Source organism: Nocardia sp. NPDC056064, assembly GCF_042266925.1.
Classification (GTDB): Bacteria; Actinomycetota; Actinomycetes; order Mycobacteriales; family Mycobacteriaceae; genus Nocardia.
Map to the genome: position 1 here is coordinate 113,032 of NZ_JBHJWO010000003.1, position 56,680 is coordinate 169,711.

The window sequence follows — 56,680 nt, forward strand, 5'->3', positions numbered from 1 at the left end:
AACCGGCCGGTGCCGTCGGAGCCGGGGGTGAGCAGCGGGCCGGTGAACCGGCGGGCGTCGGCGAAGGATTCGGTGGCCGAGGTCTCCACGATCATCGTCGCGGGGCGGTCGGATCGCGCCCAGATCAGGGCGCCGTCGCTGCGCGGGTCGCCGGTGGCGATGCCGTGGGTGAGGGTGGGACGCTCGCGCACGAGCGCCGGGCCGCCGTCGCGACCACAGGCCGCGAGGGCGGGCGCGGTCACCAGACCGAGGGCGGCGGCGCGCAGCACGGTGCGCCGGGACACGGGGAAAGCCGAACCTGACATGCCTGACACCGTGCAGCGCGGGAGACAACATCGGGTCGTCGCCGTGGCAACACCGGGTGAACGCTGTGGGACAGCTCAGAGTCCCGCGGCCGCCGCGGTCTCGGGATACCAGCGGGTGCACTCCGCGCGCAGCGGCACCGCGGTCTGCAACTGGCACAGCACCGCGACCCCGCCGAGGAACGAACGCAGGATCGGTGTGTGGTCCGGTGGCATGGTCAGCTGGCGCAGCACGTTCGACAGCCGCAGATCGGTCGCCAGGCGGACCTGTTTGCGCAGCCAGTCGGCCGAGAGCGGGTAGGTGGGGGCCATCAGGGCGTCGCGGACCGGTTGCAGGCGGGCGGCCACGGTCTCGATGTCGAGTTCGCGGCCTGGGGCGACGAAACCGTGGCGGCGGATGGCGGCCTCGAGGTCGGCGGGGGAGTCGGCGATGACGGCGGCGCCCACGTCACCGGCGACGTCGAGGAAGGCGGCGGGCCACGGCATGCACGCGCCGAAGTCGACCACGCCGAGCCTGCCGTCGGGCATGCGCAGGAAGTTGCCCGGATGCGGATCGCCGTAGACGTGGGCGGCGCGGGCGGGAGCGGAGAACAGGAAGCGCAGGATCAGCACGCCGAGGCGGTCGAGTTCGGCGGCCTCCCCGCGCAGGATCAGCCGCGACAGCGGCACACCGTCGAGCCACTCGGTGACCAGCACGTCGCCCTGCTGGGCGATCACCCGGCTCAGCACCACGTCCGGGTCGTCGGCGAAGGCGGCGGCGAACGCGCGCTGGTTGGCGGCCTCGCGGGCGTAGTCGAGTTCGGCGCGGATCTCCTCGCACAGCGCCTCGATCACCGGGCGGGTGTCGGCGCCGGGCAGCAGCGCGGTGAACAGCGGGGTGGCCCGGCGCAGGGCCTGCAGGTCGGCCAGCACCGCGCGCCGCGCGCCCGGGTACATCACCTTCACCGCGACCGGGGTGCCGTCGTGCCAGCGCGCCCGGTGCACCTGGCCCACCGAGGCCGCCGCCGAGGCGCGGTCCTCGAATTCCAGGAACAGCGACCGCCAGTCGGGACCGAGGTGGGTGGCCAGTTCGGTGTGCACGGCGCCGGGCAGCATGGCCGGGGCCGAATCGTGCAGGCGGGCCAGGGCCTGGCGGTACGGTTCGGCCAGATCGGGGCCGAGCCCGAGTTCGAGCAGCCCGAGCAGCTGACCGAGTTTGGCCACGCAGCCCTTGAGCTCGCCGAGCACCTGGAACAGGTGCTCGGCGGTGCGGGTACGGATGTCGCGGTCGACGTCGGCGGGCGGCCTGCCGGCCACCTTCTTGCCGAACCCCGCGATCCGGCGGCCCGCGTAGGCGACCGGGACCGCCGCCAGCCGGGCGCTGCGCGCGACCTGGCCGGTGGGTGGATTGCCGGTGCGTCGCGGGGGTGCCGGCCGGACGAACGGCATCACCCGGCCCTCGGGATCGCGGCCGATCATCTCCACCTCACTGTCGCGCCGACGCCGGCCACCGGTGTGGTGGCTGCCCACCCGTCGGCGTCGTGCCCAGAGCAGGCTACCAACCGGGTGGGCGGCCTGTCGTGGCCCGGCGGCGCGGAATCAGCCCAGGGCGCCGATTGCGTGCAGCGTGCGGTGGATCTCGGCGGTCCAGTCCTGCTGACCCGCCCGCGCGTGCTCCACCAGGAACATGCCGATGCCGTCGCGGTCCTCCCGGAACCAGCCACCCTCGATATCGGCCTCCAGCACCACGTGCACTCCGTGCTCGGCGGCTACGAAGGTGACCTCGAGCTGGTTCACCCGGGGGAAGTGCGGGGAGCGGCCGAACTCGATCTCCTGGTAGAACGGCAGCCGCTGCGGCAGGCCACGGATGCCGCCCGCTTCCACGTCGGTGCGCAGCAGCGGAAAACCCATGCGCCGCACGGCGTCCAGGACGACGTGCTGGGCGGGCAGGGCGCCGATCCCGATCGGATCGGTGTCGGTGCTGTCGACGGCACCGTGGATGTCGACCGCGGTCCGCAGCGCCACCGCGGCACCGGGCAGATGCCTGCCGTCGAAGAAGGTGATCGGGGTTTCCAGCGGAACCGGTGCGGCGAAACGGAATTCGGTGACCTGCCCGGCCCCCAGAGTGAACGCGCCCGCGACGGGGGTGCGGCCGAACCCGTGGTCGGTGACGTGTTCCTCACCGTCGCCGTATTCGCGTTCCACCCGGGTGCTGAACTCGACCGACACCTGCGCGATGGACTGGTCGAGCCGGCCGCCGCGCAGCCGGATCACCCCTTCGACACGACCCCCGGGTTGCACACCGGGAGTGAACAATTCGGTATCGACCTCGGCACCACCGACACCGGCCGCGGCCAGCAATTGCTTGAACATGTCCGGCAGTCTGGCCGATGACGCTTAAGGTTCGCTTGTCAGCCCGCGGCGGTATCGGGGATGCGGGTGGCGTCGAGCTGACGATCGGTCGGGGCGACGCCCTTCTTGAGGCTGTGCGCGTACACGTCGACGTACTCCTGGCCGGTCAGGCGCATCAGCTCGTACATCACCTCGTCGGTGACGGCGCGCTCGACGAAGCGGTTGCCGCTCATCCCCTCGTAGCGCGAGAAGTCCAGCGGCGCACCGAACTTCAGGGTGACGCGCTTGCGGCGCCACTTGAACGGTCCGGGCGGGCTCACCTCGTCGGTGCCGATGACGGCCACCGGGATGACCGGGACACCGGTCTCCAGGGCCAGGCGCGCCATGCCGGTCTTGCCCTTGTAGAGGCGGCCGTCGGGGGAGCGGGTGCCCTCCGGGTACAGGCCGACCAGGCGGCCTTCGTCGAGCAGCTTGCGGGCCGCGTTGAGCGCGTCCTCGGCGGCCGAGGCGCCGCTGCGGTCGATCGGGAACTGGCCGGTGCCGCTGAAGAAGAACTTCTGCAGGCGGCCCTTCACACCGGGGGTGTTGAAGTACTCCGCCTTGGCGAGGTAGTTGATCCGGCGCGGGCTCAGCAGCGGCGCGAACAGCCAGTCGGCGAAGGAGAGGTGGTTGCCCGCCATGATCGCCGGACCGTCGGCCGGAATGTTCTCGACGCCCTCCACCACGGGCCGGTTGTAGAGGTGCATGAACGGTCCCGGGAAGATGTATTTGAGCAGCCAGTAGAACATGGCGTCCTTTCCTCGGGGACCGGATATGGGTGTGCAGCCTCGTCGGGAATCGACTTTACCGCTGGTCGAAGGTCACAACCAACCCAGGACGGTAGCCGTCACACATGGATGTGACCCTCATCTCCCGCCGGTTCCCGCCACCGGCGCGCCGAGGGTGGCCCTGGCCAATTCGGCGGCGCCGATCATGCCGGCGGCCTCGCCGAGCTGGGTGGTGCGCAGCCGGGCCAGCGGCCGGTGCCCGGCGCCGGTGACCGCGCTCGCGTAGTGCTCGCGGGCCTCGTCGAGGAACAGCGGCGCCGAACTGCTCACGCCACCGGCGATGACCACCAGGTCCGGATCGAAGATGTCGCTGACGAAGGCGAGGCCCAGGCCCAGCCAGCGCGCGAAATCGGCCATCACCCGGGTCGCCAGCGGGTCGCCGTCCTGGGCGGCACCGGCCACCCGGCGGCCGGTGAGCGAGCCGGGGTCGCGCGCGACGTCGCGGGCCAGCACCGAGCGCACCGGGTCGGTGGCCAGCAGTTCGATGGCGGTGTCGGCCAGGGCGGTTCCGCTGCAGTAGCGCTCCCAGCAGCCGCGTTTGCCGCACGGGCAGGCCCGGCCCGCGGGCACGACCTGCAGGTGACCCAGCTCGGGGGCGACACCGTGGCTGCCGCGGTAGAGCTGCCCGTCGATGAGCAGGGCCGCGCCGATGCCGGTGCCGATCGCGACGAGCACCACCGTGTGCCCGCCCGCCGCGGCGCCGAAGCGGTACTCGGCCCAGCCCGCGGCGTTCGCGTCGTGCTCGAGCAGCACCGGCAGGCCCAGGCGCGCGGTGAGCCGCTGGGCGACCGGCGCGTCCTGCCAGGGCAGGTGCGGGGCGAAGCGGACCGTGGAGCGGTCCTCGGAGATGAACCCGGCCACGGCCAGCCCGACCGCGGCGACCGGATGCCTGCGGGCCAGCTCGCGCACCGCGCGGTCGATGGCGTCCTCGAGGGCGCGCGCGGCGTGCGGGGTGGGCGCCTGCACGGTGTCGAGCACCTCGCCCTCGGCGTCGACCACCGAGGCGCGGATGTTGGTGCCGCCCACGTCGATTCCGACGGTGAGCAGGTGTTGGGGGTCGATCCGCCCGGTCATCCCCGGATCGTCACCGGGATGTCGACGTATCGCGCGCGGGAGTCGCGGGTGGGCTTGCGGCGGTCGCCGGTGCCGCGCGGGTTCCCGGGGTCGGCGGTCGGCGCGGCGGCCGGGATCGGGCCGGAGTCGGGGGAGATCGGCGGGACGGGCGGGGTGCGGGTCGGCGCGCCCTGCCCGCGCGTCGCGGGGTACTCGTCGACGCGGCGTGGGCGCGGGGTCTGGGGGTCCTTGCGGGCGCCCCAGCGGGGCCGGGATCGCTCGGTCTGCGCGGCGCCGGCGCGGTCATCGTGCTCCGCCGAGGCGGCTGCCTCGGCGTGCGCGCCCGGTCCGGACGCGGTGGGGGTGGCGTGCGCACGCGGTCCGGGTGCGGTGGTGGCGTGCGCGCTCGGTCCGGATGCGGTGGTGGCGTGCGCGCCCGGTCCGGATGCACTCGTGGCGTGTGCGCGCGGTCCGGATGCGGTGGTGGTGGTGGCGTGTGTGTCCGGCGCTGTGGGGCGCGAGGCGGGGGTGGCGGCGGGGTCGTTTCCGGCGGGCGGCCTGCCCGGCTGCGGGTGGCCCGCGGCGTGGTCCATCCACTCCGGGGGGAGCAGCGGGTCGACGGGGACGCCGGCGAGGGCTTCGCGCAGGACGGTCACCATGGCGGTGCCGTGGTCGGCCAGGGCGGCGACGACGTCGTGGTGGTCGCCGCGGACCAGGGCCGCGGCCGCGCAGACCGGGCACCAGGCGCAGCCACCCAGGTCGGCCTGGCCGTCGGCGGCGGTGCGGCGTAGCACCGGCTCGACCCGGGCCAGCAGGACCTCGGCGAGCAGCCGCAGCTCCTCGGTGAACTCCGCGAAACCGTCCGGGTGGTGGCCGCGGCGATCGGATTGCCTGTCACTGGTCATCTGCGGTCGCCTTCGTGTAGTTCGGATCGGCGGGCCACACCCGCGGATCGGGCCGGAAGCGGACCACCAGATGACCGTCGTCGAGCTCGGCGCCCGCCACCGTGCAGCGCTGCAGCACCGGTGCCAGGCGTACCCGGGTGCGCACCCCGTCGGCTCCCACGATCAGATCGTCCTCCACTCGGCCCAGCCGCAAGGTGCCGGGATCGACCACCGGCAGCCGCATCCGCATCGCGTACACGGAGTCGACCCCGGAGCCCGACTCCCATCGAACCATCGGTTCGCCCGAATCCGCGCTTCGAGCGTGCGGGCCGGGCAGCGTGTCGACCTCGTAGGAGAACGCCGAGAGCGCGTGGGTGCCTACGGGTTCGGTGCCCGCGTGCGGGGCGATCAGGATGGGCACGTCGGTGAGCTGCTCGTGCAGCCGCGCCACCACCTCGAGCTGTTCGGCACGGCGATTGAGATACCAGTGCACCGCCGGATGGGCGTGTTCGCCGGGCGGGGGCACCGCGGGCAGCACCTTGTTGACCACCACCGCGTCCAGGCGCAGGCCCAGCAGCGCGGCCGCCGAGCGCACCCGGCGCGACTCGGCGACGGCGACCTGCTCGGGTCCGGTGACCAGCCGGGCGGTGGTGCGTTTGCGGTCGGCGAGCAGATCGCGGACCTGGGTGACCGCCTTGACGATCCGTTCCACCGTGGCCGCCAGCACCGCCTTGCGCAGGTCGGGGCCGATGGCGCTCATGGTGCGCGCGTGCCTGGGCCAGATCCGCTCCAGATAGTTGAGCAGGGTGTCGGGGGCGGTGACGATGCGCAGCATGTCGGCCGAGGGCGGGCAGTCCACGACGACGACGTCCCAGTCGTCCTCCTCGGTGAACTGGGCGATCTCGACCAGCATGAGCAGTTCCTGCACGCCCGGCAGCCCGGTGAGCTCGGCCGGGTCCAGCGCGGCCAGGTCGATGCCGTGATCGTGCTGTCCGCCCTGCTCGAGCATCCGCACCACCTCGCGGAAGCGGTCCTCGAGCAGTGCGAGGGAATCGATCTCGATGACCTCGAGGCCCGGCGCCACCCTGGCCACGCCCGCCACCGTGCCCGGGTCGTGCGGGAACCGGAAACCGAGCGCGTCACCGAGCGAATGGGCCTGGTCCAGCGAGGCGATCAGCACCCGCTGCCCGGCGCGCGCGTAACTCATCCCGCTCGCGCAGGCCAGGGTCGTCTTGCCGACGCCGCCCTTGCCGACGAACAGTTCGACGCGGGTACCGCCCGGGGCGCTCAGCCCTCGACTCGCTTCTTCAGTTCCTTCAGGGCCGTGTCGGTGATGACCTTCTCGGCTTTGCGTTTGAACATGCCGATCATCGGGATGTTCAGGTCGACGGTGAGTTCGTAGACGACCTCGGTGCCGCCGTCGGGCCGCTCGCGCAGTTCGTAGCTGCCGTCCTGGGCCTTCTGCAGGTCACCCTCGAGCAGCCGCCAGCTCACCGCGCGGCCGTCCGGGCGCCAGGTGTAGCTGAGCACGTAGGTGTCCTTGACGACGCCCGCGTCCAGCACGAACCGGGCGGTCACCGCCCGGCCCGCGGCATCGCGGTCGAGCACCTCCACCGACTGTGCGGCGGCCACCCACTCCGGGTAGGACTCCAGATCGGCGATGACGGCCATCACCTGCTGGGACGGTGCTTCGATGACGATCGAGCGCTGGGTCCGGTCGGCCATGACAGAACGCAGTTCCTTTCGTGCGATTCAGGACGCCGTGGCGTGCGCGGGCGCGACACCCGCTGGACGGCCTGCCTCGAGCCGGGCCTTCAGTTCGAACGACATGTCCTTGCCCGCGACCCGGCGGGCCCGGTTGGCGGCGGCCAGGGCCCGCGGGGCCAGCGCCTCGGCGGGCTCGGCGTGCAGGAAGTAGTGCAGGATCGCGCCCTCGGGGACGGCTTCCAGCCACACCTCCATGGTGCCGGTCAGCGGGCCGGCCACTGTCCAGCGGATGCCTTTGTCGCCGCGGTCCTCGCGCACGTCGAGGCGCAGGTCGGGCCACCAGCGGCGCCAGTTGTTCGCGGCGGCGAGCACGGCGGCGATGTCGGCGGGCGGCGCGGCGAGGAAGGTCTGATCTGCGACCTGGATACTGCTCACCTCGCTGAGCGTAGTGGACGCCACACCGGCGCAGGCCGGGGTGTCACCGCAGCAGCTCCCGCAGGCGGGCACCCTGGCGGTCCCAGTGCCAGTTGCGCTGCACCCAGTCGCGGCCCGCGGCACCCATCGCGGCGGCCCGGTCGCGGTCGGTGAGCAGCTCGACCAGCGCGTCGGCGATCCGCTGCACCGAACGGCCCGGCACGACCGTTCCGGTCTCGCCTTCGCGCACGGTTTCCGGGGCACCGCCGGAATCGCCCGCCACCACCGGGACGCCGGTCGCCGAGGCCTCCAGGAAGACGATGCCCAGACCCTCCACGTCCAGCCCGGCGCCGCGGGTGCGGCACGGCATGGCGAACACATCGGCGATGGTGTGGTGGGCGGCCAGCTCGCCGGAGGGCACCCGGCCGGTGAACACGACGCTGTCGCCGACACCGAGGGCCTCGGCCAGGCCCCGCAGCCGCTCCTCGTACGGGCCGCCGCCCGCGATCACCAGCACCGCGCCGTCGACGCGCTTGCGGATCTCGGTCATCGCCACGATCAGCATGTCCTGGCCCTTGCGCGGGACCAGCCGCGACAGGCACAGCACGGTCGGGCGCTCACCCAGGCCGTAGCGGGCGCGCAGCTCGGCGCGCGCGGCCGGGTCGGGGCGGAACTCGGCGGGATCGACGCCGGGCGGCAGGTATTCGAGGGCGGCGCGCGGGCCGAACGCCGAGGCGAAGCGCCCGCGGGTGTACTTGCTGACGTAGGTCACCACGTCGGTGTTCTCGCCGATCGAGCGCAGGACCTGACGCGCGCCCGGCAGCATCGACCAGCCGACCTCGTGCCCGTGGGTGCTGGCCAGGATGCGCTCGGCGCCCGCGCGGCGCAGCATCGGCGACATCACCGCCAGCGGGGCGGCGGCGCCGAACCAGACGGTGTCGCACTCGTGCTCGCGCAGCAGCGCGCTCGCCCGCCGCACGACCGCCGGGGTGGGCAGCATGAGCGTCGTCGGGTGGCGCACCACCCGGAACTTCTGGGCGGCGTCGAACTTCTCGTGGCTGTCGCCGCGCCAGCGCGGGGCGTAGACCACCAGGTCCTCGGGGGGCAGCTGGTTCGTCAGCGCCTGCAGATACGACTGGATTCCGCCCGGCCTAGGCGGGAAATCGTTGGTAACCAGCAGCGTTCGGGCCATAAGTGAACAACCTAGTGGGTGAGTGTCACGGTGTGACTCGCGCAGGGGTCAGACGGCGCGGGCGCGTAACCACGCGCGCCAGCCGTCGAGCAGCTCGGCGCGCGAGATGCCGAGCACGGCGGTGAAGGCGGCGTCCTGCGCGGCGGCGGATTGCGGGCCACCGGCCAGGCGCTGGTACAGGGTGGTGAGGCGGTCGGCACCGAAGCGGTCGGCGAGGAAGGCGCAGGTGCTCCAAGCGGCTTCGTAGGCGTAGGCGGCGTCGGTACCGGTGAACGCGGCGTCGGCGAGCAGGTCGGTGGGCAGGGTGTTCGCGCGCAGCCGGGTGGTCAGGGTGGGCGCGATCTGGGAGAAGGTGGCGCCCCGGTCGCGCTGGGCGACGAACTCGGCGTAGCCCTCCAGCAGCCACTGCGGGGCACCGTCGCCGGTGGCGGCCCTGGTCGCGACGTGGGTGAGCTCGTGCCGCAACAGCGTGGCCAGGCCCTCGTCGCCGACGCGGCGGCGCGCGTCCGGATTGAACACGATGCGCTGATCGGTGGGCCGGGTGCCCGGCGGGTAGGAACCGGTCAGCGAGACCGCGGCCACGTCGGCGGCCGCGGGGGTGCCCGCCGATCGGGTCAGCGCGGTGAACTCGGCCGGGGTGCCCGCCACCACGATGACCGGCGCGCGGTTCCAGTCGGTGCCCCACACGCTGCTCACGGCGTCGATCGCCGGGGCGAGGTCCTGTTCGAGGGTGGCCAGGTCGGCGCGGTGCCCGTCGTGGGCGACCAGCAGCGCGTCGGGGGAGCCCTCGACGGCGACGCGGCGCACCAGGATCGGGCCGAAGGGCTGTAGATCGCGGCGGACCGGGGTCAGCCGCGGGTCGTCGATGCCCTCGGTGGTGTCGAGCACCTCTGCCTCGTCGGTGGCCAGCTGCAATGGACCGGCGTTGCGGGGCACCAGCACCAGGGCAACACAGGCACCGGTCAGCAGGGTGATCGAGGCGAGGGTCAGGCAGAACTCGAGGCGGCCGTTGGCCGAGAACCAGGAGCGCAGGCCGGACGGGCGGCGGGACGGTTCGGTCACCGGCGGCTCAGTATCGCCGGGCCGAGTGGTACGGGGTGGTGTCGATCGGGGCCACGGCGACCGGCACACCGAAGGTGGAGGCGTGCACCATCATTCCGTTGCCCGCGTAGATCCCGACGTGGGAGATGTCGGAATAGAACAGCACCACGTCGCCGGGCTGCAGGTCGTCGCGGTCCACCGGGGTGCCGAAGTTCGCCTGCTGGGAACTGGTGCGCGGCACGTCCTTGCCGACCTGCTTGAAGGCCCACTGCACCAGGCCGGAGCAGTCGAACTGGTCGGGTCCGGTGGCGCCCCAGACATAGGGATCGCCGATGCGGGTGAGCGCGGCGGCCAGCGCGCTGGTGCCGCTGCCGGGGACCAGGCCCGCCAGCAGCGAGTCGCGATCGAAACCGGGCGGGAACGGCGAACCGGCCAGGGTGGACTTGTCGCGCGTGGACAGCGCGCCCCACGCCTGCACGACCTCGGTGGTGGCGGTGCTCAGGTCGTGGAGTTTGCGGTCGACATCGGTGCGCACGGCCTCGGCGGCCTGGGTGGCGGTGTGGGCGGCGTCGGCGGCGGTGCGGGCGACGGTCTCCGCCCCGGTCGCGGCGTCGGCGGCCTTCTTGAATTCGCGCACCTGGTCGGCGGTCTGCTGGGCGATCACGTCCAGCGTCGACATCTTGTCCAGCAGCTGCTGGGGTGAATTGCTCGACAGCACCGCGAACATACGGTCGGTGCGCGCGCCGGTATAGGTGGCGATCGCGGTGCGATCGATCATCGGCTGGAACTTGCGCACCTCGGCCCTGGCGGCGTCGGCGACGGCGGTGGCCGCGGCGAGCTGGGAGTCGGCGGCCTGCTGGACGGCGAGCTTGGCGTCCAGATCGGTCTGGGCGTTGAGCGCGGCCTGGTTGAGCTGCTCGGCCTGGCGCGACAGCTCCACCATGCGGGCGATCGCGTCGGTGGCGGTGGCGGGCAGCGCCACCGGGTCGGCCAGCGAGGGGCCCGCGGTGTAGGCGGCGCACACCACGATCGCGCCGGACAGTACTGCGGCGAAACCACGCGCCAGGCGTGAATCGCGGTGGTGTGCCGTCACAGTGCCCCGTGCCCCGTTCTGTCGATGTGTCTCGCTGCCGCGTTGTACCCGAGCTCGATCGCCGCGTCTGCCACGAAGGTCTCGATCAGGTTACGGAACCGCGTATGCCCGTGTCCAGTAGGGCTACGGAGGGGTCACGGTGCGCCCTTCCCCGCGAACAGCGCACCGTGTCCGGCCGATCAGAAGCGGCGCGCGCCCGCGAACGGCATCGACGAGATCGGCGCGAGCTGCACCGGGGTACCCGAGGTGGAGGCGTGCACGACATTGCCGTCACCCGCGTACAGGCCCGAGTGGCCGCCGCCGTAGAACGAGACCAGGTCGCCGGGCTGCAGGTCGTCGAAGGAGACCGGGGTGCCAGCGCCGAGCTGCGCGTCGCTGGTGCGCGGCACGTCGACACCGGCCTGCGCGTAGGACCACTGGACCAGGCCCGAGCAGTCGAAGGCGTTCGGGCCCGCGGCGCCGTAGACGTAGGGGGAGCCGATCTTGCTCATCGCCGCGTCGAGGGCGATGTCGGCGGCGGTGGCGCGCGGCGCGGTGAAGGTCTGCGGCGCGGCCGGGATCTCGATGCCGGGGACACCCTGCGGCAGCGGGATCTCGTTGGGCACCTCGAAGGTGCCGATGCCGGGCACGGTCACGGGCGTCGCCGACGCGGGAGCGGCCGGCAGGAGGAACGCGCCGATGGTGGCAGCGCCGACGGCTCCGGCGGCAACGGCTCGCTGCGCCTGACGCTTGACGGTGTTGGTCGCCATGATGCGGGTACTTCCAATCTGCCCCACGACGCCGGGTCCGTATGACTCGGCGGGCTTCATCGCGCTGCGGTCGTTTCCGATGCGGCGGACTCCGTGAGGTCTCGAAAAGGTTACGAAGACATCACGGTGGTTTGTAAAGTCGGACAACCGTCCGCATCGGGTTTCCGCCGATATGGCCGCCGAATGCCTGCGAGCTGCGTCACACCGATCACGAAAAGATAACGTCGGCGGATTTCTCGCGAGTTTCCCGGCCGCAACCCGGCGCGTCGGAGGCGCTCGTCGGCGGCCGATCGCGGGATGGCGGGGGTGGAAGTGCCAGGTCGTCGGTGATCGATGACGGGTATGACACCTGATTGGCGGTGTGTCAACAGGCTGGGTGCGCCGCGCCGTGCAGCATGCCCGGAGTGGTAACCCCGCTTACCCGATCGATTCGGCTCCGGTGATGTGATTATCGGCAAACTGTGAGCCCGGTCGCATTCGGCGATGTGCGCGGTCATTTTGTTCGCATCGGAACGAAACCCTCACCGCGAAATGCCGCCGCCCCGCCTTTCGCTGTCCGCATACTGCCTGGTCGCCGGAGGCAGGGGTGGGCGTATCAGCGCTGGCGGCGAAAACGTTGCGGCGGTTAGGGTACGACCGGAAGATCGCAGTTCGAAGGGGGAAAACGGTGGCCGAGGACCAGGTACTCACCGACATGCTCACCATGCTCGACCGCAGTCCGGGGGTGCTCGCGTTGCGCGTGTGCGTCATCGAGCTGCTCCTCGAGCGGGAGCGCTACGCGGACGGCTTGGCGCACTGCGGGATCGCGCTGGCCGCCGAGCCCGGCAACGCGCAGGTCCTGGCCCTGATGGCCCGCTGCACCGCGGCGCTGTCGGGCACGCCCGTGACGCCGGTGGTGTCGGTGCCGCCCACCGCGCAGGCGCCGGCGAGCGGATTCGACTGGGCCGCCGCCGAGGACCAGGTCGGCGACATCATCGCCCCCGCCTTCGTCGACGGCACCCCCACCGAGTTCGTCACCGACGAGGACGCCGCCACCGTCGAACGCCCCACCCTGCGCCTGGCCGACGTGGGCGGCATGGACGAGGTGAAGCGCCAACTCGACCTCACCCTGTTCGGCCCGCTGCGCAATCCCGAACTGGCCGCCGCCTTCGGCACCTCGGCCCGCGGCGGCCTGCTGCTCTACGGCCCGCCCGGCTGCGGCAAGACCTTCCTCGCCTCGGCGGTGGCGGGTGAACTGGGCGCCAACTTCTACCCGATCGAGATCACCGACATCCTCGACATCTATACCGGCGCCAGCGAACGCAATGTGCACAGCATCTTCGAGATGGCCCGCCGCAACGCCCCGTGCGTGCTGTTCCTCGACGAGATCGACGCCCTCGGCCACAAGCGCAGCCAGATGCAGGCGTCCTCGACCATGCGCACCGTGGTCAACCAGCTGCTCACCGAACTGGATTCGGCCACCCGCGACAACGAGGGCATCTTCGTCCTGGGCGCCACCAACCACCCGTGGGACGTCGACGTGGCCCTGCGCAGGCCGGGCCGGTTCGACCGGATGATCTTCGTCGGCCTGCCCGACACCGCCGCGCGCCAGGCGATCCTGCACTACCACCTGCGCGACCGCCCGGTGGCCGGCATCGACCTGTCGGCACTGGCCGCCCGCACCGACGGCCTGTCCGGCGCGGACCTCGCCCACGTGTGCACCGCCGCCACCCAGCTGGCCATGGCCGACTCCGTGCGGACGGGCCAGGTGCGCCCGATCGGCATGACCGACCTGGACGCGACCCTGGCCCAGGTGCGCCCGAGCACCGGCGCCTGGTTCGAATCCGCCCGGAATGTGGTGGAGTTCGCCAACGGGGACGGCAGCTATGACGACCTCTCCCGGTATCTGCAGAGCCGGAAGCGGCGCTGAACCCGGCGCAGGCGGCTTCCGGGCAGAACACGCTCGACCGCGCGGAAGTGCTGATCCGGCTCGGGCGTCACGAGGCCGCGCAGGCCGAACTCGCCGCGCTGCTGGGCGCCGAGCCGGACAACAGCGTCGCCCACGCGTATCTGTCCTATGCCCTGCTGGGTGCGGGCCATGCCGCCGAGGCGGGTGCGTCGGCACGCGCCGCAGTGCGTCTGCAGCCGGACAACCTGGTCGCCTGGCAGGCGATCGTGCAGTCCGAGCAGGCACTGTGGCGCGCGTGCGATCCCGGTTTCGTCGACATCCGGCTCGAACATCACGAGACCGCGCTCGCCGCTGCCGACCGCTGCGTCGCTCTGCATCCCTTGTCGCCGGATGGTCACCGGTTGCGTGCCCAGGTGTTGACGCACTACGACCCGGCCGCCGCGCTCCTCGCGATCGGCACCGCCCTCGAACTCGATCCCACCGACCCGGATCTGCACGTGGTGCGGGGACGGGCGCTGTGGCGCGACGACGACGCGCTGTCGCCGGAGGGGGTCGCGGCCGGTACCGCCTTCGCCGAGGCGCTGCGCCTGGACCCGATGCACGCCCAGGCGCTGTACTACCTCGGCTGTCACGACGCGGCGCGCGAAGACTGGGAAGCAGCACGCGCGCGCCTGCGCCGGTCCGCAGAACTCGAACCCACCTACGGTCCGGCGGTACGCGAGATGCTGGAACGGATCGCGGCCTCGTCCGGCTCGGTCACGGCCGACCGGCTCTCCTGGCGCGCGGAGTATCTCGATCCGCCGAAGTCGGATGCGCGGGTCTGGGCGGTGGCCACAGTCGTGGCGGTGCTGATCCTGATCGTGGCGGTCGCGGTGTCGAAGCCGCCTCCGCCCGACTCGCCCCCGGGCCACCGCTCCCCGCGCACATCGGTTCCCGCCGACCTGCGCTACCCCGTTGTGCCCACCTTCGTTCTACCGACCTGGCACTCCGACAAGCCGCCATTCCGATTACCCAGCGATTTCCCGACATTGCGGCGACCACCACCGACCGCTCGCTGAGCCGGCCCGGCCCCGGGCGGGCCGAAGTTGTCGGACCGTCGTCCTACGCTGCCGATCGTGCCCGAGCCCGTACTTCCGGCTGCCGCCCGTCAGCTGGCCTTCGACGAACTGGAGACCCCGCTCTACGACACCACTTTCGTCGTCGTCGACCTGGAAACGACCGGGACCAGCCCGGAGGGGGATTCGATCACCGAGATCGGGGCGGTGAAGGTGCGTGGGGGAGAGGTGCTGGGGGAGTTCGCGACCCTGGTGAATCCGGGGTTCGCGATTCCGCCCGCGATCGTGCAGATCACCGGGATCACCACGGCCATGGTGTACGAGGCGCCGCGGATCGAGGCGGTGCTGCCGGGGTTCCTCGAATTCGCCGCGGGCGCGGTGCTGGTGGCGCACAACGCGCGCTTCGACACGGCCTTCCTGAAGGCGGCCGCGGCGCGCCAGCAGATCGAGTGGCCGAATCCGCAGGTGCTGTGCACGGTGAAACTGGCCCGGCGCGTGCTCACCAAGGACGAGGCGCCCTCCGCCAGGCTCGGGGTGCTGGCCCAGGTGCTCGGTGCCGCCACCACGCCCACCCACCGCGCGCTCGACGACGCCCGCGCCACCGTCGACGTGCTGCACGCGCTCATCGCCCGGGTCGGCAACCAGGGTGTGCACAGCCTGACCGAACTGCTCGACTATCTGCCCGGGGTCACCGGCACCCAGCGCGCCAAGCGCACCTTCGCCGCCGACCTGCCCGCCGCGCCCGGGGTCTACCTGTTCCGTGGACCCTCCGACGAAGTCCTCTATATAGGGACCGCGGTGAATCTGCGCCGCCGCGTACGCACCTACTTCACCGGCTCGGAGACCCGTGGCCGCATGAAAGAGATGGTGGCACTGGCGAATCGGGTCGACCACGTGGTGTGCGCGCACGGACTGGAGGCGGGCGTGCGCGAACTGCGCCTGCTGGCCGCGCACGCGCCGCCCTACAACCGCCGCTCGAAGTTCCCGCGCCGCGGATGGTGGCTCACTCTCACCGACGAACCGTTCCCCCGCTTCACCACGGTGCGCACACCCACGCGAACGGCGTTGGGACCGTTCACCTCTCGCGCCGACGCTCTCGATGTGGGCGCGACGATCGCGGAGTTCGCCGGGCTGCGCACCTGCCTCACCCGGCTCGCCCGCGGCGCCCGCCACACCTGCCCGCCCGCCGCCGTCGGTGGCTGCCCCGCGGCCCACCCCGATGGCGACCTGGACATGCTCACCTACCGCCCCGCCGTCGACGCGGTCCGCGACCTGTTCACCGGCCGCTGCGACGCCCTCCTGCGCGCCATGCTCGACCACGTCGAAACCCATTCCGCCGCCGAGCATTTCGAAGCCGCCGCCCGTCTGCGCGACCGCACCGCCACCGTCGTCACCCGGCTGCACCGCACCCAGCGCCTCGCCGCCCTGGCCCGGCTGGCCGAACTGATCGTCGCCCTGCCCGACGGCGCGGGCGGCTGGGAGTTCGCCGTCATCCGCCACGGCCGCCTCGCCGCCGCGGGCACCGCCCGCCGTGGCACCCCACCCATGGCCGTCGTCGACCAGATCCTCGCCGCCGCCGAAACCGTCGTCCCCGACCTGGGTGATGCGGCATCCGCCGACCGGTCACCCGCCGAGGTGGGCCACCTGCTCCGGCCTGCCGAGGACGACATGCCCCCGTTGCGTGGCGCTTCGCCGGCGGAGGTCGGCGTCATCGCGCGTGCGCTCACGGCCCCGGGCGCCCGCATCGTCCGGGTCAGCGAGGGCTATCACGAACCCCTGCACGGCGCCGCCCGCTGGGCCGCCTGGGCCCAACGGGCCCGGACAGCGGCCACCGCGCGCACCGAGGGCGAGGAATACCTCGCCGAGCGTTGACCGTCACCGCCGCCCCGGAGACGCCGCGCGCATCGGCCACAGAGGGCTCGCGTCCACAACGTCGGCGCTACCCGGTATGCCGGGGCCGCTGTGACCCGCGAGTGTGCAGGCGTCGAGCCTGCCGGAGGCGTTCGAGCAGTGATCCGGGATCATGGGGGATATCGCAGGATCGTGGTGGCTGGACGCGGACGAAAGGGATCGACGGCGGATGTTCGTGAAGGTGTGTGGGTTGACCACCGAGGAGCAGATCGACTGGGCCGTGGAACTCGGATACTCCGCGATCGGGGTCATGGTCACGACCAAGAGCAAGCGGTATCGCACCCCGGAGCAGGCGCGAGCGCTGGCCGGATACGCGCGCGGGCGGATCAGCACCTTCGCGGTGGCTTTGGAGCCCGCCGAGGTCGCCGAGGTGGCCGACGCGTTCGACGTGGTGCAGCTGTACCGGTGGGCCGACCTGCCGAACCTGGCCTTCTGCTCGTCGGCGCCGCCGGAACCGGGACAGACCAGCGAATACTTCTTCTACGACGCCAGTGCGGGCTCGGGGGTCTTCGAGGAGTTCCCCGAATGGGTGCGCGCGCTGCCGGGCAAGGTCGTGCTGGCGGGCGGGCTCGACGCGGACAATGTCGCCGACACCATCGCCCGGCACCGGCCCTACGGCGTCGACGTGTCCAGTTCGGTGGAGACGGCGCCGGGCGTGAAGAGCTACGAGCTGATGCGCCGGTTCAAAGCGGCCACCGAGCGGCGCGAAGTTCTAGGCTGATCCCATGATTACCGCGATCGTGCTGATCCAGGCCGAGAACTCTCGCATCCCCGAGACCGCGCAGGCGCTCGCCGACACCGCCGGAGTCGCCGAGGTGTACTCCTGCGCGGGCGATGTCGACCTGATCGCGATCGTGCGGGTGCGCGACCACGAACGCATCGCCGAAGTGGTCACCGGCGGCATCGACAAGGTGCCCGGCGTGGTCCGCACCACCACCCACATCGCCTTCAAGTCCTACTCCAGCGCCGACGTGGAAGCCGGATTCTCGCTGGGGGAGTGAGGTTTTCGCCCGCTCAGGCCTCGTCGAGGGCCTGGGTCAGCTCGGCCCAGGTCTCCAGCAGCTTCGCCGCCGCGCCGCTGTCCACCGCGGCGGCGGCGCGCTCGATGCCCGCGGCCAGCGCGGCGTCCAGATCCAGGTCGACATCGCCCACCCCGCGCGAGAGGTCGTAGGCCACGATCGCCGCGGCCGAGTTCAGCAGCACCGCGTCGCGCACCGCACCGGGCGCCCCGGCGAACACCTCCCGGGCGATCTTCGCGTTGTCCTGGGCGTCACCGCCGCGCAGCGCGTCCAGGTCGACGCGGGGGATACCCAGGCTGGTCGGGTCCAGCACGGTCTGCCGGACGCGTCCCCCGCTGACGATCCACACATCGGTGCTGTCGGAGGTGGTGATCTCGTCGAGCCCGTCGCGCCCACGCACCACCAGCGCACTCGCGCCGCGCTCGGCGAACACCCCCGCGATCACCGGTGCCAGGTCCGCGAACGCGCAACCGATCAGCCCCGCGCGCGGCTGGGCCGGATTGGTGAGCGGACCGAGCACGTTGAACACGGTCGGGATGCCGATCTCCTTGCGCGCCGGACCGGCGAAGCGCAGCCCGGAGTGGAACAGCGGGGCGAAACAGAAGCCGATCCCGGCCTCGCGCACCGAGCGCGCCACCGATTCGGGGCCCAGCGCCAGCTTCACGCCCAGCGCCTCGAGCACATCGGCACCGCCCGCCTTGGAGGAGGCCGCCCGGTTGCCGTGCTTGACCACCGGCACGCCACTGGCCGCCACCACCACCGAGGACATGGTGGAGATGTTGACCGAACCGGAGCGGTCGCCGCCGGTGCCGACGATGTCGACCGCGTCGCCGTCACCGGGCACCAGGCGGGCGTGCCCGAGCATGCCCGCGACCATGCCGCCCAGTTCGGCGGGGGTGGGGCCCTTGATCTTCATGGCGACGCCGAAGGCCGCGATCTGGGCGGCGGTGGCGTTGTCGGTGAAGATCTCGTCGATCACCCAGGTGGTGTCGTCGGCGGCCAGGTCGCCGCCGTCGGCGAGGGTTCCGAGCACCTGGGGCCAGCTGCGCACGCTCATCAGCTCCGCATCTCCGTTCGACGACACAGCACGCAACTCTGATCGGGCGCACCGGGATGGCGCAAGGGCATTTGCGCCGTGGGCGAGTTTACGGTGCGGGACGCGGTGGCTGCAGCGCGTCCCAGCCGTCGGCGACGCCGTCGTGGCGCTGGGCCAGCCCCGCCATCCGGGAGCGTTCCTGCGAACAGCTCAGCGGATCGAGCAGCTGTACGCGCTGCAACAGCACCGGGACGAGGTCGCCGGTGGCCGGGCGATCGCTCTCGACGCGCTGGTAGCCGTCGTATCCGGCGATCTCGGCGGCGGTGTCGACCTGGTCGGCGGGCAGGCGCAGGTGATGACGCAGCACCGCCTCGGCCTCGCGATCGAGCTCGGTGGCCCGGTCCAGGGCGCTCGAGGCGGACTCCGCGTCGTCGAAACTCGACGCGACCACCACCAGATCGGCCCGCGCCGGGTCCAGCGACTCGGTCTGCCCGCCGAACAACCGCCGCCACATCCGCACCACGACCATGCCGCCTCCTCGTCTCAGGTTATCCACATCCAACGCTGTCACAATGGGTCGTCACGTGATAGCCGCCAACACGCCGACGGTGGTTCCGGACCCCCTCTGTACGTGGGTTTTCCGATTCACGCGACAAACTTTCGTACCCGGGTACAGCTGTCGTACTACGAAGAGTCATACTTACCCCGTGACGACCGCAGTAGGCACCCCAGGATCGGCCATTACTCAGCGTGTGCATTCGCTGAACCGGCCCAACATGGTCAGCGTCGGAACCATCATCTGGCTGTCGAGCGAGCTGATGTTCTTCGCCGGCCTCTTCGCCATGTACTTCGTTGCGCGCGCGCAGGCGCACGGCAACTGGCCCCCGGAGCCGACCGAGCTGAACATGAAGCTCGCCGTTCCGGTGACGGCCGTGCTGGTCGCATCGTCGTTCACGTGCCAGATGGGTGTGTTCGCCGCGGAGAAGGGCGACGTGTTCGGCCTGCGCCGCTGGTACGTGATCACGCTGCTGATGGGCGCGTTCTTCGTCTTCGGCCAGGGCTACGAGTACTACCACCTGGTGCATGAGGGAACCACGATCGCCGGCAGCTCCTACGGCTCGGTTTTCTACATCACCACCGGCTTCCACGGTCTGCACGTGATCGGCGGTCTGATCGCGTTCGTGTTCCTGCTCATCCGCACCTCGCTGAGCAAGTTCACGCCCGCTCAGGCCACCGCCGCCATCGTGGTGTCCTACTACTGGCACTTCGTCGACATCGTGTGGATCGGGCTGTTCGCCACGATCTACTTCGTCCGCTAGCGCGCGGGCGCACAGCATTTGCACAAGTCGGTTCCGTCTACTCCAAAGGGACACAGATGAGTTCATCTCCCCCGTCGGCCCCAGAGCCCGCTGGCCCCGGCACCGGTCAGGCCGCCAAGACGCGTAAGCAGCGTCGCGCCCGCCGTCGTATCGCGGGTGCTCTCGCGCTGATGGTCGGCCTCGTCGGAGCCGGCTTCCTGGCCACCGCGCTCACCCCCGAGCCCCAGGTCGCCACCGCGCACGAGGACACTTCCGCGCTGATCCGCGAGGGCAAGCAGCTCTACGACACCTCCTGCATCACCTGCCACGGCGCGAACCTGCAGGGTGTCGCCGACCGTGGTCCGAGCCTGATCGGTGTCGGCGAGGCCGCGGTCTACTTCCAGGTCTCCACCGGCCGCATGCCGATGGCCGCCAACGGCGCCCAGGCCGTGCGCAAGCCGCCGAAGTTCGACGCGCACCAGACCGACGCGCTCGGCGCGTACGTCGCCGCCAACGGCGGTGGCCCCTCGGTGGTCCGCGACGCGAACGGCGAGATCGCCCAGGAGTCGCTGCGCGGTGCCGACATCGCCCGTGGCTCGGAGCTGTTCCGCATGAACTGCGCCTCCTGCCACAACTTCACCGCCCGTGGCGGTGCGCTCTCCGGCGGTAAGTTCGCCCCGCCGCTGGAGCCGGCCAGCGAGGCGCAGCTCTACACCGCGATGCTCACCGGCCCGCAGAACATGCCGAAGTTCTCCGACCGTCAGCTGTCGTCGGAGGAGAAGCGCGACATCGTCGCCTACGTCAAGAACGCGGCCGAGGAGAAGTCCCCCGGCGGCTGGGACCTGGGCGGTTTCGGTCCGGCGACCGAAGGCCTCGCCATCTGGGTCATCGGCATCACCGCCGTGGTCGGCGCCGCGATGTGGATCGGATCGCGGTCATGATCGGTCAGCGCGCGGAGGCGGTAGCGCGGCGTGACCACGCAGCGCGCCCGAGCATGACGAATTGGATGCAGCCATGAGTGGACAGGAGCACAGCGACATGGGTCGCGAACCCACCGAGGACGAACTGGACGCGATGTCGCGGGACGAGCTGGTCGAGCTCGGTACCGGACGCGATGACGTCGAGGTCGTCTACCGCAACGAGCGGTGGCCCACGCCCGGCACCCGGGCCGAGAAGCGCGCCGAGCGCGCCGTCACGTTCTGGTTCGCCATCTCCGGCCTCGCCGCGGCCGCGCTGATCGGTGTCTTCCTGTTCTGGCCCTGGGAGTGGAAGGGCAACCGGCAGGACGGCCACCAGGCCTACGCGCTGTTCACCCCGCTGGTCGGCCTGACCTTCGGCATCTCGGTGCTGGTCATCGGTATCGCGGTGGTGCTGATCCGCAAGCGGTTCATCCCCGCCGAGATCTCCATCCAGCAGCGCCACGACGGCCCGTCCGACGAGGTCGAGCGCCGCACCCTGGCCGCCGAGCTGCAGGACGCGCTGGACTCCTCCACCCTGGGCCGCCGCAAGATGATGCTCGGTACCGCGGGCGCCGGTGTCGGCGTGCTCGGTATCGGCGCGCTGCTGGTGTTCGTCGGTGGCATGGTCAAGAATCCGTGGGCCAAGCGCGACAAGTCGCCGCTGTGGGTCTCGGGCTGGACCCCGGACTACCCGGGCGAGACCATCTACATCCGTCGCGACACCGGCCGTCCGCAGGACGTCGTGCTGGTGCGTCCGGAGGACCTGGACGCCGGCGCCATGGAGACCGTGTTCCCGTGGAAGGAGAAGTGGCGCGGCGACGAGCACGAGACGCTGCAGTCGCTGCGCGGTATCCGCAACTCCGTCATGCTGATCCGCCTGCGCACCGCCGACGCGGAGAAGGCGATCAAGCGCAAGGGTCAGGAGAGCTTCAACTTCGGCGACTACTTCGCCTACTCGAAGATCTGCACCCACCTCGGCTGCCCCACCTCGCTGTTCGAGCAGCAGACCAACCGCATCCTGTGCCCCTGCCATCAGTCGCAGTTCTCGGCGACCGAATGGGGTAAGCCGGTCTTCGGTCCCGCCGCCCGCGCACTGCCTCAGCTGCCGATCACCGTCAACGCCGAAGGCTTCCTGGTCGCGAACGGCGACTTCATCGAGCCGCTCGGCCCGGCCTTCTGGGAGCGTCGTTCATGAGCACTCTGGTGGCGAACCAAGCCAACGAGATGGACGAGCGGTATCGCGCCGCGGCGTTCGTCAAGCGGTCGATCAACAAGGTCTTCCCGACCCACTGGTCGTTCCTGCTGGGCGAGATCGCGCTGTACTCGTTCATCATCCTGCTGCTGTCGGGTATCTACCTGACGCTGTACTTCGACCCGTCGATGGCGCACGTCACCTACGACGGTGCCTACCAGCCGCTGCGCGGCGTCGGCATGTCGCGGGCCTACGAGACCGCGCTGAACATCTCCTTCGAGGTGCGCGGCGGTCTGTTCGTCCGGCAGATCCATCACTGGGCGGCGCTGCTGTTCGCGGCGTCGATCATCATCCACCTGTTCCGCATCTTCTTCACCGGCGCGTTCCGCAAGCCGCGTGAGGCGAACTGGGTGATCGGCTCGCTGCTGCTGATCCTGGCGATGTTCGAGGGCTTCTTCGGCTACTCGCTGCCCGACGACCTGCTCTCCGGTACCGGTCTGCGCGCCGCGTTCTCCGGCATCGTGATCGGTGTCCCGGTGGCGGGTACGTGGATCCACTGGCTGATGTTCGGTGGCGACTTCCCGGGCGAGATCATCATCCCGCGCCTCTACATCGCGCACGTGCTGCTGCTTCCCGGCATCATCCTGGCGCTGATCGGCGCGCACGTCGCGCTGGTCTGGTACCAGAAGCACACGCAGTTCCCCGGCCCCGGCCGGACCGAGAACAATGTGGTCGGCGCGCGCATCGTGCCGGTGTTCGCCGCGGACCAGGGCGCGTTCTTCGCCTTCACCCTCGGCATCGTCGGCATCATGGGTGGTGTCCTGCAGATCAACCCGATCTGGAACCTGGGCCCGTACAACCCGTCACAGGTCTCGGCGGGTTCCCAGCCCGACTTCTACATGATGTGGACCGACGGCATGGCGCGCCTGATGCCGCCGTGGGAGCTCTATCTGGGCCGGTACACGGTCCCGGCGGTGTTCTGGGTCGCGTTGGTCATGGGTCTGGTGTTCACGCTGCTGATCGCCTACCCGTGGATCGAGAAGCGGCTCACCAACGACCGCACCGCGCACCACAACCTGCTGCAGCGTCCGCGCGACGTGCCCGTGCGCACCGCCATCGGTGCCATGGCCATCGCGTTCTACGTGGTGCTCACGCTCTCGTGTGTCAACGACATCATCGCGCTGAAGTTCGACATCTCGCTGAACGCGACCACCTGGATCGGCCGCATCGGTGTGCTGCTGCTGCCGCCCATCGCGTACTTCGTGACCTACCGGTTCTGCATCGGTCTGCAGCGCAGTGACCGGGCGGTGCTCGAGCACGGCATCGAGACCGGTGTGATCAAGCGACTGCCGCACGGTGAGTACATCGAGGTGCACCAGCCGCTGGGCCCGGTCGACGACCACGGCCACGCGATCCCGCTGGAGTACCAGGGCGCCGCGGTGCCGAAGAAGATGAACAAGCTGGGTTCGGCGGGCAAGCCGGGTCTGGGCAGCTTCCTGCGCCCCGACCCCACGGCCGAGTCCGACGCCTACTTCGAGAACGAGCACGCCGACGAGCACCGGATGCTCACCGCGCTCGCCGAGGAGCAGGCGCGTGTCGAAGGCGGCAAGTCGAACGGTCACTGACCGGCCGCACCGAACGAAAGGCCCCGGATCGCTCAGCGGTCCGGGGCCTTCGGCGTTCGCGGGTCAGAGCCGCGGGGTGCGGCGGTAGGCCTCGATCGCGTCGAACTTGGCCAGGTTGTGCCGGGCGTCGGCCAGCGCGTCGTGGGCGTCGCCGGGGATCGGCGGCAGCTCGGGGCTGCCGTGCGCGGCCCAGTGCTGGCGCAGCTCGTTGGTGTAGCGGGGCAGTTCCTTGGGCAGCGCGGTCATATCGCCCCAGAGCTGGCACAGCGCCACATGGTCGTAGGCGGCCACCCAGGCCCACAGCTCCGGCTGCACGCTCGGGCGCGGCAGGAAGAACTTGTGCAGGTCGTCGCGGATCTGCTCTCTGGTGCGATACAGCGGCGATCCCGCCGGCGGCAACTTCGGCAGCACGTGCTTGCGCACCCACGGCCCGGCCCGGCCCGCGTCGAATTCGGTCGAGACCGCGTAGTACTCGCGCCCGTCCTCACAGACCACGCCGATCGAGATCAGATCGATCGTCACGCCGTCCTCGATGAATTCCGAATCATAAAAATATCGCAGGGAGATCGCCTCTTCGTACCGTTGATGGGTCGGTCGGGAAGACCCTATGCCGCGTGGTGCGCGCGTCCTGCGCACGGGTGCACCGCGCGTACCGCGGCGGGGACCGAGAACGTATTCTTATCGGGTGACCTGGACCGTCGACGTACCCATTGACCGCCTGCCGGAACTGCCGCCGCTGCCCGCCGAGCTGCGTACCCGGCTCGACGCCGCACTGGCCCGGCCCGCCCTGCAGCAGCCGTCCTGGGATGCCGACGAGGCCGCCACCATGCGCACCGTGCTCGAGAGCGTGCCGCCGATCTGCCTGCCCGCCGAGGTGGAGGAGCTCAAGACCCAGCTCGCCGCCGTGGCGCGCGGCGAGGCGTTCCTCATGCAGGGCGGTGACTGCGCGGAGACCTTCGCCGACAACACCGAACCGCACATCCGCGGCAACATCCGCACACTGCTGCAGATGGCGGTGGTACTCACCTACGGCGCGAGCCTGCCGGTGGTGAAGGTGGCGCGCATCGCGGGCCAGTACGCCAAGCCGCGTTCGTCGGACACCGACGCGCTGGGCCTGACCTCCTACCGCGGCGACATGGTCAACTCGCTGGTCGCCGACCAGGCGCTGCGCCGCCACGACCCCTCGCGGCTGGTGCGCGCCTACGCCAATGCCAGTGCCGCGATGAACCTGGTCCGCGCGCTCACCAGTGCGGGCATGGCAGACCTGCACAAGGTGCACGACTGGAACCGCGATTTCGTCGCCCAGTCGCCCGCGGGCGCGCGCTACGAGGCGCTGGCCGAGGAGATCGACCGCGGCCTGCGGTTCATGACCGCCTGCCAGGTCAACGACCCGAGCCTGAAGTCGGCGCGCATCTACGCCTCGCACGAGGCGCTGGTGCTCGACTACGAGCGCGCCATGCTGCGCCTGAGCGAATCCGAGACCGGCGAACCGCTGCTCTACGACCTCTCGGCGCACTTCCTGTGGATCGGTGAGCGCACCCGTCAGCTCGACGGCGCCCACATCGCGCTGGCCGAACTCCTGGCCAACCCGATCGGCCTCAAGATCGGCCCGACCACCACCCCCGACCAGGCGGTGGAGTACGTCGAGCGGCTCGACCCGAACAACGAGCCCGGCCGGCTCACCCTGGTCGCCCGGATGGGCAACGGCAAGGTGCGCGATGTGCTGCCGCCGATCATCGAGAAGGTGCAGGCCACCGGCCACCAGGTGATCTGGCAGTGCGACCCCATGCACGGCAACACCCACGAATCGTCCACCGGTTTCAAGACCCGCCACTTCGACCGCATCGTCGACGAGGTGCAGGGCTTCTTCGAGGTGCACCACGCCCTGGGCACCCACCCCGGCGGCCTGCACATCGAGCTGACCGGCGAGAACGTCACCGAATGCCTCGGCGGCGCCCAGGACATCTCCGACCTCGACCTCGAGGACCGCTACGAGACGGCCTGCGACCCCCGCCTCAACACCCAGCAGTCCCTCGAGCTGTCGTTCCTCGTCGCTGAGATGCTGCGGTGATCGGCGGGGGCCGGTAGGGCTCAGTTCGCCACGAGGTCGTCGATCTGGTTGATGGCGCCGGTCGCGCCCTCGACGACGCCCATGTCCAGGACCTGCTGCAGGCCCTCGGCGGTGTCGTAGACGCTGACGTAGATGGCGGTGGTGCGGCCGCCGTCCTCGGTGAAGGTGTAGGTGTTGGTGGACACCGGCATCGTGGTGACGGGGTTGAAGCTCTCGTCGGCGAAGCCGTCCTTGAAGCTGAAGCCGGTGGGCTCCTCGACCGCGACGATCTCCCAGTAGCCGGCGAACTTCTCGCCCTCGGGGGAGGTCATGTAGTAGGTGACGCGGCCGCCGGGGGCGAGCGAGTGCTCGACCACGGTCGCCGGATAGGTGGGCGGGCCCCAGATCTTCTCCAGCTGGCGCGGGTCGGCGTAGATCTGCCAGATGCGGGCGCGCGGGGCCGCGAATTCGGCGGTGATGGTGAGGGTGCGGGTGTCGAGATCGTGGGAGACATCGGTGACGGGCATGATTCATTCCTCCTGGTGAAGGTCGATCGCGATGAGGTCGTCGATCCGGCCGATACGGCCGCGCCAGATCTGTTCCAGTTCGGCGAGCATGCCGGCGACCGTCCGGACCGCCGCGACGTCACCGCTGGCCAGTTGTTCCCGGCCGTGGCGTCGTTTGGTCAGCAGTCCGGCACGTTCCAGCACGGCCACGTGCTTCTGGACGGCGGCGAAACTCATGTCGTAGTTCTCCGCCAGTGCCGACACCGAATGCTCGCCCGCCAGCACGCGGCGCACGATATCGCGCCGGGTGCGGTCGGCGAGCGCGTGGAACATGGCGTCTGCCGCGTCCTCGTCGGTGTCGTTCACTCCCCGAATGTACAACCAAGTGGTTGTATGTTGTCAACCCCTCGAGCCGGATCGATTCAGCGGGGACCGCGACCGGGCTTTCCGGCTCTTCAAGGCAGGGCGGTCAGCGTCACCGTGCTGCCCGCCTCCACATTCGAGTTGAAGCCGGGGACCTGGCCGATCACCAGGGAACTGTCGGAGTCGGTGAGGGACTTGACCTCCACCTGCAAGCCGAGCTGCTGCAGTTTGGCGCGGGCGCTGCCCACCGACTGCCCCATCACATTGGGCACCTTCACCGCGCTGGAGACGATGAGGGTGACGCTGTCGCCGGACTGCAGGGTGGTGCCGACGGCGGGATCGGTGCCGATCGCCTTGTCGCCCTCCACGCTCTTGTCGAACTGCACGCGGGTCTCGCGCACGGTCAGGCCCGCCGCGGCCAGGGCCTTGGCGGCGTCCTCGGTGGACTTGCCGCGCACATCCGGCACATTGACCGGCTGCGAGCCCTTGCTGCGATACACCTTCACCTGCGCGCCCATCGGCAGGACCGTGCCGGGCGCGGGCTCCACCTTCGCCAGGGTGCCCTTGGGGGCGGTGCTGGCGGCCTCACCCGCGTCGATCGGCTGGAGTCCGGCATCGCGAATGGCCTGGTTGGTGGTGGAGATCTGGTCGCCGGGGTTGATGTCGGGCACCCGCGGCTTGCCGTTGGAGATGAGCACCGCGACGGTGGAGCTCTTGGTCACCCGCGAGCCCGCCGACGGATCGGTGCCGACCACCCCGCCCACCGGGATGGTGTCGGAGGCCTTCTGCCGCAGCACCGTCTCGAATCCGGCCTCCTGCAACACGGCCACCGCGCGTTCGGAATCCATGCCCGCGATCGCCGGGACCGCGGTGTAGCGGCCGACCCCGACCCACCAGCCGCCGATGCCGACCAGCAGGGTGAGCGCGGTGACGATGCCGACCCACATCAGCCCGGTGCGGCGCGAGCCGGACTCGTTCGGTGCGAGCGGATGATGCTGGACGGGCTGGGCGTACTCGTCGGGGCGCGGACGCTGCGCGGTGACCACCCGGGTGTGCTGTGGTTGCGCGGCGGGCGCCGGAACCGGGTGCGCGGCCACCGGATTCGGGGTCGCCGGGCTGTCACCGGGATGGTGGGCGGCACCGGTGCGGTAGTTCTCGGACAGGTGCTCGGCCGAATCCCGCGGGGCCGGCACCCGATACGGCGGCAGATTCAGCAGCATGGCCACCGATTGCAGCTGCGCGGCCATCTCGTGGGCGTCGGCGAAACGCTGCGCGGGATCGCGGGAGGTGGCCTTGGCGACCAGCGCGTCGAACTCCGGTGGCACGCCACCGATGAACTGGCTCGGCGCGGGCACGTCGTTCTCCACCCGCTGATAGGCCACCGACAGCGAATTGTCGCCGGTGAACGGCACCCGGCCGGTGAGCAGCTCGAAGATCAGGATGCCGAAGGAGTACACGTCGCTGCGCGCGTCGGCGGTGCCGGTGGTGACCTGCTCCGGGGACAGGTAGGCGGCCGTGCCGAGGATCACGCTGGCGGAGGTGGTGTTGGCGGCGGCGACGGCGCGCACCAGCCCGAAGTCGGCGATCTTCACCTCGCCCGCGTCCGAGATCAGCACGTTCTCCGGCTTGATGTCGCGGTGCACCAGGCCCGCGTCGTGGGCGGTGCCGATCGCGCGCAGCACCGGCTCGGCGACCGCGCGCACCGCGTGCGGGGGCATCGGGCCGCGCTCGCGCAGCAGTTCGCGCAGCGTGCCGCCCTCGACGAGTTCCATGATGAGGAAGGGGTATTCGCCGTCGACACCCTGGTCGTAGACGGCCACCAGCGAGTTGTGCTTGAGCTTGGCCACCGCGCGCGCCTCGAATTCGAAGCGGGTGAGGAACTGCGGATCTCCGGCGAACTTGGGATCCATCACCTTGATCGCCACCGGGCGATCCAGCCGGGTGTCGGTACCCCGGAACACCATCGACATTCCGCCGCGCGCGATCGGCGCATCGATGCGGTAGCGCCCTTCCAGCATCTGGCCGATCAAGTGATGTCCTCCGGCTTTCACAAACTTCTCACCCCTCGCGACACTGCGACAAGCGACCGGCCACCCGGTGCGGCCACCACGATCGTAGCCGTGCGGGCCTGGCATGCCAGCGGATGCACGCCCGGCCCCGTCCACTACCGTTGTGCGGGTGAGTGCCTTCCCCTGCAGCGACGACGTCCTGCCCGACACCGAAACCCTCGTCTCGCTTCCCGAGGCCGCCGAGATACTCGGCGTCCCGGTGACCGCGGTGCATCAGCTGCTGCGCGACCACCAGCTCCTCGCGGTCCGGCGCAACGGTGTCGCCGGCATTCCGTCCCGCTTCTTCGACGACAACGACGAGATCGTCCGCATGCTGCCCGGCCTGATCACCGTGATGCGCGACGGCAAGTACTCCGACGAGGACATCCTGCGCTGGATCTACACCGACGACGACTCGCTGCCCGGCCGCCCGGTCGACGCCCTGCACGGCCCGCTGGCCCGTGAGGTCGTGCGCCGCGCCGCCGCCGAACCCTTCTGATCGATCGCGCCGCCGGGCATCGTCACCGGCGGCGCGTCGCGGTGGTGAAACCCTTGGCGGCGACCAGGATCCGGCGGTGCCGGGGAACCGTGGCACGGGCGGCGAAGACCTGGTGGTCGGCGGCTTCGATGCGGTCGAGGATCTCGCCGTAGAGAATCGCCGCGGTGTCGATGGCCGGACGCACGCGCGGGTCCAGCAGGGCGATGCCCGGCCTCGCGCGGCGGTAGAGGTCGCGGTTGACCGCGATCAGGTGGGCCAGGGCCCGGCGCAGCGGTGCGTCGGTGCGTCCGGTGGCCCGGCAGGCGCGCAGGTGGGCTTCGTCCACGCCGAAGGCGGCCAGTTCGTCGGCGGGCAGGTAGATCCGGTCGCGGTCGAGGTCCTCGGCGACGTCGCGCAGGAAATTGGTGAGCTGGAACGCCTCGCCCAGCGTCGCCGCCGCGGGTTCGGCCTCGGCGACCGGGACCACCGTGCCCAGCACCGGCAGCACCAGCAGGCCGATGGCGGCGGCGGACCCGCGCATGTATTCGCGCAGCTCGCTCATGGTGGCGTAGCGGGTGCGGTGGGTGGGGCTGCCGGGGATGTCCATGCGCATGGCGTCGAGGAAGGTCCACAGCGGGGTGGGGGCGATGCCGTAGCGGCGGATGGTGTCGCCGGTGGCGGTCAGGATCTGGTGCCGCAGCGGGTCGGTGGTGTCGATCACACCGTCGTCGATGGCCAGGCGCAGCTGCTTCTCGACCAGATCGAGGTCGTCGGCCGGTCCGACGAGGGACTCGCCGGGCAGGGTGGCAGAGTGCGCGACCGGCCGCGGGCGCGACGAGCGGCCGCGGATGTCGCGCGGATCGAGCACGTGGGCGGGGTCGTCGGCGTGGTCGACGATGTCGTCCACCATCCGCGCGAACGCGTAGAGCGCGTGGACGGCCCGGCGCTGCGGGGGTGTGAGCAGGGCGGTGGCCAGGTAGTAGGTGCGGCCGTGTTCGGCGGCGATGCGGGCGCAGCTGGTATAGGCGGCGTCGAGGTCACCGGTCGGCGTGCGATCCGGCCCGGGTGGCCGGGGGCTCATCCGGCGACTGAGGGCGCCGGCTTCCGGCCCGCGGCCCGCGCGCTGGCCGACCGCAGATGCAGCGGATCGACGGTGCGCAGCGAGACCGCCGCCACGATGGAGGCCGCCGTCGCCAGTGCCACGTGCCAGAAGTTGTAGAGCCCGTTCGCGCCGTCGGGCTGGAACACCAGCATCAGCCAGGTGCAGATCCCCACCAGCCACATCAGCGTCCGGGTGGACAGGGCGAACGCGGCGGCCAGGGCGAGCGGCCACGAGTAGTACCAGGGCAGCGCGGCGGGGGAGAGCAGCACGATCCCGACGAAGACGATGATGATGCCCATCACGGCCTCGCGCTCGCTGTGCCGGAAGCGCCACCAGGTCGCGATCAGGATCAGCACCAGGGCGACCTGGCACAGCTTGCGGGCCCACCACAGCGTGGAATCGAAGTCCAGCGGGGTGATCCAGGTGATGATCTCGGCGAGCAGCGTCGGCAGCGAGAGCCACTGGATGATCTTGTTGGAGCCCTGCAGCGCGGTGACCCAGCCGAAGCCGACCCCGGCGATGGCCGAGGCGGCGGCGAACACCGCCGCGAAGACGGCGAAGCCGATCCCGGCGATCTTGGCGAACACCAGCAGCGGATGCGGCATGTCGGCCGAGGGCCGGGCCGCGTCCGGGTGTTTCAGGTCCTCGGACGGGCCGGAATCGCTGTCCATGACCGCACGGCGCTGGGCGGCGCGGCGTTCCTTCTCGTGCAGAATCCAGATCCACACCAGGAACGGCAGCGCCACGGCCGCGGTGGCCTTGATCGCGACACCGATGGCGACCACGACGATGCCCGCCACGTGATGACGTTCCAGCACCAGCGCGATGCCCGCGCACATCAGGCCCACCATCAGCAGTTCGTTGTGCACGCCGCCGATCAGGTGGATCAGCACCAGCGGGTTGAGCACGGCCAGCCACAGCGCCACCGTGGGTTTGCCGCCCAGATGCTTGGTCAGGTGCGGCACCGCCCACATCATCAGCGCCAGGCCGGGCAGCATCACCAGCCGCAGGGCGATGGTGCCCGCGATGATGTTGTCGCCGGTGATCATGGTGATCGCGCGGCCGATGAGCAGGAACACCGGCCCGTACGGCGCGGTGGTGGTGGTCCAGACCAGGCTCACGTTGTCGAGCAGCACGCCGGGGTTGGCGACCGGGCCCACCTGGTAAGGGTCGAAACCGTCGCGCAGCAGCGCGCCCTGGGCCAGATACGAGTAGACGTCGCGGCTGAACATCGGCGCCGCGAACAGCAGCGGCGTGGTCCAGATCCCGACGATGGCGCGCAGTTCGTTCAGCGTGACCGTGGTGGAATCGCCGCTGAGGGTGTTGCGGCCCAGCCGCACCCAGGCCGCGATCATCATCAGGACACCGGCCCAGACCAGGATCGTCGACAACGCGAAGCCGTGGCCGAAGCGCAGCCAGGACAGGTGCAGGGCCTCGAGCAGCGGATCGCGTTTGCGGACCGCGCCCGCGCCGAAACCGCCGAACGTGATCATCACCGCGCCGAAGAAGCCCAGCAGGGCCGCGTGGCCTTCGGGGCTGCGAGCGAAGTCGCCTGCGGTGCGCAGCCACGTCCGGACGCCGGGGTCGGTCCCGGTAGGCGTGTGGCGCTGCGGCTCGAGAGTACGCATGGTGTCCATGGGGCCTACGGTCGTCTCGGAGGGCGGCATATTCGGTCGGTCCCCCCGGATGGTCGGCGGTCGCAACCGCGAGCTGATAAGTCGGCCGTCAGTTTACGGCTTCAACTCCGAACACTAACCCGGTGGTCGGTACCGGTGCGCGTCCGGCTACCGGTGATTCGCTCGGCGGCCAATTTGCCCGACAGCAGCGTCGTGGGTACGCCGACCCCCGGAGTGGTGCCGCAACCTGCGAGAACGACGTTGTCCACACCCCTTGGCAGGTTGCGGGGACGGAACGGCCCGGTCTGCCGGAACAGGTGCGCGACCGAGAACGGCGTGCCCGCGATCATGCCCGCGGCGGCCCACGTCGCCGGAGTGTCGAGATGATCGACCGTGAAGTACTCGCTGATTCCGGTGTACCCGCGTTCTTCCAGCGTGCTGAGCAGCTCGCGCAGATAGGCCGGGCCGACCCGGTCCCAGTCCAGCCGGGCGGCGGTCAGGTTGGGGCAGGGCGCGAGCACCGAGAGCGGTTCGTGCCTGCCGTCGGCACGCTCGACGAACAGGTCGGCGTCGGTGAGCGCGGGCCGGGTGAGCAGCAGCGAGGGATCGCTCATCAGCCGCCCGCGACCCCGGCGCGCCGAGATCTCGGCGAAGGTCCGCGCCCAGGCGGCCCCGAAATCGATGGTGTGGTGGGCCTGCACCGGCCAGCGCGCGGCGACCTCGGCGGGCACGGTGCCGTGCGCCACCACGGCCGAGGGCGAGGCGCGCAGGCCGCGCCGGTGCCGCAGCCCGAAGCGGCGCAGCGAGCCCAGATCGGCGGTGAGCACCACCGCGTCGCAGGCGAAGCGGCGCCCGTCGGTGCCGCGCACCGCCTCCGCGTGCCGGTGACCGGGCGTGCCCGCGCCCCGCCCGCCGGTGGCGTAATCGATCCCGGCGACCTCGGTACCGAGCTCGAGCCGCCCGCCCGCCGCGATGAACGCCTCGGCCAGCGCGGCGGTGATCGCGCGCATACCGCCCTCGGGGAAGTACACGCCCAGGCAGGTGTCCATGTGCGGGATCGCGCCGTAGAGCGCCAGCGCCCGGTCCGGGACGGTGCCCGCGTAGAGCGCCTGGAAGGTGAACAGCCTGGTCAGGCGCTCGTCGCGCAGATAGGAGCGCACCTTCGGCCCGAGCTTGCCGAGCCCGCCCAGACGCACCAGCGTGGCCAGCGAGGCGCGCGAGCGGCGGCTGCGCACCAGATCCAGCGGGGAGTCGAAGTTGGCGTCCATGAACTCGTCGTACTCGGCGGCGTAGACCCGGCCCAGCCAGTCGCGCAGGCGCCGGTAGTTGCGGGCCTCGGCGGGCCCGCAGGCCCGGGTGACCTCGGCGGCCATGGTCTCGGCGTCGTCGTAGACGCGGATGTCGGTGCCGTCGGCGAAGCGCGCGTGATAGGCGGGCGAGAGGCGGTGCACGCGCAGGCCCACGCTGTCGCGGGTCTGCCCGACCGCGGCCAGTGCCTCGTCGATCAGTTCGGGCACGGTGAGCACGGTGGCACCGGAATCGATCTCGTAGTCGGCGAACCGGTAGCGGCCCACCCGCCCGCCGGGATGGTCGGCCCGTTCCAGCACGGTCACCTCGTGACCGGCACCGCGCAGATGCAGGGCGGCGGCCAGCCCGGCCAGTCCCGCGCCGACCACGACCACATGATTCGCTTGTCCCACAGCGCTTTTCCTATCAGGCTCAGGCGGCGCGCCGGGTGGCGGCCAGCGCCATGTCGTGCAGCAGCTGCTTGGCGGGCCCGGTGGCGGTGCTGGTGGCCACGGCGGCCAGGCCGGTGTCGGTGAGTGCGGTGATGCGGCGTTCCACGTCGTCGACGGCGCCCAGCTCGGTGAGCAGGGTGCGCAGCCGGTCGACGGCGTCGTCGTCGAGGTCGGTGCCCAGGCCGGTGCGGATCAGGTCGGCGGCGGTGTCGTCGGCGCGGCGCAGGGCCTCGGCGATGAGCACGGTGCGCTTGCCCTCGCGCAGGTCGTCGCCGGAGGGCTTGCCGGTCACCGCCGGGTCGCCGAACACGCCGAGCAGGTCGTCGCGCAGCTGGAAGGCGATGCCCACGTCGGTGCCGTAGGTGCGCAGGGCCGCGATCAGCGCGTCGTCGGCGCCGGCCAGGGCCGCGCCCAGGTGCAGCGGGCGTTCGATGGTGTAGGCGGCGGTCTTGTAGCGGTTGATCCGCAGCGCGGCGTCCACCGATTCGTCGCAGCCCGCCTCGCCGTTGATGTCGAGCAGCTGGCCGCCGAGTACCTCGGTGCGCATGCTCGCCCACACCGGGGCGAAGCGGGCCAGCGCGGCGGGGGCCAGCCCGGCCTCGTGCACCAGGTCGTCGGCCCAGGCCAGGGCCAGGTCACCGATCAGGATGGCGACCGCGCGGCCGTACTCGGCGCCGTCACCGGGCCAGCCCGCGGCGGAATGACGGTCCTCGAAGGCGACGTGCACCGTCGGGAAGCCGCGCCGGGTGCGCGAGGAGTCGATGATGTCGTCGTGCACGAGCGCGCAGGCCTGCACCAGCTCCAGCGCCGAACAGGCGGTGAGCACCGCGGCGGCCTCGGGTCCGGCGGGATCGCCGCCCGCGCCCAGCCAGCCGGTCCAGGCGAAGCCCGGCCGCGAGCGCTTGCCGCCCCGGATGACGAACTGTTCCAGCGCGTCGGCGGCATCGGTGAACACCGGCCCCAGCGGCGCGACGATGTCGCGGCGGGTGGCGAAGAACGCGCGCAGCACCCGCTCGACCGCGGCGACGAACGCGGGCGTACCCGGTGTGAGCGCGGCGAGGTCGGCCGGGGTGGGCGCGTCGGCGACGAGCCGGGAGAGCGGGGTACCGATTCCGGCGGACAGGATGACCTCCAGGGGCAGACAGCAGCGAGGGGACGGACCGGCGCCCACGCGCCGCATCGTCGTTCCGTCGCAGAATACGCGGGCCGCGGGGGTGCGCCGACGGCGCACAGCCCGGGGTGCGACCGGTCCCCCACCGGGCCCCGCCACTACACTGAACCGGTGACTTTCGACCAAGGCAGGGGACGTTCGACCCCGGATCGACCCGCCCAGCAGCCGTCGATCGTCTCGAACACCCCCTCGGTGGTGCAGAGCCTGCGGACCCACTCGGGTCGCGGCGTGCCGTTCTCCGTCGAGTTCAATCCGCCCCGCGACGCGGCCGGCGAGGCCCGGCTGTGGCGGGCGGTGCGTGAGTTCGAGCGCATGCACCCGGCCTTCGTCTCGATGACCTACGGCGCCGGTGGCTCCACCCGCGACCGCACTGTGCGCATCACCGGTGCCCTCGCCCAGGAGACCACGCTGCTGCCGGTCGCGCACCTGACCGCCGTCGGCCACAGCATCGCCGAGCTGCGCTCGCTGGTCGGCTCCTACGCCGATTCCGGCATCTGCAATGTGCTGGTCCTGCGCGGTGACCCACCCGGCGATCCGCTGGGGGAATGGCGCAAGCATCCCGAGGGCGTCGAATACGCCGAGGAGCTGGTGCGCATCGTGCGCGACTTGGGCGATTTCCACGTCGGGGTGGCCTCGTTCCCGCAGGGCCACCACCGTTCGCCCGACCTGGACCACGACACCCGGCAGCTGGCGGCGAAACTGCGCGCGGGCGCGGAGTACTCGATCACCCAGATGTTCTTCGACGTCGAGCACTATCTGCGGTTGCGCGACCGGGTGGTGGCCATGGACCCGATCGAGGGCGTCAAGCCGATCATCCCCGAGCTCATGCCGATCACCTCGCTGCGCACGGTGCAGCGGGCCGAGGAGCTCAGCGGCCGCCCCGTCCCCGCCGACATCGTCGCCCGGCTGACCCGCGCGGCCGGGCCCGGCCCCGAGGAGGACCGGGCCGCGGTGCGCGCCGAAGGCATCCGCATCGCCACCGAGATCGCCCAGCGCCTCATCGACGAGGGCGCCCCCTGCCTGCACTTCATCACCCTGAACTTCGCCAAGGCCACCAGCGAGGTCCTCACCAACCTCGGCTACGGCGTCACGGCGGCCCCGCTCAGCGCCTGAGTTCGGCCCAGGGGCGCTCCCACCGCCGGGTCAGGCGGCGCGCACGGTGCTGTGTGCCCACGCCTCGGCCAGGAGACGGTGGGATTCGAGGCGGTCGGCGTGGTCGTGGGTGATGGTGGTGACCAGTAGCTCGTCGGCCCCGGTGACCCGCTGCAACGCGGCGAGCCGTTCCACGGCGGTGGCCGGCGAACCGACGATCTGGGCGGCCAGCCGGTCCTCGACCAGGCGGACCTGGTCGGCGGTGAGCGGGGCGGCCGTGGCGGGGTCGAGGTATTCGGCCGCGCCGGTGCCGCTGCGCACGCTGTGCACCCAGTGGCCGTAGGTGCTCGCGCGGTGCCGGGCGGTGTCGTCGTCGGGGGCGACCACCACGTCGGCGGAGACGATCACGTGCGGGCGGGCGAGTCGCTCGGAGGGCCGGAAGGCCGCCCGGTACGCCTCGACCGCGTCCAGCGCCGTCCCCGGTGAGACGTGATAGGCCGCCGCGAACGGCAAGCCCAGCTCGCCCGCCAGCTTCGCGCTCTCCCCGGCCGAACTGCCGAACAGCCACACCTCGGCGTCGATGCCCTCACCCGGAACAGCGTGCAGCGCCACACCATTGGACGCGACATAGGTCCCGTCCAGCAGGGCCCGGATCTCGGCGACCTGGTCGGCGAACTCCGGCGACTCGGCACCGGGCTGCTGCAGGGCCTCACCCGCGGCGACGAACCGGGAGCGATCGGTGATGCGGCGCGGATCGAACGGCGGCGGCACCACCACGCCGTCGCGGATCTCGGTGCGCCCGGTCACCGTGTCCAGCACCGGATGCCCGCCCTTGGCGGTGCTCGCCTCGGCGCCGAACTGGGCGCGCCGGTGTCCGGAGCGGCCGAGGCCGATGTCGACCCGGCCGGGCTGGACGGCGTCGACGATGCCGAACGCCTCCACGATCGAGGCCGAGGTGTGCTGACCCACCTGCACCGCGCCGGTGCCCACCCGGATCCGCGAGGTGGCCGCGGCGATCAGGGCGAGCAGGGTCAGCGACGCCGAGCTGGCCACCGACACGAAGTGGTGTTCGGCCAGCCAGTAGCGCCGGTAGCCCCACTCCTCGGCGTGGCGGGCCAGGTCGACCGAATTGCGCACGGCCTGCGCGGCATTCGAGCCCGCGCTGATGGGGGACAGGTCCAGGATCGAGAGGGGAACGCTCACTGCTTCGGATCCTTCTCGCCCGCTTCGATCGCCACCCGCAGCCGGTTCTCCGGCGGCGCGATCGGGCAGGTCGCGAAATCGGTGAAGGCGCACGGCAGATTCACCGCCCGGTTGAAATCGAGGGTGACGGTGCCGTCGGCCTCCACCGCGCCCAGCGCCAGCGACCGCGCGGCCGGGTAGGTGGTGACGCCGCTGGTGGCGTCGGTGAACAGCACCCGCAGATCGGCGGGCGTGCCGAAGGCGACCACCGTCTCGGTGACGGTGCCGATCCGGAACTCCACGGTGCCTGCGGCGGCGTGGTGGTGCTCGAGCCCGTCCACGACGGCCCCGGTGGTGACGACGCGCTCGTCGTCGAAGGCGGTGAAGCGCCCGGTGACCACCCAGCGCGGGTCCACCGGATAGGCGGCCACCCCGGTGAACGCGGCCAGGGTGGGCGCGGCGGGATCGTGCACGCGCACCGCGTACTGCCCCGAGCGCCGGATCACCTCGTAGACCTTCTCCTCGTTGAGCACGCTGATGCCCGGCGCGCCCTCGGCCGGGATCACGATGCGCACCCCGGCGATCCGCTCGCCGTCCACGTCGAGCCGGTCGGCGGGCTGGGCGGTGATGAACACCTTGTCGTCGGTGACCCACCAGGTGCCGGGCAGGCCGTCGATGCGTTCGGGCTGGTCGGTGAGCCAGTGCAGGGCGGTGAAACTGAGCCAGCCGAGGGGGTCGCGCAGCCCGTCCTCGCGGGCGTCGTGCCAGCGCTGCCAGTCGTCGGTGAAGGTGGTGGGGGCGGTGTGGTCGACGGTGATGGTCATGACGCGCGTGCTCCTTCGGCGACGGGATGGTGGGGATGACGCAGACCCAGGTGGTCGCGCAGGGTGGTTCCGGAGTAGGCGGTGCGGAAACTGCCTCGGTCCTGCAGTTCGGGCACCACCGTGTCGACGAATTCGTCGAGGCCGGTGGGTGTGAGGTGGGGGACGAGGATGAACCCGTCGGCGGCATCGGACTGCACGTAGTGGTCGATCTGGGCGGCGACCTCGGCCGCGGTGCCGACGAACTGCTGCCGCGCGGTGACCTCGATGACGAGCTCGCGGATGCTCAGCTTCTCCGCGGCCGCCTTCTCCCGCCACGCCTTCGCCACGGCGACCGGGTCTTTGGTGTGCCGGACCCGGCCGCGGGTGATCTCGGCGGTGGCGTCGGGTTCGATCTCGGGCAGCGGGCCGTCGGGGTCGTAGCCGGACAGGTCGCGGCCCCAGATCTGTTCCAGGAAGGCGATCGCGGTCTGCGGGCTCACCTGCTGGTAGCGGATCGCGCGGGCCCGCTCGTGGGCGTCGGCCGCGGAGTCACCCAGGACGAAGGTGGCGGCCGGGAAGACCAGCAGTTCGTCGTGGGCGCGACCGTATTTCGCGAGCCTGCCCTTGATATCGGTATAGAACTTCTGGCCCGCCTCGAGGGTGCCGTGCACGGTGAAGATGGCATCGGCGGTGCGGGCGCCGAACTCGCGGCCCTCGTCGGAATCGCCCGCCTGCAACAGCACCGGGTGTCCCTGCGGGCTCGGCGGCACCACGAACGGCGCCTCGATGTCGAAGTGCGCGGTGTGCACGGCGGTGGTGGGGATCTCGCGGGCGAACACACCCCGCTCCCGGTCGAGGACCAGCGAGTCGGCGGGCCAGCTGTCCCACAGCGCCCGCGTCGCCGCCACCACCTCGGCCGCGCGCCGGTAGCGCTCGCCGTGCTCGAGATAGCCACCGCGCCGGAAGTTCTCGCCGGTGAACGCGTCGGAGGAGGTGACCACATTCCACGCCGCCCGGCCACCGGAGAGGTGATCGAGCGCCGCGAACTGCTTGGCCAGCTCGAACGGCTCGTTGTAGGTGCTGTTGATGGTGCCCGCCAGCCCCAGCCGCTCGGTCACCGCGGCCACGGCATTGAGCACGGTCAGCGTGTCGGGCCTGCCGACCACGTCCAGATCGTGGATGCGCCCGCGGTGCTCGCGCAGCCGCAGCCCCTCGGCGAGGAAGAAGAAGTCGAACAGCCCGCGCTCGGCCGTACGCGCCAGATGCTCGAACGAGGCGAAGTCGACCTGCGACTTCGACGCCGGGTCGGCCCAGACGGTGGTGTTGTTGACGCCGGGGAAATGCGCGGCGAGATGAACTTGCTTGCGGGGCTTCGCGGTCACAGGATCGCTCCGGTAGGTGTGGCGTAACGGCTGGCCGGGCGGGGGAGCCCGAGCTGCTCGCGGAAGGTGGTCGGCGCGGTGCCCTCGGTGTCGAGCCCCTCGACGGGTTCCCCTGGGCCGCGGTGGGTGGTGAGCGCGGCGAGGGTCGCGTGCAGCGCGAGGGGTCGCAGGACGACACCGTCGACCACGCCGGCCGACTCGGCGAGCAGCGCATCGAGGTCGGCGGCCGTACCCACCAGCCGCAGGTCGCCATCGAGAGCAGCCGACCCGGTCTCGGTCGGTGTGCCGACGGTGCCCAGCCACCGGTCGAGCTCGGCGATTTCGGCCTCGGCGGTCGATACCGAATCGGCCAGGTGGACCGGCAGGTCGAGCAGGATGCGCACCTGATCCGGGTCACGACCCTCAGCGGCGAGGGCAGCGCGCAGGGTGCGGCGGCGGTCGGCGGCGGTGGCCGGGTCGGGGGCGGTGACGCGGATGAGGTCGGCGCGGTGGACGGCGAGGGCGGTGGAGAACTCGTCGTCGGCGCGGACGGTGACGATCGACTGGCCCTGGGGGGAGCGCGGGGTGATGGACGGGCCCTTCACCGCGAAGTTGTCGCCGGTGAAGTCGATGTAGTGCAGGCGGTCGCGGTCGATGAAGCGGCCGGTGGGGACGTCGCGGATCTCGGCGTCGTCCTCCCAGCTGTCCCACAGCCGGGTCACCACGTCCACCGCCTCGCCGGCCTCGTGCCACAGCGACGCCGCGTCCTGGACATCCTTGCGGCCGAACGCTTTCGCCTCGACGGTGCCGGGGGAGACGGTCACCTCCCAGCCCGCGCGGCCCGCGCTCGCGAAGTCCAGCGCGGCGATCGCCTTGGACACGTGGAACGGCTCGGTGTGGGTCACCGTGACCTGCGGGATCAGGCCGATGCGCCGGGTGAGCGGGGCGGTGCGCGCGGCCACGGCGACGGCGTCGAGCCGCCCCCGGACAACCCCGGCGCCACCCTCCTGCACGGCGAAGGAATCGGGCAGGAAGACCGCGTCGAGGCCGAGCCGTTCGGCCTCGGTCACCAGCGTGGTCCAGTAGCGCGCGGTGAACAGGTCCTCGGCGCGCGAGTCGGCGCGCCGCCAGGACGCGGGATGGGTTCCGGTGCCCGCGAGTTCGAGACCGAGGAACCAGGTGGGCCCGCTCATCGGAGGTCCTTTCCGTCGACGGTGCCGATCCGGACACCCGGATCGGGGATCGCCGCGAGCAGCTCGCGGGTGTAGGGGTCCTGCGGGTCGGTGAACAGGGTGGCGGTGGGCCCGGTCTCGACGATCCGGCCGTGCCGCATGACCGCCACCCGGTCGCTGATCTGGCGCACCACCGCCAGGTCGTGCGAGATGAACAGGTAGCCCAGCGACAGTTCGGTCTGCAGCGTGTCGAGCAGGTCGAGGATCTGGGCCTGCACCGAGGCGTCCAGGGCGGAGACCGGCTCGTCGAGCACCAGCAGATCGGGGCGCAGCGCCAGCGCGCGGGCGATGGCCACCCGCTGACGCTGCCCGCCGGACAGTTCCGCGGGCCTGCGCTCGGCGAAATCGGCGGGCAACGCGACCTGTTCGAGCAGCTCCCGCACCCGCGCGGGCCGGTCGGCGATGCCGTAGGCGCGCAGCGGTTCGGCGATGATCTCGCCGACCCGCCAGCGCGGGTCCAGCGAGGAGTACGGGTTCTGGTACACCACCTGGAACCGCCTGCGCAGCGCCCGCAGCCTGCCGCGGCGCGCACCGGTGAGGTCGTGCCCGTCGAAGGTCACCGTGCCGCGGTCGGGTTCGGTGAGCCGCACCGCGATCCGCGCGGTGGTCGACTTGCCCGACCCGGATTCGCCGACCAGGGCCAGGGTCTCGCCACGGTCGAGGGAGAACGCGACATCGTCGACGGCGGTGATCCCGCCGGCGTGGAAACGCTTGTGCAGGGCCCGCACCGACAGCAGCGGCGTCTGCGCGCGCGGGCGCGGCGGCCGGAACCCGGTCGGTGCCAGCGCGGGCGAGGCGGCCAGCAGCCGCCGGGTGTAGGGGTGGGTTGGGTGCGTGAGAACTTGTGCGGCGGGGCCGGATTCGACGACCTCGCCCTGTTCGAGCACCACGATCCGGTCCGCGCGTTCGGCGGCCACGGCCAGATCGTGGGTGATCAGCAGGACGGCGGTGCCGCGCGCGGCGATCCGCTCGGCCAGCCGGTCGAGCACCCGCCGCGCCACCGTCGCGTCGAGCGCGCTGGTGGGTTCGTCGGCGATGACCAGTTCCGGCCCGCAGGCCAGGGCGATGGCGATGAGCACCCGCTGACGCTGCCCGCCGGACAGTTCGTGCGGATACTGCTTCGCCCGCACGGCGGGCCGGTCCAGTCCGACCTCCTCGAGCAGCGCGAGGGCCCGCACGGCCGCGCCCCGGCGGTCGGCCCGCCGGTGCACCCGCAGCGCCTCGGCCACCTGATCGCCGATGCGCCGGACCGGATTGAGCGACAGGCCCGGGTCCTGCGGCACGAACCCCACCCGGGCGCCGCGCAGCCGCCGCAAGGACTTCTCGTCGGCCGGGTCGACCCGTTCACCGCCGAGCTCGATCCGCCCGCCGGAGATCTGCGCTGCCTCTCCGAGCAGACCGATCACCGCCTGCGCCAAAGTCGACTTCCCCGAACCGGATTCACCGACCAGCGCGACGACCTCCCCGCGCGCCACCTCGATCGAGGCCCCGCGCAGCGCGGGCACCGTCCGGGCGCCGGTACGGTAGTCGACCCGCAGATCCGTCACCCGCAGCACCGGGGCGTCGCCCTCGGGAGAGTCGATTGCCTTGTCGCTCATCGGTTCCCGCTCCTTCCTGCCGCCCGGCCCAGGCGCTGGGCCGAGAGCACGACGGCGATGATCACCAGACCCGGCAGGGTGGTGAGCCACCACGCCGAGGCCAGGAAGTTGCGGCCCTCCGAGATCAGCGAACCCCATTCCGGTGTGGGCGGTTTGGTGCCGTAGCCCAGGAAGCTGAGCGAGGACACCGCCAGCACCGCCATCCCGAATTCCACCGCGGCCAGGGCCAGCACCGGCTGCACCGAATTGGGCAGCACGTGCCGCGCCAGCACGGCGTACCAGCGCACCCCGGAGGCGTGCGCGGCCTCCACATAGGGCGCGTGCCGCACCCGCAGCACCTCCGAGCGCAACACCCGGGCGAAATTGGCGATCAGCGCGACACCCACGGCGATGGCCACATTGCGGGTGCCGAAGCCGAGCGCGGTGACCAGCGCCAGCGACAGCAGCAGCGCGGGAATCGAGAGCAGCACATCGACCACCCGCATGATCACCGTGTCGACGATCCCGCCCGCCGCGCCCGCCAGCAGACCCAGCAGCGAGCCCGCGACCAGCGCGATGGCGACCGCCGAGAGGGTCGCGGTGAGCGAGAGCCCGGCCCCGTGCACCATGCGGGTGTAGAGGTCGCGGCCGAGATTGTCGGTGCCGAACCAGTGCGCCGCGCCGGGCGGCTGGAACTTCTCGGCGGGCACGCCGGTCAGCGGGTCACCGGAGGCGAACACCGAGGGCGCGAGCGCCCAGCCGACCGCCACGGCCAGCACCGCCAGCGAGGCGAGCAGCCCGAGCCGCGCGCGGACCCAGCGGGCGGCCTCGGCCACGCGGTGGGTGTCGACGGCGGTGCCGGTGGTGGTGTGCTCGGCCACCGGGGATCGGCGGATCAACAGGTCAACCATGGTGGCTCCCTTCGGTTTCGGTAGGGGAGAAGGACTCAGACACCGCCCACCACCTGCGGGGTCTCGGCGTCGTCGGTGGTCTTCGCGTTCTTGGCGGCGGTGGTGCCGGTGATCCGGGGATCGAGCAGCGGGTAGAGCAGGTCGATCAGCAGATTCACCACCACGAAGATCAGCGCCGAGAACAGCACCACGCCCTGCACCACGGGGATGTCCTGGTTGAGCACGGAGGTCTGGGTCAGGCGCCCGATGCCGGGCCGGGCGAACACCGACTCCACCACCACCGAACCGGCCAGCATGGTGCCGACCAGCACTCCGGCGATCGTGAATGCGGGCACGCTCGCCAGCCGGGCGACGTGGCGCCACTGCACCCACCACCGGGAGGCGCCCTTGGCCAGCGCCACCTCGGTGAACGGCTGACGCCAGGTCTGGGCCAGCCCCGCCGCGAGCACCTGGGCGATCACCGCCCCCACCGGCAACGCCAGGGTGAGCGCGGGCAGCAGTGTGCCGCGCAACCCCGTGCCGCCGAAGGCGGGGAACCAGTGCAGCCGGAAGGAGAACAGCTGCAACAGGATCAGGCCGGTCCAGAAGGTCGGCACCGCCACCCCCAGCGGCGGCAGCGCGGCCAGGGTGTTGCGCAGCCACGGCCGGCGCGTGTAGGTGGCCGCGAAGGCCAGCGCCGTCCCGCCGAGGATCGCGAACAGCAGCGCCAGCGCCGACAACGCCAAGGTCGAGGGCAGGGCGTCGGTCAGTGCCTCGGTCACCGGCTGCCCGGAGGCGATGGAGCGCCCCAGATCACCGGTGACGGCATGACCCAGCGCCGTCACGTACTGGTCCCACAGCGGCTGGTCCAGCCCGTAGCGGGCCTGCATCTCGGCGACCGCGGCCTGATCGACCGGCGTGCCGCTGCTGATGTCGGCCGCCATCGACACCGGGTCCGAGGGCAGCAGGTACAGCACCACGAACGACACCGTGAACGCCGCCCACAGCACCCAGAGCGCCTGCAGCACCCGCGAACCCACGTACCTCGGCAGGCCCGAGTGCCGCAGCGTCGCGACCACCCCGCTCATCTCAGTGCCCGCTCAGCCAGGTGTCGAAGAACTGCAGCCGGGCCGAGGCCTCGAAGGTCAGATCCTGGGTGTGCCCGGCCGCGCCGATCGCCTGGGACAGCTCGACGGTCGGCAGGATGAGCCCGTTGTCGAGCACCTCGCGCTGGGCCTGCTCGATGAGCGCGGCCCGCGCCGCGGTGTCGGTGGTGGCCAGCTGCTGGTCGAGCAGCTGGTCCAGGGCCGGAATCGGGCCGCGCGCGTTCAGATTGCGTCCGGCCAGGGCGTAGGAGGTGCGCAGGATGTCACCGTCGGCGCGGGTCGAGTTGCCGTAGACCGCGTCGTAGTCCTTGGCGTTCTGGCGCGCGATGGCCTCCGGCGTGGACACCAGGTCCAGTTTCAGGTCCACCCCCACCTGGCGCAGCTGCTGCTGCGCCAGCTCCAGCACGGCCTGGTTGCCCGCGAACACCTGGCTGAAGGTGATCGCGAAGCTCAGCCGTTCACCGTTCTTGACCCGGATGCCGTCGGCGCCGGGCACCCAGCCCGCCTGGTCCAGCAGCGATTTCGTCTTCGCGGGGTCGTAGGCCAGGCGCGCGGACTGGTCGAGGTAGGCCGGGGTCGCCGAGGCCAGCGACGAGGTGGCGGGCTTGAACTGCGGGCCGAGCACGGTGTCGACGAGCTGCTGGCGGTCGAGCGCGGGCAGCAGTGCCTGGCGCACGGCCGGGTCACGCAGCGGACCGCGGGTCACGTTGAACTGCAGGCCGAACGGGGTGCCCGGGTTCGAGGTGGACAGCACCCGGCCGCCGGTCGCCTCGATCTGCGGGGCGTCCTGGGGCAGCGCGTCACTGATGGCGTCGAGCTGACCCGACGACAGGCTGCCGGTGCGCACACCCGACTCCGGCACCACCGTGAACTCGATGCGGTCCAGGTAGGCCTCGCCCTTGTGCCCGAACACGGCCGAGCCCCAGTTGTATCCGGTGCGCTTGGCCAGCGTCGCGGAGATGTCCTGCTTGTACTCGGCGTAGGTGAACGGGCCGCTGCCGATGTTGTCGCCCGCGCACCGCGCGTCGGCGGACTTGGCATTGGTCGAGGCGGCCAGGATGCCGAGCTGCGGCGTCGAGGAAGCCTGCAGGAACTGCGCGTTGGGCTGACTGAACTCGACGCGGGCGGTGAGCTTGTCGACCGCGGTCGTGCCCACGTAGTTGGCCAGGTAGCTCACGCCCAGCGGCGCCTCGACGCCGCCGAGGCGGATGATCGCGTCGAAGGTGTCGCGCACCGAGTCGGCGGTGAGCGCGGTGCCGTCGCTGAAGGTGACGCCGTCGGCCAGGTGGAAGGTGAACACCTTGGCGTCGGGACTGACCTCCCAGCGCTGCGCGAGCCACGGGGTGATCTCGCCGGTGGCGGGGTCCTGATCGGTGAGCGAATCGACGATCTGGCGGGCCACGTAGATGGTCTGGTTGGTGCCCGACTGGGCCGGATCCGAGCAGGTCGGCGCGCCGGACAGACCGTAGCGCAGGGTGCCGCCGGGTTGCGGCGGACCGGCGTCACCACCGGATCCCGCGGTGTCGCTGCCGCAGGCCACCACGGTGGTGACGGCGGCGAGTGCTCCGGCGAGAGCGGCGAGGCGATGACGAGGACGGATCACGGGGTGACTCCAGGGATGCGTGGCATGGGTGAGAGACCTCCATCGGACCTGGCAGAAGCACCCACCCGTTCGACGGGTTGGTTGCTGCGACGTCGTCGAGCCAGGTCTCTCGGTCGCTCTGGATGGTTGCGCCCCGGCTGCTCGGAGCTGAACCAGCATGTGGCACAGACCGGATGGTTCACAACGGTAGAAATCAGCGTGAGCGCAGCAGTTGGGCGCGCGGTCCGCGACCGGCATACTGGCGCGGCATCAGGCGGAGGGGAGGGGCGTGTCCATCGCCCGGATCAGCGGTTTCGCGGAGTAGCGTCGGATTTCCGAGTGCCGACGATGAGGAGTTGCGCCGTGATCGTGCCGCGTCGTACCACCGCACTGACCGCGCTGACGGCCTGCGCCGCCCTGTTGCTGACCGCCCCCGCCGCCACCGCGCAACCGGCCACTCCGGCCGTCACCCGCGACGCCCCCGCCACCACCACCGCGGGCCCCGCCGACCTGCTCGGCGCCTACCAGACCGTCGTCGAGACACTGAAAGCCCTGGGCGTGCAGCCGTTCCTGTACCCCACGGTCGCCGCCGACTGCGCGGGGGACGGCCTCGGCCTGGTCCCCGCCGTCGCGGGCGCCGTCCCCGGCCCGTGGCCCAGCAACGCCGTGCCGATTCCCGGCCTCGACCTGACCGCCGTGAAGTCGGGCCAGACCCTGTTCACCTTCCTGCCCTACGGCCTGGCCCCCGACACCCCCGCCACCGACACCGCAGGCATGCAGGTCGCCTGGCTCAACATCAGCACCGGCCGCGGCGGCCTGGCCTCGATGGGCTCGATCGCCGAGATCGTGCGCGCCATGGTCCCACCGGAAGTCCCGGTGGAACTGCGCCCCCTCGCCGAGAACGCCATCCGCGACTTCTTCTTCACCGCCATCCCCCTCGGCGGAGTCCGCGCGGTCCCCGTCGACACCGGCCACGGCACCATCCTCGCCGCCGTCTTCGGCACCACCGACAACGCAGGCAAATCCTGCTTCTTCTTCCCCACCATCGGCATCACCGAGGTCCCCTGAACCCCTGCCCACGACGGGCATCGAGATCTCGAGGGTCCGTGTGTTCCGGGAAGTCCCAGGTATGTGGCTGTAACGGGCCGTCGGCCCGATACGAGATCCTGGCAGAGCTCTGCGGGTACACCACCGAACCGAGAACGGCGCATCGGGCCTTCTGCGTGGAGCTATCGCTGGCTACCACCTACCTGGACCGGAGAAGCGCATGGGGATCTATGTTCGGCAGTCGCTGAACGCCGGACCGTTCCGGTTCAATATGTCCCGGTCAGGACTCGGCGTCAGCGTCGGAGTCCCCGGCTTTCGGATCGGCAGCGGACCGCGGGGCAACTACGTCCACGCGGGCGCACACGGCGTCTACTACCGGGCATCGCTGGGCGGCGCGCGCCCGTCGCCCACGAACCGCACGACCACCTCGCACCGGCCGAACCCGGCTCCCGTCCCCATGGCCGATCTCACCGGCGCGGACGCCACGCAACTCCTGCCCACCGGACCCGGTGACCTGATCGAACAGCTCAACTCCGCCGCCGGTCAGGCGAGAACAGCACCATGGGCCTTCGGCATACTCGGCATACTCGTCCTCGCGACCCTGCCGTTCGGCCTGCTCCTCCTGCTACCGGCGGTTCCGCTGGTCTGGTGGCTGGCCATGCACGACCAGGCCAGACGCAATGTCGTGGTCTTCTACGATGTCGCCGATCACCCCGCGGCCTGGTTCGGAGCGCTCAACGAGTCATTGATGGAATACGCGGCCTCGCAAGGAAAGTGGCGGATCAACGCGCACGGCGGTCTGGCCACCGTTCATCAGCGGAAGATCAACGGAAACGCGAGCAGTCTGCTCGAACGCACCGCCGTCACAGTCACTTTCGACCACCCGAAGCATCTGGTCACCAATGTCGCCGTCCCGACCATCACCAGCGGACACGACGCGCTGCACTTCCTTCCCGACCGCCTGCTCCTCCGTACGGGCAAGCGATACAGCGACGTCAGCTACGGCATCCTCTCGGTCCAACCGTCCACACGCCGATTCATCGAATCCGGAACCGTGCCTACCGACGGCGTACACGTCGACACGACATGGCAGTTCGCCAACGTGAACGGTGGTCCCGACCGCCGGTTCAAGAACAACAGGATGCTCCCGGTCATGCAGTACGGGAACGTGCAGCTCGCGAGCCCCAGCGGCCTGAATTGGGACCTCCAATTCTCTCGGATCAACGCCTTCGATCGCGCCGCCCGTACTCTCCGAGAGCCCCCGAACCTTCCGCAGATCTCAGGCGGTCAGACCTAGGACAGAACCTAGGCGCGCAGGGGGATCGATGTGTCGGGGGTGACCAGGGGGCGCTGTTTCCAGCGCAGGTCGCCGGTGCGGTGGCGCCGGTGCGAACGGACCCACAGCGTCAGGTAGTGGCCGACGGCGAAGGGATGGGCCGTGGCGGAGAGGATGTCGGTGCGGTCGGGGCGGTGGCGGGTTTCGGTGCTGCGGGCGATGATTCGGCTCGTGACGGCCGCCAGGTAGCCCAGGAGGCCGATGCGGCGGGTGCGGCCTCGGCCGAGGAGAGCCGCCAGTGGGGGGACCCAGTAGGCCAGGGCGAGGAGCAGGCCCACGGCGGCACCGGTCTCGACGCGTCCGCCGTAGGCCGACCACAGCCAGCGGGTGTAGCCGTTGGTGAGGTCTTCGGTGCCGGAGTACATGCGGGTGCGGGCGGCATGGCTCGCGGTGACCAGGGCGGTGCGGTGACCGGCCCGGCGCAGGGCCCTGGCCAGGTCGAGGTCCTCGGTGGCGCTGGCGGCCACGGCGGCGTGCCCGCCCCCGGCGCGATAGGCCTCGGCGTCGACCGCCAGGAACTGCCCGCAGGCTACCGCGGTGGACGGGCGCAGACTGTGGTTGGCCGGGCCCACCGGCAGGGTCGAGGCCCACGACCAGGCCAGCAGCGGCTGGAGCAGCTGCTCGGTGCGCGACCCCGACTCCTGCACCGGCCACGCCGACACCAGACCCGCACCGCGCCTGCGCAATTCGGTGACCGCCGCGGCGACCGCCTGCGGGGCCAGTCGCACATCGGCGTCGACGAAGACCAGCGCGGCCGCGTCGGCGCGGGCCGCCAGCCGCGCGCACGCGGCGGCCTTACCGGTCCAGCCGGGCGCGGGATGGGCGGCCGAGCGCAGCACGGTGAACCGTTCGTCGCCGCCGATCGCGGCGAGCGCGGCCTCGTGGGTGCCGTCGGTGGAGGCGTCGTCGAGGATCAGCACCCGCAGGCGCGGCACGCCGGTCTGGGCGCGCAGATCCGCGATCAGCGCGGGCAACCGCGCGGCCTCGTCGCGCGCGGGGACACACACGGTGACCGGCTCGATCACGCCCGACACCCGCCGCGGCAGGGTGCGCAGGGTGAGCAGGTTGTAGACGGCGGTGCTCGCGCCCAGCGTGGCCAGGCCGGTGCCCAGCCAGGTCAGCGCGCGGCCCGCCCCCATGTCAGCGGCCCAGCCTGCGGGCGGCGATATCGCGCCACATCTCGCCCGGCGAGAAGCCGCCGCGCGGGGCGTTCGGCGGGCCGGGGTTGCGGTTGCGGAAGGCCATGCCCGCCACCAGCGCGGCCACGGCGAGGGTGATGCCGCCGACGATGCCCGCCCAGCCCGCGAACGAGCGGGTGTTCGGGTCGGCGTACTTCACTTCGGCGCGCAGGGTCGAGACCTCACCGGCGGGCAGTTTCCAGGAGACGGTGTTGTCGCCCTCGCGGGTGCCGTTGGTCTTGGCCACGCGCGAGGGGAACGCGATGGAGAACTGTACGTCGGAGCCGTGCGGCGGCACCGATTCCAGGTCGACGCGCCCGTTGAGGCTCACCAGGTCGCCCGAGCGCTGGAACTCCAGGCTGAACATGCCCTGGGTCTGGTCCGACAGTCCGCCCAGCTGGCCGACCTCGCCGAAGGTCAGGTCGTCGAAGAACACCTGGGTGCCGACGTAGCCGTCCTGGTTGTAATTCTCCACCCGCACCTTGGCCGCGACCTGGTCCGGTGCCTTCAGCTGCGGCCCCTTGTCGTCGGGCCCGGTCGGCACCACCGCGGCCACGATGCGCCCCGACACCCGGTCGTTGGACGACACGCCCATCGACACCTGCACACGCAGGCAGCCGGCCAGCGCGGGCACCAGCAGGGCCAGCAGGACGGCGACGGCCGCGACGCGCCGGGCGGGCACGCGGGAACGCGGCGAAGTGGGGGTCAGGTCGGCGACGGGACTCGGCTGCACGGTTGACATCGTGCCAGGCCCGGGCCCGAGAACCCACCCGACGGGGCCGGTGCGTTCCACCGACCCGTGCCGAACAGCGCTTTCGTCCCCGGCCCGGCGTCAGGGCCGGGGTTCGCGGAGTGCGCGGAGACCGCGCAGCACCAGCGGAATCCCCAGCGGCGCCAGCCCCACGAAGCCCCACACCGCCGACGCGGGCAGCCCGAGAAACACCGCGTGCGCGAGGGCGGAGCCGAGCCAGGTCCAGCAGAACACGGCCACCGGCACCGCCACCGAGACGACCACCCGCTTCCGGTCGAGCACGCTGAGCAGCACCGCCATCAGTGTCGCGACCAGCGCCCAGCCCAGATAGTTGGTGCAGGGGATCTGCGGCAGCCCGGGCAGCCCGGCATCGGTGACCGCCCAGGTCCACTGCCCGTCGGTGACCATCTGCGGGTCGAGGAACAGATCCCAGCCCACCGCCCCGAGCACGAACAGCGCCGCGCGCCCCACCACCGAACCGGTGAGCAGCCCCGCGACGATCCAGACCGGGTACAGCCCACCGGTCCAGGCCAGTGGCACCACCAGCGGCACCTCCGCGAGCGCGGGCCCGAGCCGGTCGGTGGCATAGGTGTAGGTCCCGAACGGGAATCCGGTCGCGGTGCCGACGATCTCGGCGGTGAGCCCGAGCCCGGAGACGATCACGAAGAACCCGGCCGCCCAGCGCGGCCCCCGGGTGGTCGCCGCGTGCAGCAGCGCCGTGCCCGCCGACAGCAGGACGACCGCCACGGTGATCCGGTCGCGCGCCACGCCGTCGCTCAGTGGATAGGTGATCTGCACCAGCACCAGCAGCACCGCCGAGACCGCGGGGATCACGCGCCGCGGATCGTCGCGGACCCAGTCGCGCAGTGGCGCGGCGGAGACGTTCATCGTCGGCGCGGCAGCGGGAACCGGCGCTGATCACGCAGGACCAGCTGTGCGGCGCTGCGACCACTCGCACCGGAGACACCGCCGCCCGGGTGGGTGGAGGCGCCGGTGAGATAGAGGCCGGGCGCGCCGGGCACGCGCTGGTTCGACAGTTCGGGCAGCGGCCGCCACAGCATCATCTGGTCCAGCGACATCTCCACGTGCATCACATTGCCGCCGCGCAGCCCCATCTCGCGTTCCAGATCCACCGGGGTCTGCACGAACCGCTGCCGCACCGAGGCGCTGAATCCCGGTGCGTACCGGTCGACCTCGGCGACGATGCGGTCCGCCTCGCGGTCGGCGTGCCGGGCCCAGCTGCTGCCGTCGGCCAGCGCGTAGGGATGCCACTGGGCCCACAGCGAGAGCTGATGCTGTCCCGGCGGTGCGATGCTCGGGTCGACCGCGCTGAAACTCATCGCCAGCACCACCGGGCGCGGCGGCAGCGCACCGCCGAGCGCGGCACCGTGGGCCCGGCGCAGCTGATTGCGGTCCGAGACGAGGAACTGCAGGCCGCGCGCGGAATCGGAGGGGAACGCGCCGGGATAGTGGGGGAGCCGGTCGGTGGCCAGGCGCACCACCATGCCGATGCCGGGGCCGACGCGGATGCGGCGCTGCCAGTCGTCGAGGGTGGGGGCGTCGAAACCGCCCGCGCGAAGCAGCTCGATGGTCGAGAGGATGTGCGCGCCCGCGACCACGGTGTCCGCGGTCAGGGTGCGCGCGGCGGTGCTCACCTGCCACCGGTCACCGGTGCGGCGCAGGGCGGTGACGGCCTCGCCGGTGTGCAGCTCGCCGCCGTCGGCCCGCAGCCGCGCGATCAGGGCCGCGCTCAACGCCCCACTTCCCCCCACGGCCCGTCCGGGCGGCAGGGTGTGCATGAGCGCGGCGAATCCGGCCATCGGCGCGGTGCCCGGTTCCGACATGGGCGGCCCGGACTGTGCCCCGAACCAGGCCAGCGAGGCCTTGAGGCGTTCGTCGTCGAACCAGTAGTCCAGCAGCGCGTCCCCGGACTGCAGGAACTCCCGCGACAGCGCGCTGCCACCGTCGCGGGCGTCCAGCCCCCAGAACGAGCGCATCAGCCGTCCGGGGGTCGGCGGCGTGCCGAACGCGCGCATCACCCGGGCACTGCGCTCACTCCACACGCCGACGAAGCGCCGGTAGGCGTCGGCATCGCGCGCGCCGCATGCGGCCGCGACGGAGGCGCAGGTCTGGTCGAGATCGCGATGGAACACGATCGGCGCGCGCACCCCGTCCGAGGGCGTGAAACCCCACGGATCGCAGTCCAGATAGCGCAGGCCGAACCGGTCGAGCTCGAGCTCCTCGATGATCCCGGTGTGCCGGATCATGATGTGCGCCGAGGAACCGCGGTCCACCTGATGACCCGGGAACCGCTCGACCGTCGACACGGCACCACCGGGCACCTCGTCGCGTTCGAGCACCACCACCCGCTGCCCGGCCCGGGCCAGATAACAGGCCGCGACCAGCGCGTTGTGTCCCGAACCGACGACGACGCAGGTCTGCGGCGCGCTCATTCCCGGCTACCGGCGGCGGGCAGCGGCAGCCGCCTGCCGAGGATCGCGAACGGCCTGGTGTCGCCGGCGAAGACGAAATTGCGGATCACATCGGTGAATCCGGCCCGCCGGTACAGCCGCCAGGCCCGGTTGGCCTCCTCGGGCACCTCCGGCGTCGAGAGCAGCACCGCCGCCTCCGGGCGATCGGCCAGCAGCCGTTCCAGCAGCGTCGAGCCGATCCCGCGGCCCTGCGCGGACGGGTGCACGTGCAGTTCGGTGAGCTCGAAGTAGTCGGCGAGCAGGTCGCGCGCGGCGGCCTCGGGCCAGCCGCAGCGGCGCATCCCGGTGTGTACCTGCTGATGCCACCACTGGCGCGGGGCGCCGCTGTAGCCGTAGGCGATGGCCAGGATCGGCGAGGTGCGCAGGTCGACGGCGCCCGCGTCGTCGGGCAGCAGGGCCGCCACCGCGCGCCAGCCCGCGCGGGTGGTGTGCTCGGTCCACATCGGGGCGCGGTGGTGCTCGGTGCCGCGCGGATAGTCCATGGCGGCGACGTACACCGACAGGGCGTCGTGCAGGCGCGCGCGGAGCGCGGCGACACTGAGGTCGACGACGACGGGTGCGGGGATGTGATTGGGCTTGACGGCTGTCATGGCTCTCGTCGGTGGCGCGCGGACGCGGAAGTTGTCGGTGGGTGTCCCTATATTCAATCCCAATTCAAACGTTCGAATGCTTGTTCGATCTGTGCGAGGGGTGAAAGGGGCAGCAGATGGCTGGTCGCAATGATGGTCGGGAGCACGCGGCGCACGACGGTCGCGCGGGCGGACTGCTACGTCAGGCCGACACCCTGCTCACCGATTCGGCCTGGGAACACGACCCGGGGGAGCGGCTGCGCACCGCCTACCTGGCCGCGCTGCGCGGCGCGGGCGCCATGATCGCGCTCACCGGCGCCGACCGGGCACCGCGGGCGCGCTCGCGCAGCGCCTGGGTGTTACTGAGACGCGCCTCACCGGAGTTCGCGATGTGGGCCGACTACTTCGAGGCGCACTCGCAATTGCGGGCCGCGCTGGAGGCCGGACTGGACCGCGCGATCACCGACACCCAGGCCGACGAGTTCTGCTCACGGGTGGGCGCATTCCTCTACGACGTCGACGATGCGCTGGTCGCCGCGGTCAAGACCCGGCCGCAGCCGAGTCGCGACCGGGACATGACTGCTTAGTTATCACCGAGTAGGTGGTACGGCTTCGATCGAACTCGTATCATGGGGAGCAGATAGCCGCCAAGGTCGGCTACCCGTCGCCTACCCGGAGGCGACCAGCCACGCCTAGTGCCGGGGGAGGTACCGTGCCACTCTCCGAGCACGAGCAGCGCATGCTCGAACAGATCGAGAGCGCTCTCTATGCTGAGGACCCGAAGTTCGCCTCGTCCGTCCGCGGCGGACGACTTCGCTCCACGTCGAGCCGACGGAGGCTCCAGGCCGCGGCGTTGTTCGCCATCGGTCTGGTACTTCTCGTCGCCGGCCTCGCCCTTCCGTTCAAGCCGGGCGGATTCCCGATCATCAGTCTCGTCGGATTCATCGCCATGTTCGGCGCCGGCGTCCTGCTGATGCTCGGCAACTCGCACCGGTCCGCACACCCGGATCAGTCCGAGGGTCCCGCCAAGAGCGCGGGCGCCACCGGCGGGTCGTCCGGTCGCGGCGGCCGCCAGCGCAAGTCCGGCGGTTTCTCCGAACGGATGGAAGACCGCTTCCGCCGAAGGTTCGAGCAGGAGTAGCTCGCCCCTCGCCGGAGCGCACAACAGCATCGAAGGCGGCGCCGCACCCCATCCGGGTGCGGCGCCGCCTTCGCCTGTTCGTCCCCGGAACTCCCGGGAAGGGCGATGCCCCCACTTTCCCCGCCCCTCCCCACCGGGCCCCGCCGAATTCCCCCACGCCGCCGTATTACCCGCCGGTACCTGCGATGTTTGCTGAACGTTGTCGGGACCCGGGGTGGCCGACCCGCGCGGGTTCTCCGAACACGCGATAACCCCGAATCTCAGTGATAGCTGGGATGACCTGCGGAATTGTGTTGGCGGGGAGCGAGATCACCCAGGGTTTCGATTGAAAGTGGGGGAAAGTGGGGTAATGTGGGTCGCGCACTACAGGAGAGGCCGTTACGGCGAGGTGATCCAGTAGGGAGGTGGCCGGGATGTTTCTCGGTACCTACACCCCCCGCCTGGACGACAAAGGGCGACTGACGTTGCCCGCGAAGTTTCGAGACGAACTGGCGGGAGGGTTGATGGTCACGAAGGGTCAAGACCACAGCCTGGCCGTGTATCCGAAAGACGAGTTCACCGCGCTCGCGCGGCGGGCCGCGGCGGCGTCTCGAAGCAACCCGCAGGCAAGGGCTTTCGTTCGAGCACTGGCCGCGGGCACCGACGAACAACGTCCGGACGCACAGGGCCGGATCACGCTGTCGCCGGACCATCGGCGCTACGCGAACCTCATGCGGGATTGCGTGGTGATCGGCTCGGTCGACTTCCTCGAGATATGGGACAAGCAGGCGTGGGAGTCCTACCTCGACGAGCACGAGGAGGACTACGCGCAAGCCAGAGACGAGTCGCTGGGCGGAATCTTCTAGCCCGGAGCACGCGAGTGCTGCGAGGCCTCTGCCCGGGCGTGGACCCTGACGTACTTCCCCGACGCCAGGTGCCGCGCCTCGGTCAGAGACCTCGACGCATTCGCGAACACCATTCTCATTCGAAAAGCACTGTGTGGCATGGCGACTCGTCTGCGACGCGAGGTCCTATCCCGGGAGGTCGAGGTGAACCATGACACCGAGAACCCCCGTCATGTGCCGGTCCTGCTCGGCCGTGCCGACGAGCTGCTCGGCCCCGCGCTGAGCGAGCCGGGCGCGGTCTATCTCGACGCGACCCTCGGCCTCGGCGGGCACGCCGAACATTTCCTGCGCACCTACCCGCAGGCGCGGCTGGTCGGTCTCGACCGCGACACCACCGCGCTGAAGCTGGCCGGCGAGCGCCTGGCGCCCTACGCCGACCGGATCACCCTGGTGCACACCCGCTACGACGGCATCCCCGCCGCGCTGGCCGAGGCCGGGTTACCCGAAATCGGTTCCGTCTCCGCGATTCTCATGGATCTCGGGGTGTCGTCGATGCAGCTGGACGAGGCCGACCGCGGTTTCGCCTACTCGGTGGACGCCCCGCTGGACATGCGGATGGACCCCACCACCGGACCCACCGCGGCCGACGTGCTCAACACCTACAGCCACGGTGACCTCGCCCGGGTGCTCAAGACCTACGGCGACGAACGCTTCGCGGGCAAGATCGCCTCGGAGGTGTTGCGCCGCCGCGCCGTTCGCCCGTTCGGTACCAGTGCGGAGCTGGTCGAGCTGCTCTACGACACCATTCCGGCCGCGGCGCGGCGCACCGGCGGGCATCCCGCCAAGCGCACGTTCCAGGCGCTGCGGGTGGAGGTCAACGGCGAGCTCGATTCGCTGCGCGCGGCGCTGCCCGCCGCGCTCGACGCCGTGCGCGTCGGCGGGCGGATCTGCGTCATGTCGTACCAGTCGCTCGAGGATCGGCTGGTCAAGCAGGAGTTCGCGCCCCGGATCGTGTCCAGGTCCCCGATGGATCTGCCGGTCGAATTGCCCGGCATGGGACCGGAATTCCGGATGCTCACCCGGGGCGCGGAGAAAGCGACGGAGTCCGAGATCGAGGTCAACCCACGATCGGCGCCGGTGCGGATGCGCGCGGCGGAACGGATCGCGGAGAGATCAGGGAGGACACAGGAGGGGACACGATGAGCGTGCGGACGAGCACCGTCGCCGTGCCGGGGCGTACGGCCCGTCGCGTCGAGGCGGCCGACCGAGTCAAATCCGGTGCCGCCCAGCGGGCCTACGCCCGCAAGCGCACCAGGGCCCAGCTGCTCGACGGCATCGAACTGCCCGAGCGGGCGTCGACGATGGCTGGGCGGATCCCGTTCGTCACGGCCATCATCGGACTGCTCGGCTGCGGCCTGGCCCTGACCCTGCTGCTGACCACCCGTGCCGCCGAGGACAGCTATCAGCTCGGTGACGCGCGTGCGGTCAACCGCAAGCTCGCCGACGAGCGGGCCGCGCTGCAGCGTGAGGTGGCCGCCGCCGACTCGGCACCCGAACTGGCCGCGCGCGCCCGCGAACTCGGCATGATCCCCGCCAAGGACCCGGCCCGGCTGGTGCTCGGCCCGGACGGCGAGATCACCGTCATCGGCACGCCCTCGCCCGCGCAGGGCGCGCCCGCCCCGCCGCTCAACGGCCCGCCGACCACCACCCCGAACCCCGCCTCGCCGAATCCGGCGCAGGCGCAGGGGGAGCGGGTGGTGCCGGTGCAGCCCGGGGCGCTCACCGCGAGTCCCGCCGCGCCCGGCGCTGTTCCGGCGCCCGTCCTCGCCTCGCCCGGCGCGGTGCCCACCCCCGCGGCGACCGCGCCG

General features: G+C 71.3%; 55 protein-coding genes, 1 pseudogene and 1 riboswitch (2 of these 57 running past the window's edge). Of the genes and pseudogenes, 20 read left to right on the forward strand and 36 right to left on the reverse strand.

Annotated elements, in window-relative coordinates:
• The 13 genes from ACFC06_RS27145 to ACFC06_RS27205 form a co-directional block, all read right to left on the reverse strand.
• Window positions 1-305, reverse strand: the 5' portion of a protein-coding gene (locus ACFC06_RS27145) for an alkaline phosphatase D family protein (RefSeq protein WP_375937621.1). The gene continues 1,252 nt to the left of window position 1, outside the view; 305 of the gene's 1,557 nt are visible here — the first part of the coding sequence; it begins with the start codon at window positions 303-305; its stop codon lies off the left edge, out of view.
• Between the two features lie 75 nt (window positions 306-380).
• A complete protein-coding gene (locus ACFC06_RS27150; RefSeq protein WP_375937624.1) occupies window positions 381-1,760 on the reverse strand; it encodes an AarF/UbiB family protein in 1,380 nt (459 codons plus the stop codon).
• Window positions 1,761-1,880: 120 nt separating this feature from the next.
• Window positions 1,881-2,654, reverse strand: coding sequence for a sporulation protein (locus tag ACFC06_RS27155; RefSeq protein WP_375937627.1), 774 nt, complete (start codon window positions 2,652-2,654; stop codon window positions 1,881-1,883).
• 38 nt (window positions 2,655-2,692) lie between these two features.
• Window positions 2,693-3,421 carry a lysophospholipid acyltransferase family protein gene (locus ACFC06_RS27160; RefSeq protein ID WP_375937630.1) on the reverse strand — a complete coding sequence of 243 codons (729 nt, stop codon included), beginning with the start codon at window positions 3,419-3,421 and terminating at the stop codon, window positions 2,693-2,695.
• A 117-nt stretch (window positions 3,422-3,538) separates the two neighbouring features.
• The gene (locus ACFC06_RS27165; protein ID WP_375937633.1) at window positions 3,539-4,534 is read right to left on the reverse strand and encodes an ROK family protein; all 996 of its coding nucleotides are present in this window, start codon (window positions 4,532-4,534) and stop codon (window positions 3,539-3,541) included.
• Window positions 4,531-5,418: a hypothetical protein gene (locus tag ACFC06_RS27170; RefSeq protein WP_375937635.1), complete on the reverse strand. Its 888-nt coding sequence runs from the start codon at window positions 5,416-5,418 to the stop codon at window positions 4,531-4,533. Before ACFC06_RS27170 ends, ACFC06_RS27165 begins: the two co-directional genes overlap by 4 nt.
• Window positions 5,408-6,688, reverse strand: a complete 1,281-nt coding sequence (locus ACFC06_RS27175) for an ArsA family ATPase (RefSeq protein ID WP_375937942.1) — start codon at window positions 6,686-6,688, stop codon at window positions 5,408-5,410. Before ACFC06_RS27175 ends, ACFC06_RS27170 begins: the two co-directional genes overlap by 11 nt.
• Complete coding sequence (locus ACFC06_RS27180) at window positions 6,685-7,122, reverse strand: SRPBCC family protein (protein ID WP_375937638.1); 438 nt, start codon at window positions 7,120-7,122, stop codon at window positions 6,685-6,687. Before ACFC06_RS27180 ends, ACFC06_RS27175 begins: the two co-directional genes overlap by 4 nt.
• Window positions 7,123-7,149: 27 nt before the next feature.
• The gene (locus ACFC06_RS27185) at window positions 7,150-7,539 is read right to left on the reverse strand and encodes a polyketide cyclase / dehydrase and lipid transport (protein WP_375937642.1); all 390 of its coding nucleotides are present in this window, start codon (window positions 7,537-7,539) and stop codon (window positions 7,150-7,152) included.
• Window positions 7,540-7,582: 43 nt separating this feature from the next.
• A complete protein-coding gene (locus ACFC06_RS27190; RefSeq protein ID WP_375937645.1) occupies window positions 7,583-8,710 on the reverse strand; it encodes a glycosyltransferase family 4 protein in 1,128 nt (375 codons plus the stop codon).
• A gap of 48 nt (window positions 8,711-8,758) precedes the next feature.
• Window positions 8,759-9,772: a peptidase MA family metallohydrolase gene (locus tag ACFC06_RS27195; RefSeq protein ID WP_375937648.1), complete on the reverse strand. Its 1,014-nt coding sequence runs from the start codon at window positions 9,770-9,772 to the stop codon at window positions 8,759-8,761.
• Between the two features lie 7 nt (window positions 9,773-9,779).
• Window positions 9,780-10,844 (reverse strand): NlpC/P60 family protein, encoded by a 1,065-nt coding sequence (locus ACFC06_RS27200; RefSeq protein ID WP_375937651.1) that lies wholly within the window; start codon window positions 10,842-10,844, stop codon window positions 9,780-9,782.
• Between the two features lie 179 nt (window positions 10,845-11,023).
• Window positions 11,024-11,593, reverse strand: coding sequence for a C40 family peptidase (locus ACFC06_RS27205; protein WP_375937654.1), 570 nt, complete (start codon window positions 11,591-11,593; stop codon window positions 11,024-11,026).
• A 667-nt stretch (window positions 11,594-12,260) separates the two neighbouring features.
• Between ACFC06_RS27205 and ACFC06_RS27210 the strand changes: the two genes are divergently transcribed.
• From ACFC06_RS27210 to ACFC06_RS27230, 5 genes are all read left to right on the forward strand, one after another.
• Window positions 12,261-13,502, forward strand: coding sequence for an ATP-binding protein (locus ACFC06_RS27210; protein WP_375937657.1), 1,242 nt, complete (start codon window positions 12,261-12,263; stop codon window positions 13,500-13,502).
• Complete coding sequence (locus ACFC06_RS27215; protein WP_375937945.1) at window positions 13,499-14,539, forward strand: tetratricopeptide repeat protein; 1,041 nt, start codon at window positions 13,499-13,501, stop codon at window positions 14,537-14,539. The genes ACFC06_RS27210 and ACFC06_RS27215 overlap by 4 nt, the downstream gene beginning before the upstream one ends.
• Window positions 14,540-14,596: 57 nt before the next feature.
• A complete protein-coding gene (locus ACFC06_RS27220; protein WP_375937660.1) occupies window positions 14,597-16,408 on the forward strand; it encodes a DEDD exonuclease domain-containing protein in 1,812 nt (603 codons plus the stop codon).
• A 229-nt stretch (window positions 16,409-16,637) separates the two neighbouring features.
• Complete coding sequence (locus ACFC06_RS27225; RefSeq protein ID WP_375937663.1) at window positions 16,638-17,168, forward strand: hypothetical protein; 531 nt, start codon at window positions 16,638-16,640, stop codon at window positions 17,166-17,168.
• Between the two features lie 4 nt (window positions 17,169-17,172).
• The gene (locus tag ACFC06_RS27230) at window positions 17,173-17,448 is read left to right on the forward strand and encodes an Lrp/AsnC family transcriptional regulator (protein ID WP_278265520.1); all 276 of its coding nucleotides are present in this window, start codon (window positions 17,173-17,175) and stop codon (window positions 17,446-17,448) included.
• A 13-nt stretch (window positions 17,449-17,461) separates the two neighbouring features.
• On the opposite strand, the gene trpD is transcribed toward ACFC06_RS27230, so the two are convergent.
• Both trpD and ACFC06_RS27240 read right to left on the reverse strand, forming a co-directional pair.
• Window positions 17,462-18,523, reverse strand: a complete 1,062-nt coding sequence (gene trpD, locus ACFC06_RS27235; protein ID WP_375937666.1) for an anthranilate phosphoribosyltransferase — start codon at window positions 18,521-18,523, stop codon at window positions 17,462-17,464.
• An 88-nt stretch (window positions 18,524-18,611) separates the two neighbouring features.
• Complete coding sequence (locus ACFC06_RS27240) at window positions 18,612-19,031, reverse strand: hypothetical protein (protein ID WP_375937669.1); 420 nt, start codon at window positions 19,029-19,031, stop codon at window positions 18,612-18,614.
• A gap of 178 nt (window positions 19,032-19,209) precedes the next feature.
• Here ACFC06_RS27240 and ACFC06_RS27245 point away from each other — a divergent pair, with 178 nt between their 5' ends.
• The 4 genes from ACFC06_RS27245 (at window position 19,210) to ACFC06_RS27260 (ending at window position 23,576) form a co-directional block, all read left to right on the forward strand.
• Window positions 19,210-19,821, forward strand: coding sequence for a heme-copper oxidase subunit III (locus ACFC06_RS27245; protein ID WP_375937672.1), 612 nt, complete (start codon window positions 19,210-19,212; stop codon window positions 19,819-19,821).
• Between the two features lie 56 nt (window positions 19,822-19,877).
• Window positions 19,878-20,741 (forward strand): c-type cytochrome, encoded by an 864-nt coding sequence (locus tag ACFC06_RS27250; RefSeq protein ID WP_375937675.1) that lies wholly within the window; start codon window positions 19,878-19,880, stop codon window positions 20,739-20,741.
• Between the two features lie 73 nt (window positions 20,742-20,814).
• Entirely contained in the window at window positions 20,815-21,954 is a 1,140-nt protein-coding gene (locus tag ACFC06_RS27255) for a ubiquinol-cytochrome c reductase iron-sulfur subunit (RefSeq protein WP_375937678.1), read from the forward strand.
• Window positions 21,951-23,576 carry a cytochrome bc complex cytochrome b subunit gene (locus ACFC06_RS27260; RefSeq protein ID WP_375937681.1) on the forward strand — a complete coding sequence of 542 codons (1,626 nt, stop codon included), beginning with the start codon at window positions 21,951-21,953 and terminating at the stop codon, window positions 23,574-23,576. Before ACFC06_RS27255 ends, ACFC06_RS27260 begins: the two co-directional genes overlap by 4 nt.
• 63 nt (window positions 23,577-23,639) lie before the next feature.
• Here the strand turns inward: ACFC06_RS27260 and ACFC06_RS27265 are convergent, their stop codons facing one another.
• Entirely contained in the window at window positions 23,640-24,137 is a 498-nt protein-coding gene (locus ACFC06_RS27265; protein ID WP_375937948.1) for a polyadenylate-specific 3'-exoribonuclease AS, read from the reverse strand.
• A gap of 124 nt (window positions 24,138-24,261) precedes the next feature.
• Here ACFC06_RS27265 and ACFC06_RS27270 point away from each other — a divergent pair, with 124 nt between their 5' ends.
• A complete protein-coding gene (locus ACFC06_RS27270; RefSeq protein ID WP_375937683.1) occupies window positions 24,262-25,647 on the forward strand; it encodes a class II 3-deoxy-7-phosphoheptulonate synthase in 1,386 nt (461 codons plus the stop codon).
• A gap of 20 nt (window positions 25,648-25,667) precedes the next feature.
• Here the strand turns inward: ACFC06_RS27270 and ACFC06_RS27275 are convergent, their stop codons facing one another.
• From ACFC06_RS27275 to pknB, 3 genes are all read right to left on the reverse strand, one after another.
• A complete protein-coding gene (locus ACFC06_RS27275) occupies window positions 25,668-26,153 on the reverse strand; it encodes an SRPBCC domain-containing protein (protein ID WP_375937686.1) in 486 nt (161 codons plus the stop codon).
• 3 nt (window positions 26,154-26,156) lie between these two features.
• The gene (locus ACFC06_RS27280) at window positions 26,157-26,498 is read right to left on the reverse strand and encodes an ArsR/SmtB family transcription factor (protein WP_375937689.1); all 342 of its coding nucleotides are present in this window, start codon (window positions 26,496-26,498) and stop codon (window positions 26,157-26,159) included.
• Between the two features lie 89 nt (window positions 26,499-26,587).
• Window positions 26,588-28,513 carry a Stk1 family PASTA domain-containing Ser/Thr kinase gene (gene pknB, locus ACFC06_RS27285; protein ID WP_375937951.1) on the reverse strand — a complete coding sequence of 642 codons (1,926 nt, stop codon included), beginning with the start codon at window positions 28,511-28,513 and terminating at the stop codon, window positions 26,588-26,590.
• A 160-nt stretch (window positions 28,514-28,673) separates the two neighbouring features.
• On the opposite strand from pknB, the gene ACFC06_RS27290 reads away from it, so the two are divergent.
• Entirely contained in the window at window positions 28,674-29,042 is a 369-nt protein-coding gene (locus tag ACFC06_RS27290) for an Rv2175c family DNA-binding protein (protein ID WP_375937692.1), read from the forward strand.
• Window positions 29,043-29,064: 22 nt separating this feature from the next.
• Here the strand turns inward: ACFC06_RS27290 and ACFC06_RS27295 are convergent, their stop codons facing one another.
• The 4 genes from ACFC06_RS27295 to ACFC06_RS27310 all read right to left on the reverse strand — a co-directional run bounded on the left by ACFC06_RS27295 (window position 29,065) and on the right by ACFC06_RS27310 (window position 34,613).
• Complete coding sequence (locus ACFC06_RS27295; RefSeq protein WP_375937695.1) at window positions 29,065-30,102, reverse strand: phytoene/squalene synthase family protein; 1,038 nt, start codon at window positions 30,100-30,102, stop codon at window positions 29,065-29,067.
• Window positions 30,099-31,751, reverse strand: a complete 1,653-nt coding sequence (locus ACFC06_RS27300; protein ID WP_375937954.1) for an alpha-(1->6)-mannopyranosyltransferase A — start codon at window positions 31,749-31,751, stop codon at window positions 30,099-30,101. The genes ACFC06_RS27295 and ACFC06_RS27300 overlap by 4 nt, the downstream gene beginning before the upstream one ends.
• Before the next feature lie 110 nt (window positions 31,752-31,861).
• Window positions 31,862-33,439, reverse strand: a complete 1,578-nt coding sequence (gene crtI / locus ACFC06_RS27305; protein ID WP_375937698.1) for a phytoene desaturase family protein — start codon at window positions 33,437-33,439, stop codon at window positions 31,862-31,864.
• Window positions 33,440-33,458: 19 nt separating this feature from the next.
• On the reverse strand, window positions 33,459-34,613 hold the full coding sequence (locus ACFC06_RS27310; RefSeq protein ID WP_375937957.1) for a polyprenyl synthetase family protein: 1,155 nt from the start codon (window positions 34,611-34,613) through the stop codon (window positions 33,459-33,461).
• A gap of 147 nt (window positions 34,614-34,760) precedes the next feature.
• Here ACFC06_RS27310 and ACFC06_RS27315 point away from each other — a divergent pair, with 147 nt between their 5' ends.
• Window positions 34,761-35,762: a methylenetetrahydrofolate reductase gene (locus tag ACFC06_RS27315; RefSeq protein WP_375937700.1), complete on the forward strand. Its 1,002-nt coding sequence runs from the start codon at window positions 34,761-34,763 to the stop codon at window positions 35,760-35,762.
• Window positions 35,763-35,792: 30 nt separating this feature from the next.
• Here the strand turns inward: ACFC06_RS27315 and ACFC06_RS27320 are convergent, their stop codons facing one another.
• From ACFC06_RS27320 to ACFC06_RS27355, 8 genes are read right to left on the reverse strand one after another with little or no spacing between them, the layout of a single operon-like run.
• Window positions 35,793-36,944 (reverse strand): LLM class flavin-dependent oxidoreductase, encoded by a 1,152-nt coding sequence (locus tag ACFC06_RS27320; RefSeq protein WP_375937703.1) that lies wholly within the window; start codon window positions 36,942-36,944, stop codon window positions 35,793-35,795.
• A complete protein-coding gene (locus ACFC06_RS27325; protein ID WP_375937705.1) occupies window positions 36,941-37,747 on the reverse strand; it encodes a DUF1684 domain-containing protein in 807 nt (268 codons plus the stop codon). Before ACFC06_RS27325 ends, ACFC06_RS27320 begins: the two co-directional genes overlap by 4 nt.
• Window positions 37,744-39,108 carry an NtaA/DmoA family FMN-dependent monooxygenase gene (locus ACFC06_RS27330; RefSeq protein ID WP_375937708.1) on the reverse strand — a complete coding sequence of 455 codons (1,365 nt, stop codon included), beginning with the start codon at window positions 39,106-39,108 and terminating at the stop codon, window positions 37,744-37,746. The genes ACFC06_RS27325 and ACFC06_RS27330 overlap by 4 nt, the downstream gene beginning before the upstream one ends.
• Window positions 39,105-40,280, reverse strand: a complete 1,176-nt coding sequence (locus ACFC06_RS27335; protein WP_375937711.1) for an LLM class flavin-dependent oxidoreductase — start codon at window positions 40,278-40,280, stop codon at window positions 39,105-39,107. Before ACFC06_RS27335 ends, ACFC06_RS27330 begins: the two co-directional genes overlap by 4 nt.
• Window positions 40,277-41,917 carry a dipeptide ABC transporter ATP-binding protein gene (locus ACFC06_RS27340; protein ID WP_375937714.1) on the reverse strand — a complete coding sequence of 547 codons (1,641 nt, stop codon included), beginning with the start codon at window positions 41,915-41,917 and terminating at the stop codon, window positions 40,277-40,279. The genes ACFC06_RS27335 and ACFC06_RS27340 overlap by 4 nt, the downstream gene beginning before the upstream one ends.
• Window positions 41,914-42,807 (reverse strand): ABC transporter permease, encoded by an 894-nt coding sequence (locus tag ACFC06_RS27345; RefSeq protein ID WP_375937717.1) that lies wholly within the window; start codon window positions 42,805-42,807, stop codon window positions 41,914-41,916. Before ACFC06_RS27345 ends, ACFC06_RS27340 begins: the two co-directional genes overlap by 4 nt.
• 35 nt (window positions 42,808-42,842) lie before the next feature.
• Window positions 42,843-43,838, reverse strand: coding sequence for an ABC transporter permease (locus ACFC06_RS27350; protein ID WP_375937960.1), 996 nt, complete (start codon window positions 43,836-43,838; stop codon window positions 42,843-42,845).
• A 37-nt stretch (window positions 43,839-43,875) separates the two neighbouring features.
• Entirely contained in the window at window positions 43,876-45,495 is a 1,620-nt protein-coding gene (locus ACFC06_RS27355; protein WP_375937720.1) for an ABC transporter substrate-binding protein, read from the reverse strand.
• Window positions 45,496-45,531: 36 nt separating this feature from the next.
• Window positions 45,532-45,624, reverse strand: a riboswitch (SAM riboswitch).
• 213 nt (window positions 45,625-45,837) lie between these two features.
• Between ACFC06_RS27355 and ACFC06_RS27360 the strand changes: the two genes are divergently transcribed.
• The 3 genes and pseudogenes from ACFC06_RS27360 to ACFC06_RS27370 all read left to right on the forward strand — a co-directional run bounded on the left by ACFC06_RS27360 (window position 45,838) and on the right by ACFC06_RS27370 (window position 47,818).
• The gene (locus ACFC06_RS27360; protein WP_375937723.1) at window positions 45,838-46,542 is read left to right on the forward strand and encodes a hypothetical protein; all 705 of its coding nucleotides are present in this window, start codon (window positions 45,838-45,840) and stop codon (window positions 46,540-46,542) included.
• Window positions 46,543-46,741: 199 nt separating this feature from the next.
• Window positions 46,742-46,888 (forward strand): annotated as a pseudogene (locus ACFC06_RS27365) (DUF4236 domain-containing protein); the annotation flags it as partial.
• A 90-nt stretch (window positions 46,889-46,978) separates the two neighbouring features.
• Window positions 46,979-47,818, forward strand: a complete 840-nt coding sequence (locus ACFC06_RS27370; protein ID WP_375937973.1) for a hypothetical protein — start codon at window positions 46,979-46,981, stop codon at window positions 47,816-47,818.
• Window positions 47,819-47,826: 8 nt separating this feature from the next.
• Here ACFC06_RS27370 and ACFC06_RS27375 read toward each other — a convergent pair whose 3' ends face one another.
• The 5 genes from ACFC06_RS27375 to ACFC06_RS27395 form a co-directional block, all read right to left on the reverse strand.
• A complete protein-coding gene (locus ACFC06_RS27375; protein WP_375937726.1) occupies window positions 47,827-48,996 on the reverse strand; it encodes a glycosyltransferase in 1,170 nt (389 codons plus the stop codon).
• 1 nt (window position 48,997) lies between these two features.
• On the reverse strand, window positions 48,998-49,777 hold the full coding sequence (locus tag ACFC06_RS27380) for an LppM family (lipo)protein (protein ID WP_375937729.1): 780 nt from the start codon (window positions 49,775-49,777) through the stop codon (window positions 48,998-49,000).
• A gap of 90 nt (window positions 49,778-49,867) precedes the next feature.
• A complete protein-coding gene (locus tag ACFC06_RS27385; protein WP_375937732.1) occupies window positions 49,868-50,674 on the reverse strand; it encodes a carotenoid biosynthesis protein in 807 nt (268 codons plus the stop codon).
• Window positions 50,671-52,239 (reverse strand): phytoene desaturase family protein, encoded by a 1,569-nt coding sequence (locus ACFC06_RS27390; protein ID WP_375937735.1) that lies wholly within the window; start codon window positions 52,237-52,239, stop codon window positions 50,671-50,673. The genes ACFC06_RS27385 and ACFC06_RS27390 overlap by 4 nt, the downstream gene beginning before the upstream one ends.
• Window positions 52,236-52,868, reverse strand: coding sequence for a GNAT family N-acetyltransferase (locus ACFC06_RS27395; RefSeq protein ID WP_375937738.1), 633 nt, complete (start codon window positions 52,866-52,868; stop codon window positions 52,236-52,238). The genes ACFC06_RS27390 and ACFC06_RS27395 overlap by 4 nt, the downstream gene beginning before the upstream one ends.
• A gap of 116 nt (window positions 52,869-52,984) precedes the next feature.
• Between ACFC06_RS27395 and ACFC06_RS27400 the strand changes: the two genes are divergently transcribed.
• From ACFC06_RS27400 to ACFC06_RS27420, 5 genes are all read left to right on the forward strand, one after another.
• Entirely contained in the window at window positions 52,985-53,434 is a 450-nt protein-coding gene (locus ACFC06_RS27400) for an SAV_6107 family HEPN domain-containing protein (protein WP_375937741.1), read from the forward strand.
• A 125-nt stretch (window positions 53,435-53,559) separates the two neighbouring features.
• Window positions 53,560-53,988 carry a DUF3040 domain-containing protein gene (locus ACFC06_RS27405; RefSeq protein ID WP_375937744.1) on the forward strand — a complete coding sequence of 143 codons (429 nt, stop codon included), beginning with the start codon at window positions 53,560-53,562 and terminating at the stop codon, window positions 53,986-53,988.
• Between the two features lie 413 nt (window positions 53,989-54,401).
• Window positions 54,402-54,833 carry a division/cell wall cluster transcriptional repressor MraZ gene (gene mraZ, locus ACFC06_RS27410; protein WP_375937747.1) on the forward strand — a complete coding sequence of 144 codons (432 nt, stop codon included), beginning with the start codon at window positions 54,402-54,404 and terminating at the stop codon, window positions 54,831-54,833.
• A 138-nt stretch (window positions 54,834-54,971) separates the two neighbouring features.
• Window positions 54,972-56,015 carry a 16S rRNA (cytosine(1402)-N(4))-methyltransferase RsmH gene (gene rsmH / locus ACFC06_RS27415; protein ID WP_375937750.1) on the forward strand — a complete coding sequence of 348 codons (1,044 nt, stop codon included), beginning with the start codon at window positions 54,972-54,974 and terminating at the stop codon, window positions 56,013-56,015.
• Window positions 56,012-56,680, forward strand: the 5' portion of a protein-coding gene (locus tag ACFC06_RS27420; RefSeq protein WP_375937753.1) for a hypothetical protein. The gene runs 270 nt beyond the window's last position; the window shows 669 of its 939 coding nt (coding positions 1-669); it begins with the start codon at window positions 56,012-56,014; its stop codon lies beyond the right edge, outside the window. Before rsmH ends, ACFC06_RS27420 begins: the two co-directional genes overlap by 4 nt.

Coding starts and splice junctions, on each gene's coding strand:
- ACFC06_RS27150 (WP_375937624.1), bottom strand. CDS start 1,760: ATGATCGGCCGCGATCCCGAGGGCCGGGTGATGCCGTTCGTCCGGCCG.
- ACFC06_RS27155 (WP_375937627.1), bottom strand. CDS start 2,654: ATGTTCAAGCAATTGCTGGCCGCGGCCGGTGTCGGTGGTGCCGAGGTC.
- ACFC06_RS27160 (WP_375937630.1), bottom strand. CDS start 3,421: ATGTTCTACTGGCTGCTCAAATACATCTTCCCGGGACCGTTCATGCAC.
- ACFC06_RS27165 (WP_375937633.1), bottom strand. CDS start 4,534: ATGACCGGGCGGATCGACCCCCAACACCTGCTCACCGTCGGAATCGAC.
- ACFC06_RS27170 (WP_375937635.1), bottom strand. CDS start 5,418: ATGACCAGTGACAGGCAATCCGATCGCCGCGGCCACCACCCGGACGGT.
- ACFC06_RS27180 (WP_375937638.1), bottom strand. CDS start 7,122: ATGGCCGACCGGACCCAGCGCTCGATCGTCATCGAAGCACCGTCCCAG.
- ACFC06_RS27190 (WP_375937645.1), bottom strand. CDS start 8,710: ATGGCCCGAACGCTGCTGGTTACCAACGATTTCCCGCCTAGGCCGGGC.
- ACFC06_RS27205 (WP_375937654.1), bottom strand. CDS start 11,593: ATGGCGACCAACACCGTCAAGCGTCAGGCGCAGCGAGCCGTTGCCGCC.
- ACFC06_RS27230 (WP_278265520.1), top strand. CDS start 17,173: ATGATTACCGCGATCGTGCTGATCCAGGCCGAGAACTCTCGCATCCCC.
- trpD (WP_375937666.1), bottom strand. CDS start 18,523: ATGAGCGTGCGCAGCTGGCCCCAGGTGCTCGGAACCCTCGCCGACGGC.
- ACFC06_RS27240 (WP_375937669.1), bottom strand. CDS start 19,031: ATGGTCGTGGTGCGGATGTGGCGGCGGTTGTTCGGCGGGCAGACCGAG.
- ACFC06_RS27250 (WP_375937675.1), top strand. CDS start 19,878: ATGAGTTCATCTCCCCCGTCGGCCCCAGAGCCCGCTGGCCCCGGCACC.
- ACFC06_RS27255 (WP_375937678.1), top strand. CDS start 20,815: ATGAGTGGACAGGAGCACAGCGACATGGGTCGCGAACCCACCGAGGAC.
- ACFC06_RS27260 (WP_375937681.1), top strand. CDS start 21,951: ATGAGCACTCTGGTGGCGAACCAAGCCAACGAGATGGACGAGCGGTAT.
- ACFC06_RS27275 (WP_375937686.1), bottom strand. CDS start 26,153: ATGCCCGTCACCGATGTCTCCCACGATCTCGACACCCGCACCCTCACC.
- pknB (WP_375937951.1), bottom strand. CDS start 28,513: ATGCTGGAAGGGCGCTACCGCATCGATGCGCCGATCGCGCGCGGCGGA.
- ACFC06_RS27295 (WP_375937695.1), bottom strand. CDS start 30,102: ATGAGCCCCCGGCCACCCGGGCCGGATCGCACGCCGACCGGTGACCTC.
- ACFC06_RS27300 (WP_375937954.1), bottom strand. CDS start 31,751: ATGCGTACTCTCGAGCCGCAGCGCCACACGCCTACCGGGACCGACCCC.
- ACFC06_RS27325 (WP_375937705.1), bottom strand. CDS start 37,747: ATGACCATCACCGTCGACCACACCGCCCCCACCACCTTCACCGACGAC.
- ACFC06_RS27335 (WP_375937711.1), bottom strand. CDS start 40,280: ATGAGCGGGCCCACCTGGTTCCTCGGTCTCGAACTCGCGGGCACCGGA.
- ACFC06_RS27340 (WP_375937714.1), bottom strand. CDS start 41,917: ATGAGCGACAAGGCAATCGACTCTCCCGAGGGCGACGCCCCGGTGCTG.
- ACFC06_RS27345 (WP_375937717.1), bottom strand. CDS start 42,807: ATGGTTGACCTGTTGATCCGCCGATCCCCGGTGGCCGAGCACACCACC.
- ACFC06_RS27370 (WP_375937973.1), top strand. CDS start 46,979: ATGGCCGATCTCACCGGCGCGGACGCCACGCAACTCCTGCCCACCGGA.
- ACFC06_RS27375 (WP_375937726.1), bottom strand. CDS start 48,996: ATGGGGGCGGGCCGCGCGCTGACCTGGCTGGGCACCGGCCTGGCCACG.
- ACFC06_RS27380 (WP_375937729.1), bottom strand. CDS start 49,777: ATGTCAACCGTGCAGCCGAGTCCCGTCGCCGACCTGACCCCCACTTCG.
- ACFC06_RS27385 (WP_375937732.1), bottom strand. CDS start 50,674: ATGAACGTCTCCGCCGCGCCACTGCGCGACTGGGTCCGCGACGATCCG.
- ACFC06_RS27390 (WP_375937735.1), bottom strand. CDS start 52,239: ATGAGCGCGCCGCAGACCTGCGTCGTCGTCGGTTCGGGACACAACGCG.
- ACFC06_RS27395 (WP_375937738.1), bottom strand. CDS start 52,868: ATGACAGCCGTCAAGCCCAATCACATCCCCGCACCCGTCGTCGTCGAC.
- ACFC06_RS27400 (WP_375937741.1), top strand. CDS start 52,985: ATGGCTGGTCGCAATGATGGTCGGGAGCACGCGGCGCACGACGGTCGC.
- mraZ (WP_375937747.1), top strand. CDS start 54,402: ATGTTTCTCGGTACCTACACCCCCCGCCTGGACGACAAAGGGCGACTG.
- rsmH (WP_375937750.1), top strand. CDS start 54,972: ATGGCGACTCGTCTGCGACGCGAGGTCCTATCCCGGGAGGTCGAGGTG.